The organism is Parapedobacter sp. SGR-10 (assembly GCF_011030405.1).
Lineage (GTDB): Bacteria > Bacteroidota > Bacteroidia > Sphingobacteriales > Sphingobacteriaceae > Sphingobacterium.
In genome coordinates this window covers 1-48,535 of record NZ_JAAJTJ010000031.1, presented here as the reverse complement: position 1 = coordinate 48,535, position 48,535 = coordinate 1, and the positions used below count along the sequence as shown (strand labels likewise).

Genomic DNA, 48,535 nt, shown 5'->3' with positions numbered 1-48,535 from the left:
TTAAAAAGTACTTAATTGAGTACTTTTTAAAAATTATTGATGACATTACGATTTTTGCATCTTTAATTTATAACTCTTCTAAACAAAATATTATGCAAACATAATAATAACATTATCTATATATTTGTATGAACCGGGAATAATCAACTATGATCAGTCAAGTCATTTTTGCACTCTTATTCGTATCTGCGGGCTTGTTATTTTATAAAAACGCCCGCAAAATATATAGGAATATCCGTATCGGGAAACCTATAGACCGCCAAGACCAGCCCTCCAAACGGCTTAAAACCATGCTTTTGGTTGCTTTTGGACAGCAAAAAATGTTCAAGAAACCTATCCCTGCCCTACTTCACCTATGTGTATATGTTGGTTTCTGTATCATCAACATCGAAATGCTGGAAATCATCATCGACGGCCTTTTCGGCACACATCGTGTCTTATCGTTCCTGGGTGGCTTTTATACTTTTCTGATTTTTAGTTTCGAGATTCTAGCGTTTCTGGTACTGCTATCCTGCGTCTTTTTTCTGGTCCGACGCAATATATTGAAAGTCAAAAGGCTTAATCAGATGGAGCTCGACAATTGGCCCAAGACGGACGCTAACCTTATCCTTATCGCCGAAATACTTTTGATGTCGGCTTTTCTGCTTATGAATGCCGCAGATCAGAAACTACAACACATAGGTTACCAACATTATACACAGGCCGGGGCATTTCCGATCAGCTCCTTTTTGGCCGGGATATTGCCGGATCAAGGAAGTTCATTATTATTTATCGAACGCTTCTGCTGGTGGTTTCATATTATTGGCGTCCTTGCTTTTTTGAATTATCTGCCTATATCCAAGCATCTGCACATTGTACTGGCGTTTCCCAACACCTATTTTTCCAGACTGGAACCCAAAGGAAAATTCGACAATATGGCTTCCGTTACTGAAGAAGTAAAAGCTATGTTGGATCCCAGTCTACCTCCCCCCAACGGTGAGGTTAGCCGATTTGGAGTCAAAGATATACAAGATTTGACATGGAAAAGCCTGTTGGATGCTTACACCTGTACCGAATGTGGACGGTGTACGGCAGCCTGTCCGGCCAATATCACCGGAAAACGGCTCTCTCCCCGCAAAATCATGATGGACACACGCGATCGGTTGGAAGAAGTCGGCAAACATTTGGACCAAGAGCAGGCTACAGAGGATGACAAATCCCTATTGGACGATTACATCACGCGGGAAGAGATATGGGCCTGTACGACCTGCAATGCCTGTGTAGAGGCGTGTCCCGTCAACATCAACCCTTTAGAGATTATCATGGGGCTCCGCCAATATGTGGTCATGGAAGAATCAAAAGCACCGGGCAGTATCAATAATATGTTGAGTAACCTGGAAAATAACGGAGCACCGTGGAAATATGCACAAGCGGACAGGGCAAATTGGACAAATATGGATTAAAGAAAAAAGATTAAGGAACAAGGACGTAAAATCTGTACAATCTCTTAAATCTGTGTAATCATATAAAAAGAACATGGAAGATCAACTTCATATACCTACCGTTGCCGAATTGGTTGCCAAAGGCGAAAACCCCGATATTCTATTTTGGGTGGGCTGTGCCGGATCTTTTGACGAGCGGGCGCAACGCATCACCAGGGACATATGTAAGATATTACATCATGTTGGCATTAAATATGCCATATTAGGCACAGAAGAAAGTTGTACGGGAGATCCGGCCAAACGAGCAGGCAACGAATTTCTATTTCAGATGCAGGCCATGATGAATATACAGGTCTTGGATGGATACCAGATCAAGAGAATTGTTACCGCATGTCCCCATTGTTTCAACACCTTGAAAAATGAATATCCGGGCTTAGGTGGCCATTATGAAGTCATCCACCATACACAACTTATCCAATCCCTGATCGATGAAGGGAAGTTAAAACCTGCTGACGGCCATGCTTTCAAAGGTAAACGGATTACCTATCACGATCCTTGTTATCTGGGCCGTGGCAATAATGTGTATGAAGCTCCCAGAAAGGCATTGGAAACACTGGATGCCGATCTTGTGGAGCTCAAAAGATGCAAAAGCAATGGCCTGTGTTGTGGAGCAGGTGGCGCACAAATGTTCAAGGAACCCGAACGGGGAAACAAGGACATCAATGTAGAACGTATCGAAGACGTCATTGAATCCAAGGCTACTATTGTCGCCGCTGCCTGTCCATTCTGTATGACCATGCTACTTGACGGCGTCAAGATCAAAGAAAAAGAGCAAGAAATAGAAGTCCTCGATATTGCAGAAATCACAGCCAAGGCAAATAGATTATAAAACTTTGTTAATATGAACATAGTATTGGCTACAAATGACAACCAATTCCGAAAACCCACAATCGTAAATCATAAATCTAAAATCGTAAATCTCCTCTATGATATATTCAACAGACTATGCTGCGTGGCGGTGAAGATATTCCTAAACACGATATTCAACTCATTCTCCCGTTGTGCACCGGAAATACCAACCAACGGGAATAACTGTACGACACGTTCGCGTATTCTCCCTACGACAGACCTTGAAAACAAAGCAATCTCCTGGAGCAGTAGATCATTCTCTGCAATCGGAGATTCAACATTTTTATCCCATAGGGTTGCTATGAGTTCAGTTGTTTTTTTACGATCTCCGGCTAGTCCGATCTGGCATTCATCCACAAGCTTAAACCGTTGTTTGCTATATGTGGATTCCCAAAAGGTATCTTTGGATTTGTCAAAAAAGTACTTTTCAACCAGATCCAAAAAACGCCTATACATCCCCATATAGTTGACCAACAAGGTCACTTCGGCAAAAGGCATAAAAGGTATTCGGAACAAAGGTTCGTCTACCTGCCCATGTTCGGGCTTGATCTGGAAGCTATAGTTGGCCTCTACTTTTACGTTCTCCAGCGAAAAACTGTGGCTTGCGGTGCATTCCAAACCGAATGTATCCCAATCGTAGTGTATCAGCACTTTGTCTTTAGGTACGAAGAAAGAATATACCAACGGATTGCCCCCGGCATCGACCTGCTGTTCGTCACCGTAGTAAATAAAGCAATTCAACGTAAAATGAGTCAGATGGGGAGCTCCTGTGGCAAACTGCCAAACACCCGAAATCGTATATTTCTCACCATCCCATACGGCCTTGCCTCCTACCCGACCGCTTCCGCCCAGACAGACCTTCGGATCTGAAAACACAGTTTGTGCGATCTTCGGATCGATGTATCCGGCAAACATATTTGCTCCCGCGCACAGCGTCACGGTCCAAGCCAATCCTCCATCCCAATACGCCAGTTCTTCGAGCAAAGCACAACCATCTACCAGGGACAACCCCTTGCCTTTGTACAAAGTGGGCACCCATATATTGAACCAATTGCTTGCATAGATCATCTCCAATTGTTCTTTTACCAAGGCTCTGTGCTTGATGCTCTGTGCTTGATGATCTTTTATCGTTTGTATCTCTTTATCTGTCAACATATCATGCAGTTTTAAGATTTTGTATTGTCATCAATTTCCGCCATTTGATAAATCCAAATATAGCTACGATAAACAAAAAAGTCGTCAGGGCAGCAAACAAGTACAGGTCCTTATGTATCAATAGCGGAACTGCAAAGGCATTACTGATATTCAACAATATCCAATTCTCGATCTTACGCTTAGCCAACAACCACATCCCTGCCCATGCAGTAGAAGACACCCAAGCATCCCACGCCGGCACATCCGAGTCCGTAACGTGCTCTAAGACGAGGTACAAAAAAACAAAACCGACCAAACTGATTCCGGCAACTACCCTCCATTCCTTTCGACTACAAGACGTAATAGGTTGCTGTGCCGCTGTTCTATTATTCACCCAATACCACCATCCGTAGATACTCATGATCAGATAGTACATATTCAAAGCAATCTCTGCATATAGTTTTGCTCCAAATAGCACATACATTCCCGAAAGGATACCCATTATACCAAAAAAATAGTTGGATACTTTGTTGTTTTTTGACAGTAGTACCTGTATGATACCGCACAGTACCGAAAATCTTTCCAACCATGAGGTCTGTTGGAAAGCTGCAGTAAGAGTTTCAATTATTTCCATAAAAGTGAGTTTTTAAAAACTGCACTTATGAAACTGCTATCAAAGACATGATTTAGAAATTAATCCCTACGCCAGCATTACCTGGATCAGGTTCCTTCCGACTTGTCTCTGTGGTATCAGGTTAAAGCAAATTGAATAAAGGTCGTCATCTCGAACGAAGAGAGAGATCTATGGATGAATAAATTAATTCTCTGTCTAACCATAGATTTCTCCCTCTGGTCGAAATGACGATATAGCTTACCAAGCTTGACGTCAATGCGACTTGTCGGAATTGGGTATAATCTCAGCCTCTCAATAGGTAAAACCTATTTTAGCACCCCATAAGTTTATTTAATTATAATATTTCATCCAATTTCAATGCACGATGCGTATGTGCACGAATCTCTTTGCACAATTGTTCATCATCATTCAGCGAACGCCCCCAAGACGGGATCATTTCCCTTAATTTCTTGCGGTATTCCTCCGACTTGGCACGGTCAGGGAAACATCTTTTCAACAATTGTATCATGATCTCTACCGATGTAGAAGCCCCTGGTGAAGCACCCAAAAGTGCTGCAATTGAACCATCTGCACTGGACACAACTTCCGTACCAAACTCCAATATCCCCCCATGCTTTGGATCTTTCTTGATGACCTGTACACGTTGTCCCGCCTTTTCGATTTCCCAATCTTCCAATTTTGCCGTGGGCATGAACTGCTTCAAAGCATCCAATTTGTCTTTCGGCTTTTTCATGACCTCTGTGATCAGATATTTTGTCAGGGGCAGGTTGTCCAATCCTGCCGAAAGCATGGGTTTGATATTTGACAATTTTATCGACGCCGGCAGATCAAAATAAGATCCTTTTTTCAAAAATTTGGTAGAAAAACCTGCGTACGGACCAAACAAAAGTGCTTGTTTACCATCGATATAACGGGTATCCAAATGTGGTACGGACATCGGCGGAGCACCTACCGAAGCTTTGCCATATACTTTAGCATGGTGTTGCTTGATGATCTCCTCGTTTTTGCACCGCAGCCATTGGCCTCCTACCGGAAAACCACCGTAGCCTTTCGCCTCGGGGATACCGGATTTTTCGAGTAGCAACAGGGAATGTCCTCCTGCTCCGATAAAGACAAATTTTGCCTTGATTTCCCGTTTATCTCCTGTTTTGAGGTCTTTCACCTCTATTTCCCATCTTCCATCATCTTCCCGTTCAATATCTTTGACTTCCTGATGCAAAGAGAGGTGTACGTTTCCTTTTTGAGCCAGATAGTTGATCAGATCACGGGTCAATGCACCAAAATTCACATCGGTACCAATATCCATTTTTGTCGCTGCCATAGGTTCAGCAGCATCCCTGCCCTCCATCATCAAGGGTACCCAATCTTCCAACAATGCCCTATCTTCGGTATATTCCATCCCCTTAAAAAGGTTTTGCTGTATCATGGCTTCAAACCGTGTCTTCAGAAATTTCACATCCTTTTCACCAAATACAGCACTCATGTGCGGTACTTGACGGATAAAATGTTCGGGATTCTTCATGACGCCCTTTTCCACCAGATAAGCCCAAAATTGTTTAGAAACCTCAAACTGTTCTGCAATTTTGATGGCCTTATCGATTTTCACAGCCCCATCGGCCTGTTCAGGCGTATAATTTAACTCACACAGAGCAGAGTGACCTGTCCCGGCATTATTCCAGGCATCCGAACTCTCAGCCGCAACAACATCCAGACGCTCGATGATTTCAATCTCTATATCCGGATTAAGCTCATGGATAAGTGTACCTAGGGTAGCACTCATAATACCTCCACCGATAAGAACTACGTCAACTTCTGATTTTTGTTTTTTCTTGCCCATGATGTGTTAAATTCCGTGCAAAATTAATATTCATAAATCGTTAATACGAATGCTTTTGTCAAAATTGTTTCATTTATCACTCTTTTTTATTAAAATATCAAATTAAGACTCAAAAAACTAAAAACTCACTATATGAACAGGTAGCAGCATCGATCATCTAAAAACAATTAACTTTGGGATTACGGAGGAATTTTAACATTTTTGCACTACACACAATCGGCAATTAAAAAACAATTACATACATGAAATTACTTGAGGGAAAAACTGCTTTAGTAACCGGAGCTTCTAAAGGCATAGGACGCAAGATCGCTGAGGTATTTGCACAGCACGGCGCGAATGTCGCTTTCACCTACCTGTCCTCCGTAGAAAAAGGCCAAGCCTTGGAAAAGGAATTGCAAGCTTATGGTACGCAAGTCAAAGGATACCGCTCGGACGCATCCAAATTTGACGAAGCCGAAAAACTAATCAACGACATCGTTGCAGATTTTGGCACATTGGAAATAGTGGTCAACAATGCCGGCATTACCAAAGATGGTTTATTGATGCGTATGACCGAGGAAAACTGGGACGATGTCATCAATATCAACCTCAAGTCTATCTTCAACGTAACCAAAGCAGCCTCCAAGGTCATGATGAAAAACCGCAAAGGCTCCTTTATCAACATGTCATCCGTCGTGGGAGTACAAGGAAATGCCGGACAAGCAAACTATGCAGCTTCCAAAGCCGGCATCATCGGCTTTACCAAATCCGTAGCCAAAGAATTGGGATCTCGTAATATACGTGCCAACGTCATTGCACCGGGATTTATCCGTACTGAAATGACTGACGTCCTGGATCCCAAAGTGGTCGAAGGATGGGAAGCAGGCATCCCGCTAAAACGTGCCGGAGAACCGGAGGACGTGGCCAATGCCTGTCTTTATTTAGCTTCCGATCTATCGGCCTATGTGACCGGGCAGATACTGCCCGTGGATGGCGGTATGCTATAAAACAAAAAAGGCCGTTGACAACGGCCTTTTTCGTTTTGTTGGCGCGCGAATCCTTTCGCGTGCCTATACTTTCAAGCACACGAAAGGATTCGTGCGCTAGCATAGGTTATTTTCATTACCCCCTACTGTTATAGTTAGGAGCTTCTTTTGTAATCTGTATATTATGCGGATGTGACTCTCTCAATCCCGCACCTGTGATACGTACAAACTGCGCCTGTTGCAATTGTTCTACAGTCGCTGCTCCACAGTATCCCATCGAAGCCCGCAAGCCTCCAATGTATTGATAGACAACCTCGGCCAATGTACCTTTATAAGGAACCCTTCCTACTATACCCTCAGGAACCAGTTTTTTGATATCATCTTCCACATCCTGGAAATAGCGATCCTTAGATCCCTTTTCCATAGCCTCTACGGATCCCATACCGCGGTAGGATTTGAACTTACGTCCTTCCAAAAGGATAGTCTCTCCCGGAGCTTCTTCTACACCTGCAAACAGAGAGCCTGCCATAATGGTGTATGCGCCCGCAGCAATAGCTTTGGCTATATCCCCTGTCTGCTTGATGCCGCCATCGGCTATGATCGGCACTCCTGTACCTTTCAAGGCTTTGGCTACTTCGTACACGGCATACAATTGGGGGACGCCCACACCTGCAATAATGCGTGTCGTACAGATAGACCCCGGTCCTATACCAACTTTGACAGCATCTGCTCCTGCATCAGCCAATGCCTTAGCCGCTGCTCCTGTAGCAATATTACCCACGATAACCTGAAGATCGGGGTACGTTGATTTAACTTCTTTCAGTTTATTGATGACACCCAATGAATGCCCATGTGCCGTATCGATTGTAACGACATCGACACCTGCCTTGACTAGCGCATCCACACGTTCCAATGTGTCCGCAGTCACTCCGACAGCAGCACCTACCAAAAGACGGCCATGCTCATCCTTCGCGGCATTTGGATAGTGCTTATATTTCTGAATATCCTTGAACGTGATCAATCCTTTCAAGACATAGTTTGCATCTACTACAGGCAATTTTTCGATCTTGTGATTCTGCAGAATTTCTTCGGCACGCACCAAATCTGTACCTTCTGGGGCCACGACCAGATTATCCTTGGTCATCAATTCACTAATCGGTCTACTCATTACCTTTTGAAAACGAAGATCTCTGTTCGTCACGATGCCCACCAATTTTCCTCCAAGATCAATGACGGGGATACCACCTATCTTATGTTCTTTCATGATACTGAAAGCATCTCCTACAGTAGCCGAAGCCAGCAATGTCACAGGATCCTGGATCATACCACTTTCTGATCGCTTTACCTTCCTTACCTCTGCAGCCTGCTGGTCTATCGTCATGTTTTTATGTAGCATGCCGATACCTCCGGCCTGTGCTATCGCAATCGCCAGATCAGAGCCTGTCACCGTGTCCATAGCCGCCGAAACCAACGGTATGTTCAATTTGATCTTCTTTGTCAGGTGAGTGCTGGTATCTACATCTCGCGGTAGAACTTCCGAATAAGCTGGTATTAACAATACATCGTCGTAGGTAAGACCTTCAGCTACGAATTTTTGTGGATCTAATTGCATGGCAAATATCTTTCTGGGTTTCTATTTGCCGGACAAAACTACGACTTTTTTCTTAAAATCCAGATAAAATATGTAAAAAATATAGAGGAGGAGTAGAAACGCAAGATGTTGCGTTTCTACAGGAGTGATTAAGCCAGCGGCCAGTTGGGGTTGTTTTACTCCTATATAACACAAAAATAAAATCCTTACTAATCAACATACAGCTACATATTTCATAAAAAACACACACAGTTTTTTGTTTTGGCAGGGATTTTGTTATTTTCACATTATTATTGTAAAACATGTAAACAAATCTATGACGTTATGAAAAAAGTATTACTTTCAGCTGCTGTGGTAGCAGCATTGCTTTTCGGAGCACAGGAGACCAAAGCACAAACGCCTTATAAATCAGCTTTGGGCCTCGTATTTGATGGTGATGACGGGTCTAATGTAGGTATCCAATACAAAACGGCAATTGCTCCTACACAAGCTGTACAGTTTCAAGTTGCATTTCGCAATCATTGGGTTTCTTTTGGTGGTGATTGGCAATATGAAAAAGCCATCAGTGGAGCGGAAGGATTAGCATGGTATGCAGGTGTCGGTGCTCAGGTAGGAATAGCCAGCTACGATAACAACTCGACAACTTTCTTTGGTTTGCGTCCTCAGATAGGTTTGGAATATAAGATACCAACTCTTCCTCTCGGTTTGCACCTCGATTACAAACCATATTTAGGTCTTAACCACGACACAGGTTTTAGTGGTGATGGATTTACTTTTGGTGTCAAATTCATTTTAAAGTAATCAAAATTACTGTTTGAACACATGAAGGCTTCGTAAGGGTACGAAGCCTTTTTTATGCTTACGGGGAGCAGAGACATTGCATCCTGTGAGAGCCGGCACGATATCATCTTGACATAACTTTTCGGCAATATCATCTCATTTCTTTATTTTTGGAGAAAGAGCAAAATATTTATGACAACACGTACATACTATGAAGGACAAGTACTTTGGTCTCAGATAGATGCCAACAGGCATCTGAGGCATTCAGCTTATGCAGATTTTTGTGCACAGGCACGCAGCAATATGCTACGTCTGCTCGGCCTATCTCTAGACGATTTTGCCAAGCAAAAGATAGGCCCAATCCTGTTTCGTGAAGAGCTTATATATTACCGGGAAGTAATGCTGGACGAAATCATCCGTGTCAACGTGGAAATGACCAAACTCAACCTCTCCAATGCGCGTTTCTCTTTTCGGCACATCGTCTATAAAACAGATGGCACCAAAGCTGCCGAAGTCAATGTAGATGGGGCCTGGATGGATCTCGTACAAAGAAAACTAATCAATATCCCAAAGGAATGGTACACTGTGCTAGATCATATCCCCAAAGCGGATGATTATGCAGAAATAACTTCCTAATACCTTAGCGCCATGCAGTCTAAGTTCGTCTTAATTTTATCCCTTATGATGACACTTGTCTGTCATCATAGCTATGCACAAATCTTCAAAGCTACAGAACTGTTTAGCCGAGCCGATTCCTTGCGTGGACAACTCACCCCATTGCGTACCTGTTACGACATCCATTATTATCACCTGGATGTAAAGGTAGACATCCCCAACAAATTCATCTCCGGAACAAACTTGTTTCTATTTACGGCTACCGAAGATTTCCGGAAACTGCAATTTGATCTTTTCGACAATCTATCCGTGGAAAAGGTGGAATACAAGGGGCAATCCCTCCCTTTCAGCAGGGAATATCACGCCGTGATGGTAGATTTTCCGCGTATTATCCCAAAAGGAGAAATAGATTCGTTTACAGTACATTATTCAGGTCATCCCATACAAGCGACCAGAGCTCCTTGGGATGGTGGATTTGACTGGAAAAAAGACAGTAAAGGCAAACCTTGGGTAGCAACGGCATGCCAAGGATTGGGCGCAAGCGTATGGTGGCCCAATAAAGACCATCAGTCCGATGAAGTAGACAGCATGCTGATATCCGTCGCTGTACCCCGTGGGCTGATGAACGTCTCCAACGGAAGATTGATCAATAAAGTCAGACTCAAGGACGGATATGACCGTTTTGATTGGAAAGTCAGCAATCCCATAAATAATTATAATATCGCATTGAATATTGGAGATTATGCACATTTCTCCGAAGTGTTCGCTGGTGAAAAAGGAACTTTGGACATAGATTATTATGTCTTACAAGAAAATAATACCGAGACAAAAAAGAATCATCTCCGCAAGAATGTACAACAAACACTACGAGCTTTTGAGTACTGGTTTGGCCCCTACCCTTTTTACAAAGACGGGTACAAGATTGTCGAAACGGCCCACTTAGGCATGGAACACCAAAGCGCCATCGCTTACGGCAACAGATTCCAAAACGGATATTTGGGAGAAGATGGTTCCGATACCGGATGGGGATTGAAATGGGACTTTATCGTAGTGCACGAGAGTGGACACGAATGGTTTGGCAACAACATTACTGCGGCTGACCTAGCGGACATGTGGATACATGAAGCCTTTACCAATTATTCCGAAGCGCTTTTTATCGATTATTTCTACGGTAGGGAAGCTAGCCAAGCTTATGTAAACGGCAATCGTTTTACCATCCGCAACGATCGCCCTTTGCAAGGCCCGTATCACGTTAACAAAAGTGGCTCCTCTGACATGTACAACAAAGGAGGAGTCATCATGAATATGCTGCGAACCATCCTTGATGACGATGAAAAATGGCGTACTATCCTGCGGGGGCTGAACAGTACATTCTACCATAAACAAGTAAATTATGATGATATTGTGCATTATATCAACGCGCATTCGGGCCATCGCCTTTCTAAATTTTTCGAGCAGTATGTACAATACAAAAGCCTGCCTGTTTTGGACATTAAATTTGCGGCAGACGGCAAGATTTATGGCCGTTGGATCAGTGAAGTAGATCAATTTGAAATGCCTATACATATCGGAAAAAAAGAGAAAAAGAAAGCGTTATTTTACATTTCCAACCGATACCAAGAACTTGGTATCCCCGGTCTGACGAAGGAAAATCTATCGGTAGATACATTTAATTATTATATTGGCTTGAATATACAATAAAGTGTGATTTTAACCGTTCGGAATATATTACATACCACCAAATCCAGTGGAAACCTATATATCATTTTTTTGTATAGATAGGCTATCATAAACGATTTTTTTTCATTAGGTTTGCATAAAAATAAACACATAAGACAAGAACACACCAAATGGGGTTATTTAATTGGTTTACGAAAGAAATTGCAATAGATCTGGGTACAGCAAATACCTTAATAATTCATAACGATAAAGTAGTTGTCGACGAACCCTCCATCGTCGCTTTTGACCGCACGACAAACAAGGTCATTGCCATCGGCAGACAAGCCATGCAGATGGAAGGAAAGACACATGATAATATAAAAACAGTTCGTCCCTTGCGTGATGGTGTGATTGCCGATTTTACGGCTGCCGAACATCTGATCCGGGGTATGGTCAAGTTGGTCAACGGTGGAAAATCCTGGTTTTTCCCTTCACTACGAATGGTCGTCTGTATCCCTTCGGGCATCACGGAGGTAGAGAAACGTGCGGTACGTGATTCGGCCGAAAGAGCAGGTGCAAAAGAAGTTTACCTGATCCATGAACCTATGGCTGCAGCTGTCGGTATAGGAATCGATGTAGAGGAACCGGTGGGCAATATGATCATCGATATCGGTGGAGGGACGACAGAAATTGCTGTCATTGCACTATCGGGTATCGTCTGTGACCAATCTATCCGTGTAGCCGGAGATAATTTCGATTCGGATATCGTCCAATATATCCGCCGTCAGCACAATATCATGATCGGTGACCGTACCGCAGAAAAGATCAAGATCGAGGTCGGAGCAGCATTACCCGAGCTTCAAGAACCACCAGAAGACTTTGCCGTACAAGGTAGAGACCTGATGACAGGTATCCCCAAGCAGATCACTGTATCCTATACCGAAATAGCACACTGCTTGGACAAATCCATCTCCAAGATAGAGGAAGCGATACTGAAGGCATTGGAGATTACGCCTCCCGAGCTGTCGGCCGATATATATCAGACGGGGATATACCTGACTGGCGGAGGTGCTTTGCTGCGAGGTTTGGACAAACGTATCCAAGCAAAGACCAAATTGCCGGTACACGTTGCAGAAGATCCACTGCGTGCTGTCGTACGTGGCACAGGTATTGCGCTTAAAAACATCGGACGTTTCAAGTTCTTGATGCAGTAATGCGCTTGTGCAAATAAAAAACATGCGATATAGCAAAGCCTTAAACTTTCTATATCGCATATTTGTTAGAAACAGACAACATTTGGGTTCTTTGATATGAAATACACATGTTGCCGAAAATACAAACACGCACATGCGTATTCCATATGGCCGTTAAAAAGCAAAATAGATACATATGAAAAACCTTTGGCTCTTTCTGGTCAGATACAACGCATTTTTTCTGTTTATCTTGTTTTTCGTATTTTCTATCGTTTTGGTCGTACGCAATAACAATTACCAACGCGCATCTTTCTTCAATTCATCCAATGCTGTCGTAGGTTCCTATTTCAAAAAAATAAACTCTTGGAAAGCTTATCTGGCCTTGGCCGATGACAACCAAAAGCTATTGGAGGAAAATGCCCTGCTGAGAAAGCAACTACAAGGTTTTCTTGCCATCGATACCAACAGTCAGATACAATTGATCGACAGTATCGAAATAGACAGGTATGACTTTACAGTGGCTACTGTGATCAACAACAGTATCCACCAAAAGAGCAATTACATCACATTGGACAAAGGAAGTAGCCACGGTGTCCATGCCAATATGGGGGTGATCACATCCAATGGCATCGTCGGTATTGTGGAAAATGTTTCCAAAAATTTCAGTACGGTACGTTCATTGCTACATCCTGATATACGGATCTCGGTCAGTCTGGATAGTGTGAGCGACGCTTTCGGCTCATTGGTCTGGGGCAACAACATCGATTCGAGATATGCTATGGTTCGGGATATCCCCAATCATGTCAAGGCTTATGTAGGCCAACCTATCTTCACATCGGGGTATTCTACCCTCTTTCCCAAGGGAATAAAGGTGGGACATGTCATTGAACCGGAAGTCATTTCGGGAGAAAGTTTCAAGGAGATCAGAATACTATTGACTACTGATTTTTCAAAGTTGCATCACGTGTACATTGTAAAAGACAAACTGGCAGAGGAAAAAGTTTCATTAGAAGCACTGAACAAAGACAATGAATAATAATTTGATTTCCAATATTATACGTTTTCTCATTCTTATCTTCATTCAGGTAGGACTGTTCAAGAATATGGGCTACTATAGTCTGGCGACTCCCTTTCCGTACATCTTATTTATATTGCTGCTACCCATTGGCCTGTCCAATTTCATGCTGTTTGTCATCGCACTATTGACCGGGCTTACCGTAGACGCTTTTTACGATAGTGTGGGTGTACATGCCGCAGCATGTGTAGCCCTGGCCTGGTTTCGTATATTTTTCCATCGCATCACGCTCGATATAGATGCACAAGAATCGTTGAATACACCCTCTTGGGGAAATATGGGCTTCAAATGGTTTGGAACCTATGTGGTGCTGAGTACATTGGCCCACCATATCGTGTTATTTTTCGTGGAAGTTTTTTCTTTTAAGAATTTTTTAAATACATTGTCCAGTATTGTTTTGAGCAGTGTATTCACTATTGTCTTGATTTTTATTATTGGCATTGTTACCTATCGACGGAAGTCGCGTCTGGCAAGTTAAACGAAAGGGATGAACAACAGTTTTTTTGAACGAAAATATGTTATTCTCGGTGTTTTTATCGGATTAGCCATTCTAATCCTTGTTCGTCTGTTTTATATACAGGTGCTAGACGACTCGTATCGTTTGTCAGCAGACAACAATGTCTTACGAAAGATAAATATCTACCCCGCCCGTGGGGTCATTCTGGATCGTAATGGAAAAATTCTCGTACAAAACGAACCCGTGTATGACATCATGGTCACACCACGGGAGGTAAAAGACCTGGATACTGCCTTGTTGTGCCAATTGTTGAATATCGACCTCAAAGGTTTTGAGACCCGAATGCAAAAAGCAAAGGCCCACTCCTCTTACCGCAGTTCTACGTTTGAAAAAATGGTTTCTAGCGAAACCTATGCGCAACTCCAGGAGCACCTCTACAAATTCAAGGGGTTCTATGCATTAAACCGTACGGTGCGCAGCTATCCCGATAGTATCGCAGCCCAATTTCTCGGTTATATTCAGGAAGTCAATGAAAAAGACATTGAGCGCTCCAAGGGGTTCTATCGTTCGGGAGACTACATCGGAGCTAGTGGCGTAGAAAGATCGTATGAAGAACTGCTACGTGGCCAGCGCGGTGTCAAAAATCTGATGGTGGATGTTTTGGGCAGGCCGAAAGGTTCTTTTATGGACGGCAAATACGATACATTGGCCGTTTCGGGAGACGGTCTGGTCTCCTCCCTGGACAGGGATCTACAGATCCTTGCCGAGAAGCTGATGAAAAACAAGATGGGATCCGTGGTGGCCATCGAGCCTGCTACGGGCGAGATTCTGACATTTGTCAGTAGCCCTGGCTACAACCCCAATCTCATGGTCGGCAGAGAACGGGGCAACAACTACATGAAACTGTTGCACGATCCGACAAAACCTCTTTTTATCCGTCCTATACAGGCCTCCTACCCCCCCGGCTCTGTGTTCAAGGTCGTATCCGCACTGACTGCCCAACAGGCTGGTATCATCACCCCCCAAACCATCTTCAATTGTCCGGGGGGATACCGCTATGGTGGAGGCAGAGGGTTCATGCGTTGCACCCATGTCGATGGCCCTACCGATCTGATCAAATCTATACAAAGATCTTGCAACACCTATTATGGTCATGTATATGCCCGTATGATCGATTCCAGAGGAATGCCGGCACCCAAGGCTTACGAGCTCTGGCGGGAAGGCTTGGGCAAGTTTGGTTTAGGTCATACGCTCGGCATCGACCTGCCTGGAGAAAAGGGAGGAATGGTCCCTAGCGCAGACTTCTACACAAAACGCTACGGAAATGAAAAATGGGGTTCCAGCTTTAATATTTCTCTTTCCATCGGACAAGGTGAACTGGGGATCACGCCGTTGCAAATGGCCAACCTCATGGCCATTGTCGCCAACAGAGGATTCTATTATCGCCCCCACCTGATCAAAGGCATAGGCGAACGGCAGATTATCAAAGAAGAATACACCGAAAAAATGTGGGCAGGTGTAGATGAAAAGCATTACGAACCGGTCATCGAAGGTATGAGCAGGGCGGTATCCAGCGGAACGGCAGCCGGATCGAAGATAAAGGATATAGAAATGTGTGGAAAGACCGGGACGGTACAAAACCCGCATGGTGAAAACCACGCAGTATTCTTTGCTTTCGCGCCTCGTCATGATCCTAAGATAGCGATTGCCGTATTTGTCGAAAATGCGGGATATGGCGGTACCTGGGCCGCTCCCATTGCCAGTATGCTGGTCGAACAACATCTGAAAGACACTATTACACTGCCCAAATATATCCAGGATCGCATATACAACGCTAACCTACTGCCAAAAACGGCTCCAAAACCAACGCCGCAGGAAGCAAAAGTAAGCACTACAGCCTCGAACAGCGAAGATCGCGGACAGGCTTCGTCCACGGATCATACGTCCAATCTACTTGTACACCATAGCCAAATAAGACGCCACCATGACTAGAACGAGACATAGTAATTTTTTGGGCAACCTGGATTGGTTTACAGTCTGTCTTTGGCTCATACTATGCCTTATTGGATGGTTCAATATCCGGGCAGCAGTATATGATCCGGAAAATCCAGCATTGTTTAATCTATCTGCAAACGATGGCAAACAAGCATTGTTTATTTTCACGGCCATCGTGCTCGGGTTCTGCATACTGATCATCGATCAGCGATTTTTTATCTCGATGACGCCTTTTTTTTACATTTTGGTCATCCTGCTATTGATCGCTGTATTGGGCATAGGGCGTAGTGTAGGGGGCAATCAGGCATGGATTCCTTTAGGAACATTTCGACTACAACCTTCCGAATTCGCAAAACTAGGCACATGCCTGCTATTGGCCTATTACCTCAACACACAGTCGAACAAAATGCCTAATCTCCAGACATTGGTGATAGGTGCTTGTATCGTATTGTTACCATTTTGCCTTGTCTTGTTGCAAAAAGACACCGGTTCCGCACTTGTATTCCTTTCGCTTGTATTTGTCTTCTATCGTGAGGGGTATGTAGGAACCAATCTCCTGATCATAGCAGGGCTAGCCATTTTATTCTTTGTCCTGGCACTATTGTACAATCAATGGATTCTCATTCTCATACTGGCTCTGATCACGACGCTGCTTTTCTTTTTGTTGGGCAAAAAGAAGAAATATATCATGAGCCTGCTCTTGTTCTTTGTGGCATCGTCTGTGTACATATTGTCCGTAGATTATATATTCAATAATATCCTCAAACCGCATCAACGCGGACGTATCGATGTGGTTCTCGGAAAACTGGATGATCCACGTGACCTGGGCTATCAACTGACCCAATCCAAGATCGCTATCGGTTCGGGACAACTGTTTGGCAAGGGCTACCTACAGGGCACGCAGACCAAATACAACTTCGTCCCCGAGCAGAGCACAGACTTTATCATCTGTACGGTAGGCGAAGAATGGGGTTTTGTCGGCACGGCAGTATTGATCCTTTTATACCTGACATTGCTGATCCGTATCGTGAATATTGCCGAACGGCAAAAAACTGTTTTTGCACGCACCTATGCTTACGGTGTAGCCTCCATCCTTTTCTTCCATTTCTTTATCAATATCGGCATGACTATTGGCTTCGTTCCTGTCATCGGGATACCATTGCCTTTTATCAGCTACGGAGGATCCTCCTTATGGAGCTTTACGATCCTCCTGTTTCTGCTATTAAGGTTCGATTCAGCCAGAAAAGGACTTTCGCCTTATTAACTCATTATTTAAATATCATCAATTTCTTTTAAATATTGTCTTACCCTCTTTAATGGTTTCCAACACGACAATATCCTTGATTTTATGGACAGGAACTTTTGTAGGATCACCGGACAGCACCACCATATCGGCCAGTTTGCCGGGTTCCAACGAGCCCTTGACATTCTCCTCGGAATACTGATAAGCACCATTCCATGTAATGGCCCGCAATCCCTCTTCAGGACTGACACGCTGATCTGCACCGATGATCTGACCCGAACGGGACTCTCTGGCGACAGATGTCCATAGCAAGAAAAGCTGGTTGATCGGTGTAACCCCAAAATCTGTATGGTTGGTAAAGATTACACCTTTCTCCTTTGCTGCTCTCAACGGACTCAGAAAATGAGCTCTTTTTACACCTAGATTCTCGGTATGTACATCTCCCCAGAAGTAGGCATGGTTTGTGAAAAACGATGGGATCAACCCAAGCTCTGCACAGGCATCCAACTGATCCGGCCGCACAAATTGTGAATGTATGATAACAGGCCTACGCTCCTGACTACCTTTTCCAAGAGCCTTATTGGCCTTTTTTACCGCCTCGATGTACATATCTATCGATGCATCCCCATTACAGTGTGCATATACCTGTATATTGTTTTTGAAAGCTTCCAAAACACTTTTATCAAGCAATCCTTGCGTAATGGTAGGCATACCGATACAGCCCGAATCACAGCCTGGCACTTCAGTCAGATACGGCTCGGTAAAGAAAGCTGTTTTACCCTGTGGAGACCCATCGGTAAATACCTTCACACCTGTCAATGTCAACCGCTTATCAAGCTTCCCAAACTTCATTCCTTCATCGATCAGCCTGAACATCAGACTACGGGCAGCCAATACTTCTACATCGATGTCTAGCAGCTTACGTTTTGCAGCCTCTTTCAGCAGGTTTAACGTAGCCAGGCTCGTACTTCCATTCTGCGCAGTCGTAATTCCATGACTGGCGTACCATTCTTGCTGTTTTTGAAGCAGATCCAACCGCTCCTCCAATGTCAACGCTTTCCGCCTGGTCTTTACCAGGTTTCTTGCTGTTTCCAACAATAGTCCTGTCGCTTCGCCCGTCTTGGGATCCCGCACGACTTGACCTCCTTTTGGATCAGGCGTATCCTTGTTGATGCCTGAAAGCTTCAATGCATATGAATTGACCACAGCGATATGACCAGAATTATGAGTCAGCCACACAGGATTGTCCGGGAATGCAGCGTCCAAGTCACCCTTGACGGGATGCCTTTTTTCTTTTAATTGATCGGTATCATATCCTCGGGCAAAAATCCATGTGCCTGCCGGTATATGGAGCGAATCTTTGTACTGCTTGATGACACGTACAATATCACTGATCTCCAGTACCTGGCCTACCGGAGGTGGCGATATATCCACTGTATTGAATCGGGTCAATGTACCAAAATGGCTATGTCCATCAATAAATCCCGGTATTAAGGTTTTTCCTTTTAGGTCTACAATCTTTGTCCTTTTGCCCTGATGCTTCCGTATACTTTGGTTGGTACCCACAGCCAAGATCCGCCCCTTCAGAATAGCCATAGCTTCTGCTCTTTCGTTATTCGCATTTACGGTTAATATATTTCCGTTGATGTACACGACATCCGCAGGGACTGTTGTTTGTGGAGAAAAGCCGAATAGCACAGATATCAGTGCACCCAACAACAACCATCTGTTACGTTTTTTCATTATTAATATAGTAGTCTTGTTTTTAAGTTTTACAATATGCCTTTTAGGATGAGCGAATATAAAACACTTTCATGAGGTTTGCCAAATTACACAGGTATCAATCAAGTTACACCCTCTCCAATACATAGCGGATCATATCGTCGATCATCTGTTTGGGATTTTCACTGAGTTGATCGTTTACACGGCTAGCCAGGATCGTATTGATGGACAGTGCATGGTGGCCAAACATATTGGCCAGTGCGTATATTCCTGCTGTTTCCATTTCTAGATGTGTAATCCTCTTCTCCGCCAAAGAAAACCCAACGGCCTTTTCGATCAGGTCTGGATATACATTGTTTGACCGGATATGTCGGCCTTGCGGGCCATAAAACCCCGGGACGGTCATCGTCAACCCTTTAGGAAGATCCGATGCAAATTGGGACAACAGCTTCGTACTGGCCCTACCCACATAAGGCTGAAAATTCAAAGCCGGAAAATGTTGTTGGGCTACTTCTTTGATAGCCGTCTCCTGTTCGGTATAAGGCTTGATATAATATTGCATTAAGGCATCAAAGCCGATAGCATATTCGCTCGCCAGTACCGTACCCACAGCAATATTGCCTTGTATAGATCCCGACGTACCTATACGGATAATATCCAAAGAAGTAAGATCGTCTTTAAGGGATTTGGTCTCAAAATCAATATTGACCAATGCATCCAGTTCATTGAGTACAATGTCAATATTATCTGTCCCGATTCCGGAGGAAATGACGGAGATCCGTTGCCCCTTCCATAGACCGGTGTGGGTGATAAAATCTTTTTTCCCTTTCTTGACAACCACATTGTCCAGATAGCGGGACACCCATTGCAAGCGTTCGGGATCGCCAACCAGGATGATGGTTTGTGCCAGATCCTCTGGCCTCAAGTTGAGATGGTAGATACTGCCATCTGTATTCAAAATCAATTCAGAATCTGCAATCATAAGGTCATTACGTATGTATAGCGTATTTGTTCTAGTTTATCCAACTTTTGAAGCACCTGATTTACCTGCATTTTTCGAACCTCTACATCCATCGAACAGTTGTTGTCAAATTGCTGCTTTAAGATAGGTAAATTTTCTTCTTTCACCAAACGCATGACTGCATTCATCTGCAAATAATCAAAATCTATGCGATATATATCATTTACCGTCTTCTCTACAATAGCAGCACTGTCCAATGCTTCCTGCGTTGCCATCTTGTAGGCATGAATCAAGCCGGGTACACCGAGCAACGTCCCCCCGAAATAACGGACGACTACGACCAGTATATTCGTCACGTCTTTGGATAGCAAGACATTCAGTATAGGTCGGCCTGCCGTGCCCGAAGGTTCGCCATCATCGTTGATCCGAAAGACCGAGCGATCCGTGGTCAGTCTATACGCCCAGCAATGATGCCTGGCCTTCGGATGCCGGGATTTGAGCTCTGCCACAATGTCTTTCAGCCCGGACTCCTCCTTAAAAGGATAGGCATAGGCGATAAACTTACTTCCCCTGTCCCGAAATATACCTTCCGAAGACGCTTCTATCGTTAGATATGTATCCTCAAATAAACTCACAGATAATAAATCAATAATACCGAAAATATAGCCAATCCCAATCCGATCTTATTCAACAAACTCAGTCTCTCCTTAAAAAAGACCATTCCGACAATTCCGCCTAAGACAATCCCTCCCACATCCATGGTTGTAAAGACCACCGAAGGGTTGTCTTTCAACAAGCGATGTGCCTTCATGTACAGAAAGATATTAGCAAAGTTGAAAAATCCCATCCCGAGTCCCCATAATATGGCTCGCCTGTCCAATTGTTCGTGCTTAAAATAAAGTTTATATAGCAAAATCCCAAACGCAACCAGCATGGCAAGGGTAAATACAATAAATAAGGAAACAAAATATACTTCTCTACTGTACTGCGTCACCTGTTTGAACAGAATATCGATCCCTCCCATCCCCAAGAACACGACCAAAGGATAAAATATAGCTTTGTGGTTCGAAGAAGTAGAGGAGGATTGCCAACTCACGGAAAAGGCAACAGCAATCAACCCTACCAATACACCTATCAGACTTTTATCAGCCAAACTTTCGCCAAAGAGAAGAAACGAAGCTGCAAGCGGGATAACCAACGAAAGCCGTTGGGCAATATCGGTCTTGACAATACCGCTATACTGTATAGCCAAAGCAATAAAGATAAACATCGTAGGTAACAATACAGCCAATGGGATGTAAAAATGAAAAGGCAATTGGCCCAGCTGCACAGACGAAAAATCCGGCTGCAACAATACCCAGGACAACAGTACGGTAATAGGGTAATTCCAAAGCACCAATTGCTGGGTATTGATACCCTTAGCACGCCCTACCTTGATAATAACGGAAACAATGACACTACAACAGATACTCAATAATAGATATAGCATAAATATATTCTTGGAGACAAAGCTGTCTAAAAAGCCCTGTATTTTAGATCGTCATCCTCGAACGCAGTGAAGGATCTCGTCAAAGTAAATGCGTTACTATGACGAGATGTCTCGACTTCCTGCCTATCGCAGACAGGCACTCAACAACTTGTCCGACTACTGGCGGATGACGGCTTTTTAGACACCATCATTTACGGCTCTAAGTTACAGTTTCGGAATTAGAAGTCTCATAAGAGTGAAATATTTTTTATCCTTGCACTATAAAACACCAATTAAAATCACAATATCTATACAATATTTTACACATATTTCTTATAATATTTTCAACAAAATAAGCACAAAATACTCCATAATTTTGACTAAAAAATTGAATAAAAAATATATTATTTTATATATAAAAAACACTAAATAAATATAAATAACTCATATACAATAGTTTTAAAAAAAAAATTAAATATAAAAGACAAGCGAAAAAATAATCAAATTTATAGTGTAAAAAACGCTATTATTTCTCATCATAAAAGTGATAAAAAACGATAAATAAAAACATTTTTTTTTAAAATTATTTGCACATATAAAATATTACATCTACCTTTGGATCACTATATACGAGATATGACAAGATATACAACATATTTTTATTTTGGCTTCTTTTATTTTATGGATAAAAGCCGGGATTGATATGTTTATAGATTAGGAATAAACAAAAAAGTCCCGGATATAAATCCGGGACTTTTTTTGTGACAAGACAAGAAACAATATGAGTACAAAAATAGCAATACAAGGTGTCAAAGCCTCCTTTCATGAAGAAGCCGCACTCAAATATTTTGGTGACGACATCGAAACACTTGAATGTAGCTCCTTCAAACAGACCTGCGAAATGCTCAAACAAGGCAAAGCGGACTATGTCGTCATGGCCATCGAGAACTCCATTGCAGGTAGTATATTGCCCAACTACAACTTACTGCGGGACTACAGATTTCACATCATCGGCGAAGTACACCTGATCATCCAACAGAACCTTTTGGCGCTGCCCGGTGTAAAACTGAGTGACATCAAGATCGTAGAATCCCATCCGATCGCTATCCGTCAATGCGACGAATTCCTAAGCGAGCATCCCGATTGGGAAGTCAAGGAAGGCATGGATACAGCAGGATGCGCCAAAAAGATCAAAGATGAAAAACTGACAACGACCGCAGCCATTGCCAGCGAGCATGCAGCTAAGACCTATGGCCTGGAAATCCTGGAAAGACGTATCGAGACACACAAGAAAAACGCGACCCGCTTCCTTATTCTCTCCAACCAGGTCGTCGAGCAGAAAAATGCCAACAAAGCCTCTCTGTCGTTTCAGACCGGCAATGCCGTGGGAGCCTTGGCCAATGTACTGCAATGCTTTGCCGAACAGAATGTCAATCTCAGCAAGATACAGTCTATGCCGGTAGTCGGCCGTCGCAACGAATACGACTTCTATGTAGACGTAGAATGGAAAAAACAATCCGACTACGATGCCGCTATCCGGAAGGTATTGAAGCATACCGCCAATTTCAGCATCATGGGCGAGTATATTAAAAATGAAAAAGTATAATAAATCGGAACAAAGAACAAGGATTAAAGATTCAGGACATTTTCAAATCAAAAATCGTAATTCGTAAATCAAAAATCGTAAATCATTAAGACATGAAACATACATTAGACATCCTTCCTTTGAGCTCTTGGATAGATACAGGAGACAAACCATTGATCATAGCAGGTCCTTGTAGTGCCGAGACCGAAGAACAATTGGTATCTACAGCACACCTATTGGCCAATACAGGCAAAGTCAACGTACTACGTGCCGGTATATGGAAACCGCGTACCCGTCCGGGAGAATTCGAAGGTATCGGAAGCATCGGTTTGGAATGGCTGAAACGTGCCAAAGAAGAGACAGGGCTATTGACAGCGACAGAAGTAGCTACAGCAAAGCACGTCGAAGAAGCTCTGGCAGCAGGCGTAGACGTACTATGGGTAGGTGCTCGCTCTACGGCAAACCCATTTACCGTACAAGAGATCGCGGACGCGCTACAGGCAGCCGGGTCAGACGTACCTGTATTGGTCAAAAACCCCGTAAATCCTGACCTTTCCTTATGGATCGGTGCTCTGGAACGCATCAACCGTGCAGGTATCAAAAAAATCGGTGCCATCCATAGAGGCTTCTCTTCGTTCGAAAAGACAGCTTTCCGCAACGAACCTATGTGGGATCTGGCCATCCAACTGAAAACAGCCTGTCCCGACCTGCCGATCATCAATGACCCAAGCCATATCTGTGGTAACCGCGAACTTATTCCGTACATCACACAAAAAGCTTTGGACATGGATATGCAGGGATTGATCATCGAGTCACACATCGATCCATCCGTCGCCTGGACAGATGCCAAACAACAGGTTACTCCGGCCGCATTGGCAGATTTGCTCGATCATGTCGCCGTGCGTCACGCGCAGTCCAACAATCCTGCTTTCGAAGACAAATTGGCAGAATTGCGTAAGCAGATTGACAAGCTGGACGATCAGATCATCAAGCAAATCGGCGACCGTATGAAGGTAGCAGAGAAAATAGGTGAATACAAACGTGACAACGACGTGACCATCCTACAGGTAAGCCGTTGGGATGAGATCGTACAAAAGCGTGCCCAATTGGCCAAAGCATTGAACCTTAGCGAAGATTTTGCGGTAAAATTCCTCGAATTGCTGCACAACGAATCCATCCGCAAGCAAAACGAAATCATGAATGCCCCAACCGTTGCTAACGCATAATGAGTACAAGCATTAAACTAATACATTCAACTAAACAGGTAAGTGGCACGGTACAGCTTACAGGCTCCAAGTCTGAGAGCAACCGTGCTCTTATTATACAAGCCTTGAGCGGGGGACGGGTTCGTATCGAAAACATATCCGAGGCAGACGATACCCTCCTACTGACCAATGCCTTGGCAAAGGCTAACGAAAGTGGTCATGGACAACAAATCATCAACATCGGTCCTGCCGGAACAGCCATGCGCTTCATGACCTCCTACCTCAATCTGGTGCAGGGCGATTTTATACTGACCGGAACGGAGCGTATGCAGCAACGGCCTATCGGTATTTTGGTGGATGCCCTTAAAGAGATCGGGGCTGACATCCATTATCAGAAAAAAACAGGCTTCCCTCCTCTCCATATCGAGGGCAAACTGTTCCAAAGCAAGGACACCGTCAAGATACAGGGCAATATCAGTAGCCAGTACATTTCTTCCCTTCTACTGGTGGCATCCGCCTTGAAAAAAGGATTGACGCTGGAGATCGAAGGCGAGTTGACCTCCCGTCCCTACGTGACCATGACTTTGAACATGCTCGAAGAAGCCGGTATCACACACGAATGGACAGACAACAAAATCCATATTGCCTCACAGCAGGCCAAGGAAACCACTCTTTATATCGAACCCGATTGGAGTGCTGCTTCATACTGGTACGCCATGGTGGCTCTGTCCGAACAAGGCGAGATCTTCCTTCGTGGATTGAAGCAAAACAGCCTGCAAGGAGATATGGCCATTGCAGAGATCATGGCACATTTTGGTGTCTCTACGGAATTTACCGAAACCGGTATCCAGCTCCGCAAGACAACCTTCATCTCGGACAAAAAACTGTTTGATTTTAAAGAATGTCCCGATCTGGCACAGACCGTCGTGGTGGTAGCAGCCGCTTTGAAAAAGGACGTATCCTTTACCGGATTGGAAACCTTAAAAATCAAAGAAACTGACCGCATAGCAGCATTGCAAAATGAAATTGCTAAATTCGGCGTAGAATTGGTGGTGGACGGCGAAACCTACCATTTGCGAACGGCAAATTTCAAAGAGCCTGAACAACTCTCCATAGCCACTTACGAAGATCATCGCATGGCTATGGCTTTTGCCCCATTGGCATTGGTATTCCCGGCAATCCACATCGAAGAACCACAGGTTGTCGAAAAATCGTATCCTATGTATTGGGATCATTTGAAGCAACAGGGGTTTTCCATAATTCAGTAAGGGCAAATAATCATTTGCCCCTACCACATATATCTCAATACTAACACAATGGCAGGAAATTCATTTGGCAACCTTTTTAAGATCACGACTTTCGGCGAATCGCACGGAACAGCCATCGGTGTGATCATCGACGGTTGTCCTCCCAATATCGAATTGGACATGGATTTTATCCAATCCGAATTGGACAAAAGACGTCCCGGACAGTCCAAGATCACGACACAGCGCAAAGAAAGTGACACCGCACAGATCCTTTCGGGTATATTCGAAGGCAAATCCACCGGAACACCTATTGCTATTCTTATTCCCAACGAAGATCAACGCTCAAAAGACTATTCGCATATAGCCGACAAGTATCGTCCTTCACATGCCGACTACACCTATCAGATGAAGTATGGCATCCGTGATTACCGTGGTGGAGGTCGTTCTTCGGCACGTGAAACCGCGGCACGTGTAGCTGCAGGAGCCATTGCAAAACTATTTTTAAAACAACAAGGCATCGAGATCTTTGCACATGTATCCGGTGTGGGTTCTATCGAAGCACCCAATGTGGACAGCAGCGATCTCAAGACTCTATTGGAAACCCGTGAGGCCAATATTGTACGCTGTGCCGATCCGGCTACAGCACATGAAATGGAAGAATTTATCAACGATATCCGCAAGGCCGGGGATACTGTAGGCGGTCGCATATCAGCGATTATCCGTCACGTACCTGCCGGATTGGGCGAACCGGTCTTTGACAGGCTCCACGCAGATCTTGGAAAAGCTATGCTCAGCATCAATGCTGTACATGGATTCGAATACGGATCGGGATTCGAAGGGTCCAAGCTACAAGGTTCGCAGCACAACGATATTTTCTCGGCCGACGATGGCAAAGTCATTACACACACCAACTTCTCAGGAGGTATACAAGGTGGTATCTCCAACGGTATGGACATCACTTTTAAAGTAGCATTCAAACCCGTTGCGACGATCATGCGTGACCAACAAACCTTAAACCAGGCAGGCGAAGAAACCACAATATCCGGCAAAGGCCGTCACGATCCTTGTGTCGTGCCCCGTGCCGTCATTATTGTCGAAGCTATGGCCGCATTGGTCATCGCCGATCATCTGCTAAGGCAAAAAGCTTATTGTTGAAACATCATTGCCATTCCGACGGTAGAGCCTGTCCCGAATATCGGAAAGGAATCTGTCTTTCCGGCAAATCGATACCTGCCTGCGGTAGGCAAGTCTCCTATCGTCGACATGACATAAAAACGGATTATCTTCGATGAGCACCTCGTGTTCTTTGTTGTACAACATTTGCCAACGATCTTGATGTACAGATGCAGATCTTTTCGTATCTTTATGGTGTTCCATAATCGCAAGCCACGTCTATGAAAAAATCCGTCCAATTCATCATCCTGACCTGTGCACTTAGTTGGGCAATAGCCGGAATAGCCATCTTGCTAGGATTGCATCAAGCCAAAGGGTTAGTTTATACGGTTTTTGCATCTACTTATATGCTGTTGCCTGCTGCTTGCGCCATTATCCTGCAAGTCATCCACAAAGAGAAACCCTTCAGCAACCTACATATCTCTGTTCGTGGCAACAAGTGGTTTTTGGTCGCTGGAATTGTCCCTATCCTCTATAGCTTTATGGCTCTGGGCATAAGCCTCTTGTTTCCCGGTGTATCGTTCTCACCGAGCTATGATGGCCTATTGTCCAGTTTGCCTCCGGAGCAGGCCGAGCTGGCCAAACAACAACTTTCAAAATTCCCTCCTCTCATTTTTCTGCTGATACAATTGGGCAGTGCCATCATTGCAGGATATACCATCAACGCTCTATTTGCCTTTGGCGAAGAACTCGGATGGCGTGGCTATCTGTTACGGGAACTGCAACACCAAAAAACAGGAACAGTTTCTCTGATTACGGGGATTATCTGGGGGCTGTGGCATTTCCCCTTAATCCTCATCGGGCACAACTATCCGCAGCATCCCATCGCAGGGGTTGGTATGATGATTGTTTTATGCATTCTGCTGAGTCCAATGATGACCTATGTAGTCATCAAATCGAAGTCGGTCATCACTGCCGCCATATTCCACGGTACGAACAACGCCATTGCCGGTATTAGTATCTTGTATCTCGTCGGCGGCAATGATCTGATAAATGGTGTGACCGGTGTCGCGGGATTCATTGCTTTGCTATTGGCAAATCTTGGATTTTACCTATACGACAAGTACGTCAGTAAGGAAAACATTTTCTCTAAAAGGATTGGGGATTGTTTGTAATATTATTTCGTATTTTTGGGGATGGAATATGCGATTGTGGATATAGAGACGACGGGTTCCTACGCCGGGGCAAACAACATAACGGAGATAGCCATCATCATCCACAACGGCAAGCATATCATCGACAAGTTCCAATCCTTGATAAAACCCGCTATGCCGATTCCTTTCCATATACAGGCATTGACCGGGATCAGCGACGAAATGGTCGAGCATGCACCTGTTTTTCCGGACATTGCTCCCAAGATACACAATCTGTTACATGGAAGGATATTTGTTGCCCACAATGTCAACTTTGATTATTCCTTCATTGTACAAGAATTGCAATCGGCAGGTTATAGTTGGAAAGCCCCCAAACTCTGTACTGTGCGGCTTGCCCGTAAGATCATACCCAATCTGGCGTCTTACAGTTTGGGGAAATTGTGCCACAATCTCGGCATTGCCATCCGTGACAGGCACAGGGCCATGGGCGATGTAGAGGCGACAGTACAACTGTTCGAAACATTGATACAACGAGACAGGGAAGATATCATCACATCCACCTTACAAAAGACCAAAGAACACCGATTGCCCACACATATCGATGAGGAAGATTTTTTAAGGTTACCCGATACGGCAGGCATTTATATCTTTCGAAACAGGAGCGGGAAGATCATCTATGTCGGCAAAGCCATCAACATCAAAAAAAGAGTGTTGAGCCATTTTTCGGGCAACAATGGTTCGCAAAGGCGACAAGCCTTTCTCAATGAAATCTGTTCCATAGATTTCGAAGAAAGCGGCACAGAGTTGATGGCCTTATTGATGGAATGTCAAATGATCAAAACACATTGGCCCAAATACAACAGCGCATTGAAAAAATACGAGCCCAAATTTGGCCTTGTCCGCTATGAAGATCAAAAGGGGTATCAGCGTCTGCTCATATCCAAATTCAACAAGAATACCGAAACCCTTCAATATTTCGAACGGGCAACGGACGGAAACCAGTTACTGCTAAATCTCGTGGAAGATTTCCAATTGGAAAGCAAGCTCTGCACCTTCTATTCTCCCCAATCGGATGGCAAACCCCGATTTAGTTACGACAACCTCCCTCCGGTAGATATATACAATAACCGCGTACAGGCAGCTATAGACCATCTTTTTGCACAACAGCAGACCTTTCTACTGATCGACCAAGGACGTCATCTGGAAGAAAAATCCTATGTGTACTACAAGGACAATACACTCTACGCCTTTGGATTTGTAGACGTCATGCATCAAGCTATTGATCCAACCGATCTCGTCTCTGCAAAAGACCGATGTATCAGCAACTATTATATGAACAGCCTTGTACTGCAATACGCCGAACGGTTTCCGGGTAAAGTATGCCTTAAGCCATAGGCTGTATGCTTTAGACCCTATAACATAGCCTAAAGCCTAACGCCAAAACTTAACACGATCTTTCCCACATGCTGCCCAGCTTCCATATACCTGTGTGCTTCCGAAGCCTGTTCATACGGAAAAACACGATCTACACTCGTCACAAATCGTCCATTTGCGATCAAAGGGAGTACATGTTTTTCAATCGCCTGCGTCAAACGTCCTTTAAAAACCATGTCTCTAGCCCGCAGGGTACTACCGGTCAATACAAGACGTTTCTGCATGACTTTGAAAAGATTGAGCGACACCTGTCCGCCATCCACTGCATTGATATAAACCAATCTCCCTTCTTCATTGAGCAAGCAGATATTTTTATCAAAATAAGCACCTCCAATACTATCCAGAATGACATCGATTCCTTCCTGCTTCCACACCTCGGCAAAATCTGCCTCCCTATACTGCACGACATGATCTACTCCTAATGACCGGACAAAATCAACTTTTCGCCGTGAGCCCACCGTCGTGAAAACTTCGGCACCAAACAATTTTGCCAACTGTATGGCTGTGTACCCGATGCCACCGGAACCTCCGTGCACCAAGAACTTTTCCCCGGCACACAATCGCCCTCTTTCGAACACGTTATGCCATACTGTGTAAACATTTTCGGGCAGAGAAGCTGCGTGTTCAAATGAAACATTTGCCGGAATCGGCAAGCAACATCCCTCTTCTGCGACAACATATTCTGCATATCCTCCGCCACCGACCAAGGCCATTACACGATCACCAACCCGAAAAGAAGACACCGCACTCCCTATTTCGACCACATAGCCCGCAATTTCCAACCCCGGTATATCCGCAGGCACACCCTGTGGAGCCGGATAATTGCCTTTGCGCTGAAAAACATCAGGTCTATTGACACCCGCTGCTCCAACTTTGACCAACACCTGTGTTGCCCCTATCTCCGGCACAGATACCTCAACAACCTGTAGGACTTCCGGCCCTCCAAATTCAGTTATGACGACAGCTTTCATGGTTTCTTCGGATATTTTTGGATACGTAAATTCAACGACAGCATAAAATAGCGCCCAAGCCTGTTGTTTCGAGCCTCGTACACATCATTGCCTATATATTCGGAATAAATCCCCATATTTTTGTTCTGATCCAACAAGTCAAAGCCCTGAATGCGCAATAAGCCCAATTTGTTGCGTAAAAAGGTCAGCTCCACGAAACTATTGATGACCGTCTGGTTGATGTTCATAAAACTGTTGGTGTATCCCTCATTGTAACGTTGGGACATTTCCACACCGACCGACACATGGTCCGACAGATACGTTTTGGTATTCATACCCCACTGCATCGTATGAACGCTGATATTCGTCCGAAAAGGGATATCATAACGGGCATTGTTCAGGTTATAATTGGCGACAAAGCCCGTTTCAAAATAATCGTTCAACAAATATTTAAGTTGCAAAGACTGATTAAGCATCAATTGTTGGGTTATCCTTTTGCGATTGTCGATATAGGAAGGATGATTAAAATAATCCGTATTCCCCATCAGATCCAATTGTAGATCGTCCACGACAAAAGGCGTATTGAACACATAAAACCACCTCATATCGTAATATCCCCTGGCATTCCTGAAAGTCGTCTGCTGTATGGTCGAATTGGGCAAGGAGCTTTTGTCACTCACGATCTTATCCATAATCTTACTATAGGAAAAATTGGTTTCCAAATATTGTGCCCTCGACGGAATGGATTTACGAATCCGTGTCGAAAAGCGGTGCGAAAACTCAGCCTTCAATTCGGGATTTCCAATGATGATATTGCGAGAATTACTGTTGTCTACGACGGGGGCAATCTGGTTGAAATTAGGCTGATTGTTTTTGCCTCTATAATCAATTTGCCAATCCAAATCCTTCGAAATTCTATACCAAAAACTGGCCGTAGGTACGAGATTGATATTGTCATAGTCATACTTCATATTTTCCAACGACAAATTACCTTCCAACCTCAAAGGCTCCACGGCAAAGCCCACATTAAACCGTAGCACATCTTTGATCTCATGAAGATAGTTCAATCCAAATCGATGGAACTTGTAATAGTATCCGTAATCCACCGCCAGCGAATCGATATAAGAAGGATTGTCCGCATCCAGTCTATCATACACCGAACGCACCGCATCTATTCCCGTAATATCGTACAAATAGCTAAACTCAAAACGTCCAAAATCCATAAAAGGCTCTGTATAGGCCAAAGATGCACTGGCAGAATTCGTCACATTTCTTTGATGGATCAACTGATCTTGCAGATAGGTGTTCCGTTCCACGTTGCCCGACACGATTGCGATTTCTGAATAGCTTTCGTTTACATTCTCGTTTCGGTTTACATTGTTTGAACGCAGAGAGAGATTACCCACCAACTTTCGTCCTTTTTGCTTGAAAAATTTCGAATAGAATACACCTACATCCCCATTAGGACTGGTAAACTTCGAAGTATCCTGAAATTGCCCCTTATTTCTCACTTGGGCATTGGTGATCTCCGTATCCTTGTTATTGTACACCGTCTGACTGCTGAAGCTCAGGTTTCCCGTTACCCGCAGCTCATCCTGATTAGCAAATTTACCTTGGAGGTTAAATTTGAGACCGTGATTATGATCATCGGTCTCCATGATATATTCTTCCTTTCGCGATATGGTATTGCCAATATAGGAAGAAGTCAACCGTGAAAAACCATCCGTCACATTCCTCCGCTGCGTAAAGTTGTAGGACGTGTTGACCGCAAAACTCTTGCCCAATCGATCCGAAATATTGAGCCCCAGGGAGCTTACCTTGTTCAATCCATCCACCGGATCTGCATAGTCACCTATATCCAGCAGGCTGCGCTTGCGAGGGCTGTCGGCCATCCCCCCCAGATACACCATATTCGTATTCGTGTTGTTGATGGATCCAATGACCGAAATCTCACGTCCATCGTCAAATTTATTGACGCCAAAACTACCTAAATACCTTTCATTGGTCCCACCACCGACAGTGACCTGTCCAAAATAAATTTGCTTTCTATCCGGTTTGAGCGTAATGTTGATAATCTTCTCGGGCTCTCCACCCATAGTTGGGTTAGCCTTGTCATAATAATCTATCACCTGTAGGTTTTGGATAAATCCCGTCGGCAAGTTCTTCGTCGCTGTCAACAGGTTTCCACCGAAAAAATCCTTGTTGTCCACCTGTGCCCGACGAATCTGCTTCCCATTGTAGTAGACTGCCCCATCTCTGGATACATTAAAGCCGGGCAAGTTCTTGATCGCTTCTTCCAACAAAGAATTTGGACGAAATTTATACGCATCGAAATTGAACTGTATCGTATCCTGTTTCATCAGTATGGGCAATACCTTGACAACGTGCACATCCTTGATAAGAAAAGAGAGAGGTTTCATCAACACAGTAGGTACGTCGATTGTCGTATTTTCCTTGATAGCGAGCACAGATTGATAGCCGACTCTATACCCCAACATATTGAACGTGAGATACATGACACTACCTTCCACGTCTTTGAAGGTATATCGGCCATGCATATCCGTGACCTGAGAAAAAGTATCTTGATTTGTTGTCAGCCTGACACTTACGGTCGATAATGGATTACCCAAGGTATCCTGCACCAATCCGACTACCGTATTCTGGGCAAACACGGAACTGCCCATAAAAACAATGAATAGCGCATTAATTAAGCCTATTTTTAGCCTGACATCAAACACGATAGTATCGATAATGTTTAGTTGTGTTCAAGATACAAAATATTCTCATGTATAGCGAGGTATTTACTGAAAAACGTGAAAACTTGGTTTTTCTTGTACGGTGTAGGGGCAAATAATTATTTGCCCCTACATCATTTACTCCTCTCGCTCCACACCGAGGCCAAATAAGGCAAAGTCGTACTTGACAGGATCTTGGGGATCCAATAAACGTAGGTTTTGTGTCAGCTCCACAGCTGTTTTCCAATGAACCTTGTCCAAGGTAATCAAGCGGAACTTACGGGCAACACGTTCTACGTGTACATCACAGGGACAGATCAACTGTGCAGGGCTTATTTTCTTCCAAATACCAAAATCCACACCCTTGTCATCGCTGCGTACCATCCATCTGAGAAACATATTCAAACGTTTACAGGTAGACTTTTGCAGAGGAGAGCTAATATGCTTCCGTGTACGTAGAGGATAGTCGGAAAGCGAAAAAAAGTAAGATTTGAATGTATTGAGGGACTTTTCTATATCTACATCCGTCACATGCTCCTGCTCTATCAAAAAAGCTTCTTCCAGAGAGTCAAAATGTACATAATGATACTTAAAAAAAGAGATAAAATAGAGTAGATCCGTATCATTGAATGTTCGGTGTTTAAAGCCCAATAATGCTTTCAGATCTTCGTCCTGATGGTTTTTAACAAAGTCAAAGGGCGCCCCATCCATCCGATCGATCAGCTCCCTGCACTTGTTGATAATGGTCTTGCGTTGGCCCCAGGCCAAGATGGCGGCAAAGAATCCCATGATCTCTATATCCTGCCGACGTTCGAATGCATGCGGAATACAGATTGGGTCGTTCGCTATAAATCCGGGTTGGTTGTACAGCTCGACCTTACTATCTAAAAATTCTTTGAGGTTGAAGTCTGACATTTAAAAAATTGAAAGTTGAAAGTTACTTTTATTGTCCATTATCCACTCTCCATTTTCAACTTTCCACTCCTCTAATAAGCCTTCGCAAACAATACTTTTCTTTTCGAGGGTTTTCCGGTAAAGATACACGTTCCCTCCTCTTCGACCGAATCCAATGGGATACAGCGAATCGTCGCCTTGGTTTCCTCTTTTACACGTTTTTCTGTCTCGACTGTACCATCCCAGTGACAGGAGACAAACCCACCTTTATTTTCCAGCACATCCTTAAATTCCTCATAGGAGTGCACTTCTGTCGTATGCGCACTTCGGAAGCCCAAAGCCTTTTGATAGATATTCTGCTGAATCTCTTCCAGCAAACCTTCGATTCTACCGGCCAAACCTTCTTGTGCCACTGTCTCCTTACGCTGTGTATCGCGTCTGGCCAGTTCTACCGTGCCATTCTGCATATCACGGGCACCCACAGCGACCCGTACCGGCACACCTTTCAGTTCCCACTCCGCAAACTTAAATCCGGGCCGTTGTGTATCCCGGTCGTCATACTTGATGGAAATACCTTTGCCTTTCAGTTCAGCCTGTAGCTTGTCCACAAAACCATCCACATTAGCCTTCTCCTCTTCTGTCCGATATATCGGTACGATGACCACCTGTATAGGTGCCAGTTTCGGCGGGAGTACCAACCCCTGATCATCCGAATGGGCCATGATCAAGGCTCCCATCAGCCGGGTAGATACCCCCCAAGATGAGGCCCACACATATTCTTGCTTACCTTCTTTGGAGGTGAATTTAACATCGAATGCCTTAGCAAAATTTTGACCCAAAAAGTGTGAAGTCCCGGCCTGCAAAGCCTTTCCATCCTGCATCAATGCTTCGATACAGTAGGTTTCCAATGCCCCTGCAAAACGTTCGTTCTCCGTCTTGCGACCACGCACCACCGGAACAGCCAATGTATTCTCCGCAAAATCAGCATAGACCTCCAGCATCTGCTCCGTTTCGGCAATAGCTTCCTCCGCAGTCGCATGCGCCGTATGTCCTTCCTGCCACAAAAATTCAGCCGTGCGCAAAAACAGTCTGGTACGCATTTCCCACCGCACTACATTGGCCCACTGATTGACCAATATAGGCAGATCCCGATACGATTCGATCCACCCTTTGTAGGTATTCCAGATGATCGTCTCCGAAGTGGGCCTTACGATCAACTCCTCCTCCAGTTTGGCTTCTTCGTCCACCACTATCTGTCCATGACCATCATTTTTCAAGCGATAGTGCGTCACGACCGCGCATTCCGTCGCAAACCCCTCCACATGCGAGGCCTCCTTGGAGAAAAAAGACTTGGGTATAAATAAGGGGAAATACGCGTTGCTATGCCCCGTCTCCTTGAACCTTTTGTCCAGAATAGCCTGCATCCTTTCCCAAATGGCATAGCCATAGGGTTTGATAACCATACAGCCCCTAACGGCCGAATATTCAGCCAGATCGGCTTTTATAACCAAATCATTGTACCACTGTGAATAATCCTCTGCTCTACTTGTTATTCCTTTGCTCATTGCGTTAAAAACTGTATTAAATTGTGACAATGCATGTTCTGGCCTTTCCTTATCGTCCAAAACAGGGCCTCACTATAAAAAATATTCTTATTTTTGTTTGGAAAGGTTAAACCTTTCCCAAAATTCGGGTCTAAGATAGTAAATAAGACTGTATCTATATACACTTTAGAGCAAAGATATCATGAAAACGAATAAATCAATCATCGGAAGTCTGGCACTCTTGGCCGTCATCGCATTAGGCTCCTGCTCCACCAGCAGACAGGTTGCCTACAAAGATGATATGTACAATAACCAGACGGCCAACAGGCCCACGGACTATCAAAGCTCCGACTATTACTATACCGATGGTCAGCAAAATGCATCTGCCAACGCCAATAACCAGTATTATTCGGATGAATACACTGACCAGCAATATTACGAGGACAGCTATGAAGACTTGGAATACGCCAATCGTATCAACAGGTTCTATTACTCTTCTCCCGGTATGAGTTACTACGATCCCTGGTTTGATCCTTGGTATGGCTACGCCGGTTTTGGGCTAGGCTGGTCCAATTGGGGATGGGGCTCACGTTGGTCGCTAAGTTTCGGATGGGGCAGCCCTTGGTACGGATACGGATGGGGTGGGTACCCTTATTATGGCTATGGTTGGGGAGGATACCCTTACTATGGATACGGATGGGGTTACAACTCGTACTACAGTTCTTGGGGACACCCCTATTATGGATACTACGGTGGAAGATCATCATATCCTTATTCGGGCAATAGATATACTGTTAGACCAATGGGTTCATCTGTACGCTCGGAAAACAGAGGTAACTTCAACCGACGCGTCGGTTCGACGACATCCAGCAGACGTACATCGACTGTAGGCACCACACGGACGACATCTTCACGAAGTGGTATAGCCCGCGATGAAAACGGACGTATCGTCACCGGTTCTCGTGTAGGTTCTACTACACGCAATACCGGCACTAGCGGCCGCTCGACGACGACAAGGTCTACAGGTACCAGAGGCAGCACAATTGGAACACGCGGCACATCAGAACGTGTCGGCACAAGCCGCCCAACAAATACAAGGAGGACAGAATCAACACCTCCTCCTTCGACAAGAAGCACAGAAACAACCCGTTCTTCGGGGTCTTCTACAAGGCAATCCTCACCTCCTCCTTCCTCGTCAAGAGGCTCATCATCGAGTTATGGAGGCGGAAGTAGCTCTAGATCATCTGGCTCTTCCATGTCTAGTGGCGGCTCGTCCAGAGGTTCTTCAGGGAGCTCGGGTGGTAGCAGTAGGTCTTCCGGCTCATCAAGAAGATAATTTATAGCTAGTATATTCCAAGGGAGAACATATAGTGTTCTCCCTTAGTATAATCCGTTCATATATTTAAATATTATACATGAAGCTAAAATATAGTATTCCTTTTTTATGTCTGTCTGTCATCACGTATGCAGATCTACAAGCCCAAACTATTGATGATGCGTTGATCTTTTCCAGAGAAGATGTCGGTGCATCGGCCAGGATAAAAGGACTCGGCAATGCGCAGACAGCATTAGGTGGAGATATCAGTTCCATCAACGGCAACCCTGCCGGCTTAGGCTTTTTCGGGAGGTCGGATATCTCGATTACCTTCAATTATCTTCAAAACAACAATAAGGTTGGGTACTTTGGCACCAATACCACCACCAACAAAGGCAATTTTGGCGTAGATCAAGCCGGAGTGGTATTTTATCTTCCCACACGAAGCAATTCGGGCTGGCAAAACTTCAACATGGGCTTGAGCTACAACAAGACACAAAACTTCAACAATTTCCGAAGCTATGAAGGTGTCAATGACAACAGCACCATCGTCCATACTTTGACTGATATGATGAGTATGGCCGGAAATGAAACCTTTCGGAACGATTTTTACGATTCCTTTATCGTAGAAGAATACGATTATGCCGTCACAGGCAAAGAGGGTTATTTTCCGGTAGCTGTAGAGAACGACAATAAGAGCCAATACAACGAACATCGTATGCTCGGCAATCGTTCGAGAACGGCTATTTCATTTGGCGCTAACTACAACAATAAGTTTTACATTGGAGCCAGTATGGGTCTCACCTCCTTTAAGTATGAAAAAAACACGCAGTTTATCGAAAATGGATGGACCAAAACTGCTCCCGAAATAGCCCAAGATAATCCGGGTTCCGACCTCTTGGATCCGTCCAATAATAGATACCTAGAGGCCAGCTATGAAATGTTCGACAATTTCTCGCAAGTGACCGAGGGTTCTGGTGTAGATATGAAACTAGGTATGATCTTCAAACCAGCCGTAGATTGGAATGTTGGCCTGACGATCAATACCCCTACCTGGACGACGATAAAAGATGACACATACGCTTATACAGATGTCCATTTTTACGAAGACGCAAATCCCGACACTTCTCCATTCGATACGTATGAATCCAAGGAATATGAAAGTGGCATGGATTACAATATGACCACGCCGTGGAAATTTGCTGTGGGTGTCGCAAAATTCTTCAATAGAGGTTTGCTTACTGCGGATGTAGAATTTATAGACTACAGTACGATGAAGTACAGCAATGCTTCCAGTAGCTATGCATACTCTGGATTTGCGGACATCAACAGTGATATCAAAGACATCTATACCTCTGCTCTTAATTTTAGGATCGGTGGAGAGGTATTACTGAACAATGCACTAAGTGCACGTGCAGGCTTCAACTACTTTGGCAATCCTTATAAAGACGTGGACGACAAGAATCTCAGTGGTAGCTTAGGTTTGGGTGTCAAACTCAACCATTCACTTTACCTTGATATGGCCGTCAACCATCAGGTCAACTCCTACAAAGAAGCAGCCTATATAGTGGATGAGGCCTTTTGGGATCTGCCAAGTCCTGTAGCAAATATTGATCACAAGAGAACAAATTTTGCATTGACACTTGGCGCTAAGTTTTAAATCAAAAAACGAGAACTGTCCGAAAAGTATGACATTACCCTTTGATTGTCATTCCGACAGCAGGAGGAATCCAAAAACACTACTATTAATCAAGTGTTTAGACCCTTCACTACGTTCAGGATGAATTAAACGGTTTCTCTTTACTTTTCGGGCAGCCCCTTATCTCCAAGCCAAACTTTTTTAACAACAATATCGATATATTGTTTTCTTTCATCAAAATTTTTATACCTTTGCGGTTCTTGGTAAGTTATTTTTTATCAATAGGAATCAAGTAAAAAACTAAACTAGATCAACTAATAGACGAATTCAGAAAAATGCAGAGTAAAGGTCTGATTAAATTTTTGGTAGCAGTAGTGACATTAGCATGTCTCTACTCCCTATCATTCACTTTTGTAACGCGTAAAGTGGAGAGTGATGCAGCAAAGCATGCTGCCGGTGACATTGCTAAAGAAAAGGCTTATTTAGATTCTATTTCGGGCGAGGTGGTCTACAATCTCGGTGTGGCAAAGTACACGTATAGGGAATGTAAGGCTTTAGAACTCCCTTTGGGACTCGACCTAAAAGGTGGAATGAACGTTACAATGGAAATCTCGTTGGACGAACTGATCAGAAATCTAGCGAATAATCCAAAAGATGAAAAATTCAACACTGCATTGGCCAGTGCCCTCCAAAAGAGCAAATCTTCCAACAAATATGTCGTAGACTTATTTATCGATGAGTATAAGGCTTCGGGAGCTTCTACATCTTTGGCATCTTTCTTTGCAACAAAGGACAATTCGGGTTTGATCAATGCCACAAGCTCGGAAGCAGATGTCAAAAACTTCCTTTATAAGGAGGCAGACAACGCTATCCAAAACTCATATAAGGTCTTGCGCACCCGTATCGATAAATTCGGTGTCGCTTCACCAAATATACAGATACAACAGGGAACAAACCGTATTTTGATTGAGTTGCCGGGTGTCAATGACGAAGGCCGCGTTCGCAAACTATTGCAAGGGTCGGCTAAGTTGGAGTTTTTCGAAACACACAGCAACTTCGAGATATACCCTATCTTGGAGAACGTCAATCGTACCTTGGCAGGCACACTGAAACCCGAAAATACCCCCACTGTACAAAAAGATACCGTCGCTACGGATAGTACCAAAAACGACGACAATCTTTTGGCCAACTTGGGTGCCAATACCAATGCGTCAGACAGCTCTTCTGTTGTAGAAGCTAATCTTGCCGCTGAAAACCCATTGTTCAGTGTCTTGATGCCTTCTGTCTATCAAGCAGAAAATGGCCAACAGCAACTGGCTCCGGGTCCGCAGGTCGGTATCTCCCATCTGAAAGACACGGCAAAAGTAAATGCTTATCTGGCAAGACCGGAAGTCAAAAGTTTGCTTCCTGCCAACTTAAAGTTACTTTGGGCCGTCAAACCGGAAAAACGTAGTCCTGACTTCTTACCTTTGTATGCGATCCGTACCGTAGGAGGCGAATCGGGTTCTGTTTTGACAGGAGATGTCATCACGGATGCCAAGGATGATTTTGACCAACAGACCAATTCTCCCGTGGTCAGCATGTCCATGAACTCTATCGGCGCACGCGAATGGCGTAAGATCACGGCAAAGGCTGCTCCGAACAAAGAAGCTATAGCAATCGTGTTGGACGGGGTGGTCTATTCTGCCCCTAACGTGCAGACAGAGATTGCCAACGGTTCATCTTCTATCTCCGGAAACTTCGAAATTGAAGACACCAAAGATTTGGCCAATGTATTGAAGGCGGGACGTCTCCCTACTACGGCCAAGATTGTAGAGGAAGCCATTGTCGGTCCATCATTGGGACAAGCTGCTATTGATGCCGGGGTTGATTCGGCTGTTATCGGGCTTATCGTCGTCATGATCTTCATGGTGGCTTACTACAACAGAGGTGGTATAGCTGCGAATATCGCTGTGATTTTCAACGTTTTCTTCCTAATGGGGATTTTGGCATCGCTGAATGCCGTGCTGACCCTGCCGGGTATAGCGGGTATCGTGCTGACCATGGGTACGGCTGTGGATGCCAACGTACTGATATATGAACGGATTCGAGAGGAACTGCGGCTCGGCAAAGGCATCCGACAAGCTATTGCAGATGGTTACAAACATGCGATGCCGTCTATCTTGGACTCCCAGATCACGACATTCCTCGTGGGTGTGGTCTTGTTCTTCTTCGGTTCGGGTCCTATCCTGGGTTTTGCGACGACATTGATGATCGGTATCATTACGTCCCTGTTTACTTCTATCTTCATTTCCCGTCTGATCTTCGAATACATGTTGAGCAAAGACATGAAGATATCCGTATCTTTCCCTTGGTCTGAGAATACCTTGACAAATGCTAATTTCCAATTTATCAAAAAACGGAAAACATTCTACATTGCTTCGGCTGTGGCTGTTGTCATATCGTTGTTTTTCATCTTTACCAAAGGTTTTACCTTGGGTGTAGACTTCCAGGGTGGACGTACATACACCGTCAGCTATGAAAAGCCTGTCGATTTGGAAGATGTCCGCAAAAATCTGGATGCTACCTTCAACTCGACAACAGAAGTCAAGACATTCGGAAGTTCCAATCAGGTGCGTATCACGACAACTTATCATATTGATGAGACATCGGACGAAGCAGACGCAGAGGTCTTGGGCAAATTGAACGAAGGATTGTCCAAAATACAGGACAACAAATATGATATCCTTTCTTCGCAAAAGGTAGGCCCTTCTATAGCTTCGGATATCAAGGACAGAGCGACTTGGTCGGGAATCATCTCGATCTTGATCATCGCTGCCTATATTTTGATCCGCTTCCACAAATGGCAATACTCTGTCGGCGCTGCTATAGCTACGATCCACGATGCCGTCATCTTGTTGGGGCTATTCTCTATCCTGGATGGTATTGTACCGTTCTCATTGGATATAGACCAGCACTTTGTCGCGGCTATCTTGACGGTGATTGCGTACTCGGTCAATGATACGGTGGTGGTATTTGACCGCTTGCGGGAATTTTTGGGCAAGCCCAATGCACACAACAAAGATTTTGGCGAAACCGTCAACCATGCAATCAACTCGACTTTGAGCCGTACGATCATCACTTCGTTGACCATTATCTTCGTGTTGGCTGTATTGTTTGTCTTTGGCGGTGAGGTTATCAGAGGGTTCTCGTTTGCCATCCTGATCGGTATTGTCGTAGGTACGTATTCGTCAGTAGTATTGGCAGCACCTTCCGTGTACGACTTGAGAGGTGGCAAGCACATTGCGCAAGCCTCTACCCCAGCTAAAGCTAAGGTGGCTATACCGTAAAATTAGCTAGAATATATAGAAAAAGGGACAAACTTAAAAGTTTGTCCCTTTTTTCGTTTTGTGAGGATATATAAAAGGGAGGTTTTTATTAGATATTATGTTCCGCTCAATAGCCGCGGAGGCCTAGTCCTTGGAATGCACCCAAGGACCAAAGTGCTTTGTCCATTCCAAGGCAGCTTGTCGCACGATCCCAAGGCTCAATAGCCCTACAACTACAGCCCTTGGTTTTGTCTCCCTAGGGCCATTACACCCATTGCCATCGACAAAACTGAACGTAGCTAGGGGTATCCCACCGCACCGCCTTCCGTTGCCGGGCTATTCCTTCCGCTGCTAGTGGAATGGACGAAGCGCATTCTACAAAGCAATCCTTTACCTGCATATCAGCACGTTATCTGTGAGCTATAATAGAAAGTATTACCTTAAAAAACGGCCTTTCATCCTATCAAGATTAAGTCCGTGGAGCTACGGTCTCATTGGCGTACACCTAGCACAATACAAGCCTTTTCAGTCTTTGCCTAGGGGTTGCGGGTTGGAGACCTTCAAAAGGCGCTTCCGTAGTGGAGCGTACCGTATCGAAGAGAGGATGAAACAGCCTTGATTCTTTGTTTCTTTCTCATCTAAGGAGAAAGAAAAGCCGTGCGGCTTGAGCACAAAGAAAAACTGATTAAAAGAATCCTCCCTTTATTTTCCCATCTCAACTCTCCTCCCCTCTCCTAAGCAATAAAAATTATATAAATTTGCTTAGCTTTGTATACCTTAAATATTGTACAATGAATATATTACTAAACTTTACATGTCTGTGTACCTATACATTATTAGCCCTATCAAGCTGTTCCGAAAACCCTTCCAACAACAAAAATAAAGAGACCGAGCATCATCACCACGATGACCACGACCACGCCAATCATAACCATGATCATCAAGCACCTGCAACCGGCGAAGACAGTGACCACAACGATCATACCGAACAGTATCCTGTAGAAGGTTCTGGTTCAGAGCAAGCCGCTACCCCTACGATAGCCCAAGGATCCCCAAGTGCCACTATCCCTGCATTTACCTTTTACAAGGTCAAATCAGGCATCTCCTTTACACAGCAGGATATCCCAAAAGGACAACAAAAAACCGTATTCATACTCTTCGATCCAAGCTGCTCACACTGTCGCTCCGAAGCCAATGCCTTAGGAAAGAACTACGATCTGATCAAAAACATCAATCTCTTTTTCGTTTCCATGAACGACCCTGCACTGATGGCTTCTTTTTTGGAGACATTTGCCAAAGAACTGGTCAATAAACCCAACGTGCAGGTGCTATACGACAGGAACCAGGAATTTATCCAAAAATTCCATGTCCCCAAACAGTTCCCTGCCAACTATATCTACTCCAAAGAGGGCAAATTGGAAACTTTCTGGGACGGAGATAAAAATATCAAAGAAATCATAGCCGCATATACCAGATAATGAGAATCGCTATCAATGGATTTGGACGGATTGGACGCCATACACTGCGCAATCTGATAAGCAGAGATATCAAGAGTATTGATATTGTCGCTATCAATGATTTAGTTTGTGCAGCTACCTTGGCCCATTTACTCAAGTACGACTCCGTACATGGGCCTTTTCCGGGTGAAATAAACAGCGATGATGATCATCTTTATATCAATGGCCATGCTGTTCGGGTATTCAACCACAAGTCGCCTACAGAGCTACCCTGGGCACAACTTGCTATTGACGTTGTGGTCGAATCCACAGGCCTTTTCACGACTCGGGACAAAGCACAGCTCCATTTGGATGCCGGCGCCAAGCAAGTCATCATCTCCGCTCCTTCACCGGACAAAGACATCCCTACAGTAGTATTGGGTGTCAACGATACAGGTTTTGATTGGGGCTCTCCCCTTTTTTCCAATGCGTCCTGTACGACCAATAATGTAGCACCACTTGTCCAGATACTGGACGAAAACTGGCATATCCTGGACGGCTATATCACGACTGTGCATTCGATGACAGGCGACCAAAACCTACATGATGCCCCTCACCGCGACCTGCGCCGGGCACGGGCAGCATCATCCTCCATCATCCCCACAACTACTGGAGCCGCTAAGGCCATTACCAATGTCTTTCCACATCTGGAAGGCAAATTAGGTGGAGCCGGAATACGTGTACCTGTACTGAACGGTTCATTGACAGATTTCACCTGTACCTTGGCAAAATCCACAACTGTAGAGGAAATCAATGCTAAGTTTAAGGAAGCCGCTAACGGAAGCCTCAAGAACATATTGTATTATACAGAAGATCCCATTGTATCGGTCGATATCATCAACAACCCTTATTCCTGTGTATTCGATTCGTTATTAACCTCCATTGTAGGTGGATTGGTCAAAGTGGTAGGCTGGTATGACAATGAGTTCGGATACTCCAACAGGTTGGTAGATGTATTGGAAAGGCTAGCTAAAAGTAACCCATAAGACAGATAAACAGTAGCTACATAGCTTTAGGAGAGAAGATCGTCAGCCTCTATAGCGACTCGACCCTTGTAGGCTGGGATGGTCATGAAAGTATTTTAGTTCACCGGAATAAGTCAAAATAATTTCATTATAAGATATATTTTCCTTATTATTAGCCTTGCTTGCTAATTTATATTGAAAAAAACACAATATCTTATGAAACATTTTCACTATGATCTGGTACCCCCAACCTTTTTACACTGTATAACGGAAGATTGTCCCCTCCAGACAGATTGCCTGCGCCAGATTGCGTACCAACACCTACCATCACAAATAGATTCGGTACATATCGTCAACTTGCGGAAGTTAGCTTCAGTCGATAAAAATAACTGTCCTTATTTCTTTAAGGTGCAACCTGTACGTTACGCCAAAGGCTTCAAGCATGTACTCGACTCTCTTCCTCACAAGGACGTTAGAAAATTAAAGGACGAACTTATCGCCTATTTTGGTCACAGCAAGTATTATCGATGTCTGCGAAAAGAGCGATTTATCCATCCGACGGAACAGAAAGCGATGCATCGAATTTTTGAAGACAGGGGATTTCCTGATACATTGCATTTTGAGCTATATATAGATAGTTTTGTGTTTCAGTAGCGTGTAATTTTAGTTTCATCTGGGTGAAACTAAAATTTCATTAAGGTGAAACAAAAGTATCACCCTAGTGAAACTAATAGGAATATTTAGCCATTCTGCAATTCACAATTATTGTCCGGTGTTTCAATCTGAACAATGTTGTAAGGGGAAAGTATGAAAAAGTCCTGCAATGCTTTACAAGGGTGATTTAGCACGTATTTTGGAAAACGACTTGCTCAACATTTACTTACTCCACAATAACGTTTATACCGACCATATTCGCCTTATATTTAATCTTTTCGATCAGTCCATAGTAACTCCAATTACGCAACAGGAATTCATCTTCTTTAGCGACTTCTTCTTTATTGGTTTGATTGACTAATAGTAGTGTACCAGCTTCAGACTTGACACAGATATCGATCAGACGACGGCTATAGAGATGTAGTCGGCTATTGACATACCGCTTTTCCTTTTCGCTAAAATGTTCCAAACTTTTCAGCTTCTTCTTACGTCCATGGCCACCTTTGTTGAATGCCGCAGCTTTTTGTATACGGTGTCTCGCGGCCTGTATGGCCATCCTCCGGTAGAGAAACTCCTCCTTGTTGCCTATTTGAAAATTGTCCTTGTCGACAGATAGTGTAATCGGATGCTCTACGGACAGCGAGGCTTCCGCAATGATATGTTCTTTGAGGTCATGCTGCTTTTTTGGGAGTTCGAGTGCCAATAACAAGAATATTTTACCCTTCACAATTTTGATGGAACTGGTGCATATTTTGATTTGCCCCACCAAGGCTCTTTGCAATAGAACTCTTTTATCCGATCGATCTTTACCAAGGTAAGTACGGAACGGGATTTTGAAGAGTGTCAGTTTGAAATCTCGACCTTTTTCGTCATTGCTCAGCTTCACCTGATCTCCACCGAACGGAATTGGCATATCTTTCCTATAATTACGCAAAGACTTTTCACCTTTCCAATAAGCTGTTCGATCTGTACTATAGGCCTTGTTCAACGTCATGTTCATGGCTGAGATAATTTTCGAAGGCAGCTTCCCCTTAAAATACAGCGATAGTATACGATAGGTGGTATTCATTTTCGAAGAAGTGAAGATGCCATCGGGATCTTTTTTAAAGTCTGCCAGTTTTACCTTAACATCATCGCGCAGATAGATCAAATCCTTGATTTGTTCCTGTACATATTGATGTGTCATCACCATGTTGGCCCCTCGGTACACCATATCTTGCCATTCAAACAGTTGTTTGAAATATGCCGAGCGTTGCTCTTTATCGTCGCAATCCAAATAGATCTGCACTTTCCGTGTTAAAATGATGGTATCCTTTTCCATAATTTTTTCTTTTTATGCGGTTTTCTTTGCTGTTTTTATTTTGGCATGTGCCTGTACAAAAAGTTTCTTGACCGTGGATGGATTGAGCTGTAATGCTTCTGAAATTTGCTCGAAGGACAATTGTAATTCGTAGCGCATGTGAAATATTTCAGCCTGTTGCTCATCAAATTCCCCCTGTAGCACAATCTTGGTCGGTCTATTCATCAGCTCCATTTTTTGCGAACTATTGAATACAGCACGCAGGGTATCGATCGTTTTCTCTACCTGCAAGCTGACTTCGTAATCCGAAATCCCACCAAGATAATAGGCTATACGTTCGTAGTTAAAACTGTATTTTAGACAGAGTTTGATGAATAATTGCTGTTGTTGGTTAAGGCTTGGCAAAAGGTTGCCCAGTTGATCCAGACGCTGCTGTTTTTCTTCCTCTAATTTTTCCAGATAGACCAGGTCCATTTCCTCCTCTTCTTCCATTTCATAGCCGAGCAGAAATTCCTGATAATCCTCAATGGAATCTAAGCGAAGCAGACTTCGGTGAAATCTATTTCGTGTTTTATTATAGAAAGCATGAATTGCCGATCTGACTTGTGTTTTTAAGAAGGCTAGTATATGTTCAGTATCTTTAACCTGCTTGCGGAACAGCCATAACCGCAATAATGCTTCCTGAGAGATGCTTTCGGCTACACAGTCATCTTGCGTTGCACGAAATGTTCTTGCGAAAAGATAGCCGTAAAAACGCTGGTAGAAAAAATCCAATCCTCGTTCGTCTCCTTGTCGGAGCAGAGCGATATGTTTTTCTGTTCGCTGTTGTTGTAAAGTTTTGTTCATAATCAACATTTTGGTTAATTACCTACACAGATCTCGGCCGGCTCTGGCGGATTTTTTGGAAAACCGAGATCTTGTGATAGGTTTATATTAAAGCTGAATAGAATATTGATGTTATCGGTATTGAAGTATTTGATTTAATTAAATGGAGTTTAAGCAAGCGCCAACCTTTGTATATACTTTTTATTGATCTGATGCAGAAAACGAGTAAGCGGACGCCAATTGTGTACACGCTATTACAATCAAAAAAACCGACCTCCTTTTGTGTATACCTTTAAATGTTTTTCTAATGACACGGAGAGAGCCCAATTGTGTATGACTGCCATTTGTTATTACCTATCAAGAGAAAGCCCACCTATTGTACATACTTTTCACAGGATTGAGCGCGTGAGAAACTAGTTGTGTATATAAATAAAGGATTTACAGCAGCCCCAGTGGTGTATGATATCAATGAGTTTACAGCAAGGCCCACCCTTTGTATATACAAATGCATTAACCTACCGTCTGTTGCAAATAAATAGTATTTAGCGAGTGACTATTGTCCTTACGCTAGGACGTCAAAAGCAGCCTAATGAAAATTATTTTGTTGGATATTTAACAAGTGTAGGACAGCCACTTTATGCATACGTTTTAAATTTTCCTTACTCACAAGGAGCGACCTCAGTTGTGTATATGAGACAAGAACACTTATCGCAGATCTTTGTGCATAAAAGCCTCAGGTTCCTCACAGTAAGGCTCACCCTTTGCATATACCCGAGTTGTAATCTATCGCTCTATTGCAAATAAATAGTATTTAGCGAGTGACTATTGTCCTCGCTCTACGGCGTCACAAGCAGCCTCAATGTTGTTTAATTAGGGATCGTATAGATACTTTCTATACAAACATATTCACTTAAAAATTAACAGGAATGACAGGAAGCCCGCTAATGTGTTTCTTTTTTTCGAGATAACGCGAGACATTGCGTATACAGTGGTTTTGAAAAATTTATCTAAAAACTTAAGGTTGTACGAAGGATTGCAATCCTGCTTACACAAAAAGTTTATCAAGAGGATTTGCTATATTCTCAATCTTACATAGAGCCCACCTATGTGCTTCTTTTTACTATCATAGTCGATCCACAAAGTCTATGTGGTACCGTCAAGAACGTTGTATTTTTCGATAAAAGAATTTAGTGAGTGACTATTGTCCTCACTCTACGGCGTCACAAGCAGCCTCATTGTATTTATTAAATCGATGAAATTCAGTTTTGCTGTAATTACCATACACTACAAGACTCAATAAGTGATTGTGAATACTTATCATGAGATGTGATAGGAATACCCGTACATCTACCCTATAAACGAAGATTAGTGAAGTTCCAAAACTAATAAATGCCCTATCTTCAACCGCTTTGTATATCCTAATATTTTTCAGAAGTCGTTTAGAATCTGACAGAAAGCCGCCATTGTGTTTTTTTGTTAAAGCTAACGAGGAACGCTTTGAATATACTCTATA

General features: G+C 43.8%; 37 protein-coding genes. 23 read left to right on the top strand and 14 right to left on the bottom strand.

Annotated elements, in window-relative coordinates:
- Positions 1-149 precede the first annotated feature (149 nt).
- Together G5B00_RS16200 and G5B00_RS16195 are read left to right on the top strand one after the other, a co-directional pair.
- Positions 150-1,442, top strand: a complete 1,293-nt coding sequence (locus tag G5B00_RS16200) for a (Fe-S)-binding protein (protein WP_163877926.1) — start codon at positions 150-152, stop codon at positions 1,440-1,442.
- A gap of 73 nt (positions 1,443-1,515) precedes the next feature.
- Positions 1,516-2,310 (top strand): (Fe-S)-binding protein, encoded by a 795-nt coding sequence (locus G5B00_RS16195; RefSeq protein WP_163877923.1) that lies wholly within the window; start codon positions 1,516-1,518, stop codon positions 2,308-2,310.
- Positions 2,311-2,405: 95 nt separating this feature from the next.
- On the opposite strand, the gene G5B00_RS16190 is transcribed toward G5B00_RS16195, so the two are convergent.
- The 3 genes from G5B00_RS16190 to G5B00_RS16180 all read right to left on the bottom strand — a co-directional run bounded on the left by G5B00_RS16190 (position 2,406) and on the right by G5B00_RS16180 (position 5,935).
- Positions 2,406-3,485: an acyl-CoA dehydrogenase gene (locus G5B00_RS16190; protein ID WP_163877920.1), complete on the bottom strand. Its 1,080-nt coding sequence runs from the start codon at positions 3,483-3,485 to the stop codon at positions 2,406-2,408.
- 1 nt (position 3,486) lies between these two features.
- Complete coding sequence (pnuC, locus tag G5B00_RS16185; RefSeq protein ID WP_163877917.1) at positions 3,487-4,098, bottom strand: nicotinamide riboside transporter PnuC; 612 nt, start codon at positions 4,096-4,098, stop codon at positions 3,487-3,489.
- 334 nt (positions 4,099-4,432) lie between these two features.
- Entirely contained in the window at positions 4,433-5,935 is a 1,503-nt protein-coding gene (locus tag G5B00_RS16180) for a malate:quinone oxidoreductase (RefSeq protein WP_163877914.1), read from the bottom strand.
- A 242-nt stretch (positions 5,936-6,177) separates the two neighbouring features.
- Here G5B00_RS16180 and fabG point away from each other — a divergent pair, with 242 nt between their 5' ends.
- Positions 6,178-6,921: a 3-oxoacyl-[acyl-carrier-protein] reductase gene (gene fabG, locus G5B00_RS16175; protein WP_163877911.1), complete on the top strand. Its 744-nt coding sequence runs from the start codon at positions 6,178-6,180 to the stop codon at positions 6,919-6,921.
- A gap of 115 nt (positions 6,922-7,036) precedes the next feature.
- Here fabG and guaB read toward each other — a convergent pair whose 3' ends face one another.
- Positions 7,037-8,512: an IMP dehydrogenase gene (gene guaB / locus G5B00_RS16170; protein WP_163877908.1), complete on the bottom strand. Its 1,476-nt coding sequence runs from the start codon at positions 8,510-8,512 to the stop codon at positions 7,037-7,039.
- Positions 8,513-8,815: 303 nt separating this feature from the next.
- On the opposite strand from guaB, the gene G5B00_RS16165 reads away from it, so the two are divergent.
- From G5B00_RS16165 to rodA, 8 genes are all read left to right on the top strand, one after another.
- Positions 8,816-9,292, top strand: coding sequence for a hypothetical protein (locus tag G5B00_RS16165; protein ID WP_163877905.1), 477 nt, complete (start codon positions 8,816-8,818; stop codon positions 9,290-9,292).
- A gap of 171 nt (positions 9,293-9,463) precedes the next feature.
- Positions 9,464-9,907: an acyl-CoA thioesterase gene (locus tag G5B00_RS16160; RefSeq protein WP_163877902.1), complete on the top strand. Its 444-nt coding sequence runs from the start codon at positions 9,464-9,466 to the stop codon at positions 9,905-9,907.
- 45 nt (positions 9,908-9,952) lie between these two features.
- Entirely contained in the window at positions 9,953-11,587 is a 1,635-nt protein-coding gene (locus G5B00_RS16155) for a M1 family metallopeptidase (protein ID WP_240894543.1), read from the top strand.
- Between the two features lie 149 nt (positions 11,588-11,736).
- Entirely contained in the window at positions 11,737-12,759 is a 1,023-nt protein-coding gene (locus tag G5B00_RS16150; protein ID WP_163877897.1) for a rod shape-determining protein, read from the top strand.
- 175 nt (positions 12,760-12,934) lie between these two features.
- On the top strand, positions 12,935-13,774 hold the full coding sequence (gene mreC, locus G5B00_RS16145; protein ID WP_163877894.1) for a rod shape-determining protein MreC: 840 nt from the start codon (positions 12,935-12,937) through the stop codon (positions 13,772-13,774).
- Positions 13,767-14,291: a rod shape-determining protein MreD gene (locus G5B00_RS16140; RefSeq protein WP_163877891.1), complete on the top strand. Its 525-nt coding sequence runs from the start codon at positions 13,767-13,769 to the stop codon at positions 14,289-14,291. Before mreC ends, G5B00_RS16140 begins: the two co-directional genes overlap by 8 nt.
- A 9-nt stretch (positions 14,292-14,300) precedes the next feature.
- Complete coding sequence (gene mrdA / locus G5B00_RS16135; protein ID WP_163877889.1) at positions 14,301-16,262, top strand: penicillin-binding protein 2; 1,962 nt, start codon at positions 14,301-14,303, stop codon at positions 16,260-16,262.
- Positions 16,255-17,529 (top strand): rod shape-determining protein RodA, encoded by a 1,275-nt coding sequence (gene rodA / locus G5B00_RS16130; protein ID WP_163877886.1) that lies wholly within the window; start codon positions 16,255-16,257, stop codon positions 17,527-17,529. Before mrdA ends, rodA begins: the two co-directional genes overlap by 8 nt.
- A gap of 18 nt (positions 17,530-17,547) precedes the next feature.
- On the opposite strand, the gene G5B00_RS16125 is transcribed toward rodA, so the two are convergent.
- The 4 genes from G5B00_RS16125 to G5B00_RS16110 all read right to left on the bottom strand — a co-directional run bounded on the left by G5B00_RS16125 (position 17,548) and on the right by G5B00_RS16110 (position 21,680).
- Positions 17,548-19,251, bottom strand: a complete 1,704-nt coding sequence (locus G5B00_RS16125) for an amidohydrolase (RefSeq protein ID WP_163877882.1) — start codon at positions 19,249-19,251, stop codon at positions 17,548-17,550.
- A 106-nt stretch (positions 19,252-19,357) separates the two neighbouring features.
- The gene (locus G5B00_RS16120) at positions 19,358-20,212 is read right to left on the bottom strand and encodes a nucleoside phosphorylase (protein ID WP_163877879.1); all 855 of its coding nucleotides are present in this window, start codon (positions 20,210-20,212) and stop codon (positions 19,358-19,360) included.
- Complete coding sequence (locus tag G5B00_RS16115) at positions 20,209-20,826, bottom strand: YigZ family protein (RefSeq protein WP_163877876.1); 618 nt, start codon at positions 20,824-20,826, stop codon at positions 20,209-20,211. The genes G5B00_RS16120 and G5B00_RS16115 overlap by 4 nt, the downstream gene beginning before the upstream one ends.
- Positions 20,823-21,680 (bottom strand): EamA/RhaT family transporter, encoded by an 858-nt coding sequence (locus tag G5B00_RS16110; protein ID WP_163877873.1) that lies wholly within the window; start codon positions 21,678-21,680, stop codon positions 20,823-20,825. The genes G5B00_RS16115 and G5B00_RS16110 overlap by 4 nt, the downstream gene beginning before the upstream one ends.
- Positions 21,681-22,440: 760 nt before the next feature.
- Here G5B00_RS16110 and G5B00_RS16105 point away from each other — a divergent pair.
- The 6 genes from G5B00_RS16105 (at position 22,441) to G5B00_RS16080 (ending at position 29,358) form a co-directional block, all read left to right on the top strand.
- A complete protein-coding gene (locus G5B00_RS16105; RefSeq protein ID WP_163877870.1) occupies positions 22,441-23,265 on the top strand; it encodes a prephenate dehydratase in 825 nt (274 codons plus the stop codon).
- A gap of 92 nt (positions 23,266-23,357) precedes the next feature.
- Positions 23,358-24,470: a chorismate mutase gene (locus G5B00_RS16100; RefSeq protein WP_163877867.1), complete on the top strand. Its 1,113-nt coding sequence runs from the start codon at positions 23,358-23,360 to the stop codon at positions 24,468-24,470.
- Complete coding sequence (aroA, locus tag G5B00_RS16095; RefSeq protein ID WP_205966450.1) at positions 24,470-25,717, top strand: 3-phosphoshikimate 1-carboxyvinyltransferase; 1,248 nt, start codon at positions 24,470-24,472, stop codon at positions 25,715-25,717. Before G5B00_RS16100 ends, aroA begins: the two co-directional genes overlap by 1 nt.
- Before the next feature lie 48 nt (positions 25,718-25,765).
- A complete protein-coding gene (aroC, locus tag G5B00_RS16090) occupies positions 25,766-26,851 on the top strand; it encodes a chorismate synthase (protein ID WP_163877864.1) in 1,086 nt (361 codons plus the stop codon).
- Positions 26,852-27,090: 239 nt separating this feature from the next.
- The gene (locus G5B00_RS16085) at positions 27,091-27,984 is read left to right on the top strand and encodes a CPBP family intramembrane glutamic endopeptidase (RefSeq protein WP_163877861.1); all 894 of its coding nucleotides are present in this window, start codon (positions 27,091-27,093) and stop codon (positions 27,982-27,984) included.
- Between the two features lie 21 nt (positions 27,985-28,005).
- Positions 28,006-29,358 (top strand): exonuclease domain-containing protein, encoded by a 1,353-nt coding sequence (locus tag G5B00_RS16080; RefSeq protein WP_163877858.1) that lies wholly within the window; start codon positions 28,006-28,008, stop codon positions 29,356-29,358.
- 29 nt (positions 29,359-29,387) lie between these two features.
- Here G5B00_RS16080 and G5B00_RS16075 read toward each other — a convergent pair whose 3' ends face one another.
- From G5B00_RS16075 to proS, 4 genes are all read right to left on the bottom strand, one after another.
- Positions 29,388-30,368, bottom strand: a complete 981-nt coding sequence (locus G5B00_RS16075) for an NAD(P)H-quinone oxidoreductase (RefSeq protein ID WP_163877854.1) — start codon at positions 30,366-30,368, stop codon at positions 29,388-29,390.
- Positions 30,365-33,031 carry a TonB-dependent receptor gene (locus tag G5B00_RS16070; protein WP_163877851.1) on the bottom strand — a complete coding sequence of 889 codons (2,667 nt, stop codon included), beginning with the start codon at positions 33,029-33,031 and terminating at the stop codon, positions 30,365-30,367. The genes G5B00_RS16075 and G5B00_RS16070 overlap by 4 nt, the downstream gene beginning before the upstream one ends.
- A gap of 189 nt (positions 33,032-33,220) precedes the next feature.
- Complete coding sequence (locus G5B00_RS16065) at positions 33,221-33,997, bottom strand: TIGR02757 family protein (protein ID WP_163877819.1); 777 nt, start codon at positions 33,995-33,997, stop codon at positions 33,221-33,223.
- A gap of 71 nt (positions 33,998-34,068) precedes the next feature.
- A complete protein-coding gene (gene proS / locus G5B00_RS16060; protein WP_163877816.1) occupies positions 34,069-35,541 on the bottom strand; it encodes a proline--tRNA ligase in 1,473 nt (490 codons plus the stop codon).
- A gap of 181 nt (positions 35,542-35,722) precedes the next feature.
- Between proS and G5B00_RS16055 the strand changes: the two genes are divergently transcribed.
- From G5B00_RS16055 to G5B00_RS16030, 6 genes are all read left to right on the top strand, one after another.
- On the top strand, positions 35,723-36,856 hold the full coding sequence (locus G5B00_RS16055; RefSeq protein WP_163877813.1) for a hypothetical protein: 1,134 nt from the start codon (positions 35,723-35,725) through the stop codon (positions 36,854-36,856).
- Positions 36,857-36,935: 79 nt separating this feature from the next.
- A complete protein-coding gene (locus G5B00_RS16050) occupies positions 36,936-38,495 on the top strand; it encodes an OmpP1/FadL family transporter (RefSeq protein WP_163877810.1) in 1,560 nt (519 codons plus the stop codon).
- 314 nt (positions 38,496-38,809) lie between these two features.
- The gene (gene secDF / locus G5B00_RS16045; RefSeq protein WP_163877807.1) at positions 38,810-41,803 is read left to right on the top strand and encodes a protein translocase subunit SecDF; all 2,994 of its coding nucleotides are present in this window, start codon (positions 38,810-38,812) and stop codon (positions 41,801-41,803) included.
- Between the two features lie 770 nt (positions 41,804-42,573).
- Positions 42,574-43,260 (top strand): redoxin domain-containing protein, encoded by a 687-nt coding sequence (locus G5B00_RS16040; RefSeq protein WP_163877804.1) that lies wholly within the window; start codon positions 42,574-42,576, stop codon positions 43,258-43,260.
- A complete protein-coding gene (gene gap, locus G5B00_RS16035) occupies positions 43,260-44,264 on the top strand; it encodes a type I glyceraldehyde-3-phosphate dehydrogenase (RefSeq protein ID WP_205966449.1) in 1,005 nt (334 codons plus the stop codon). Before G5B00_RS16040 ends, gap begins: the two co-directional genes overlap by 1 nt.
- A 195-nt stretch (positions 44,265-44,459) precedes the next feature.
- Positions 44,460-44,897, top strand: coding sequence for a DUF6078 family protein (locus G5B00_RS16030; protein ID WP_163877801.1), 438 nt, complete (start codon positions 44,460-44,462; stop codon positions 44,895-44,897).
- 226 nt (positions 44,898-45,123) lie between these two features.
- Here the strand turns inward: G5B00_RS16030 and G5B00_RS16025 are convergent, their stop codons facing one another.
- Positions 45,124-46,218, bottom strand: coding sequence for a hypothetical protein (locus G5B00_RS16025; RefSeq protein WP_163877798.1), 1,095 nt, complete (start codon positions 46,216-46,218; stop codon positions 45,124-45,126).
- A 12-nt stretch (positions 46,219-46,230) separates the two neighbouring features.
- Complete coding sequence (locus tag G5B00_RS16020; RefSeq protein WP_163877795.1) at positions 46,231-47,043, bottom strand: RNA polymerase sigma factor; 813 nt, start codon at positions 47,041-47,043, stop codon at positions 46,231-46,233.
- Positions 47,044-48,535: the final 1,492 nt, after the last annotated feature.

Bases quoted from the DNA above. Each gene is read 5' to 3' on its own strand.
- G5B00_RS16200 (WP_163877926.1), top strand. From the start codon at position 150: ATGATCAGTCAAGTCATTTTTGCACTCTTATTCGTATCTGCGGGCTTG.
- G5B00_RS16195 (WP_163877923.1), top strand. From the start codon at position 1,516: ATGGAAGATCAACTTCATATACCTACCGTTGCCGAATTGGTTGCCAAA.
- G5B00_RS16190 (WP_163877920.1), bottom strand. From the start codon at position 3,485: ATGTTGACAGATAAAGAGATACAAACGATAAAAGATCATCAAGCACAG.
- pnuC (WP_163877917.1), bottom strand. From the start codon at position 4,098: ATGGAAATAATTGAAACTCTTACTGCAGCTTTCCAACAGACCTCATGG.
- G5B00_RS16180 (WP_163877914.1), bottom strand. From the start codon at position 5,935: ATGGGCAAGAAAAAACAAAAATCAGAAGTTGACGTAGTTCTTATCGGT.
- fabG (WP_163877911.1), top strand. From the start codon at position 6,178: ATGAAATTACTTGAGGGAAAAACTGCTTTAGTAACCGGAGCTTCTAAA.
- guaB (WP_163877908.1), bottom strand. From the start codon at position 8,512: ATGCAATTAGATCCACAAAAATTCGTAGCTGAAGGTCTTACCTACGAC.
- G5B00_RS16165 (WP_163877905.1), top strand. From the start codon at position 8,816: ATGAAAAAAGTATTACTTTCAGCTGCTGTGGTAGCAGCATTGCTTTTC.
- G5B00_RS16160 (WP_163877902.1), top strand. From the start codon at position 9,464: ATGACAACACGTACATACTATGAAGGACAAGTACTTTGGTCTCAGATA.
- G5B00_RS16155 (WP_240894543.1), top strand. From the start codon at position 9,953: ATGATGACACTTGTCTGTCATCATAGCTATGCACAAATCTTCAAAGCT.
- G5B00_RS16150 (WP_163877897.1), top strand. From the start codon at position 11,737: ATGGGGTTATTTAATTGGTTTACGAAAGAAATTGCAATAGATCTGGGT.
- mreC (WP_163877894.1), top strand. From the start codon at position 12,935: ATGAAAAACCTTTGGCTCTTTCTGGTCAGATACAACGCATTTTTTCTG.
- G5B00_RS16140 (WP_163877891.1), top strand. From the start codon at position 13,767: ATGAATAATAATTTGATTTCCAATATTATACGTTTTCTCATTCTTATC.
- mrdA (WP_163877889.1), top strand. From the start codon at position 14,301: ATGAACAACAGTTTTTTTGAACGAAAATATGTTATTCTCGGTGTTTTT.
- rodA (WP_163877886.1), top strand. From the start codon at position 16,255: ATGACTAGAACGAGACATAGTAATTTTTTGGGCAACCTGGATTGGTTT.
- G5B00_RS16125 (WP_163877882.1), bottom strand. From the start codon at position 19,251: ATGAAAAAACGTAACAGATGGTTGTTGTTGGGTGCACTGATATCTGTG.
- G5B00_RS16120 (WP_163877879.1), bottom strand. From the start codon at position 20,212: ATGATTGCAGATTCTGAATTGATTTTGAATACAGATGGCAGTATCTAC.
- G5B00_RS16110 (WP_163877873.1), bottom strand. From the start codon at position 21,680: ATGCTATATCTATTATTGAGTATCTGTTGTAGTGTCATTGTTTCCGTT.
- G5B00_RS16105 (WP_163877870.1), top strand. From the start codon at position 22,441: ATGAGTACAAAAATAGCAATACAAGGTGTCAAAGCCTCCTTTCATGAA.
- G5B00_RS16100 (WP_163877867.1), top strand. From the start codon at position 23,358: ATGAAACATACATTAGACATCCTTCCTTTGAGCTCTTGGATAGATACA.
- aroA (WP_205966450.1), top strand. From the start codon at position 24,470: ATGAGTACAAGCATTAAACTAATACATTCAACTAAACAGGTAAGTGGC.
- aroC (WP_163877864.1), top strand. From the start codon at position 25,766: ATGGCAGGAAATTCATTTGGCAACCTTTTTAAGATCACGACTTTCGGC.
- G5B00_RS16085 (WP_163877861.1), top strand. From the start codon at position 27,091: ATGAAAAAATCCGTCCAATTCATCATCCTGACCTGTGCACTTAGTTGG.
- G5B00_RS16080 (WP_163877858.1), top strand. From the start codon at position 28,006: ATGGAATATGCGATTGTGGATATAGAGACGACGGGTTCCTACGCCGGG.
- G5B00_RS16075 (WP_163877854.1), bottom strand. From the start codon at position 30,368: ATGAAAGCTGTCGTCATAACTGAATTTGGAGGGCCGGAAGTCCTACAG.
- G5B00_RS16070 (WP_163877851.1), bottom strand. From the start codon at position 33,031: ATGGGCAGTTCCGTGTTTGCCCAGAATACGGTAGTCGGATTGGTGCAG.
- G5B00_RS16065 (WP_163877819.1), bottom strand. From the start codon at position 33,997: ATGTCAGACTTCAACCTCAAAGAATTTTTAGATAGTAAGGTCGAGCTG.
- proS (WP_163877816.1), bottom strand. From the start codon at position 35,541: ATGAGCAAAGGAATAACAAGTAGAGCAGAGGATTATTCACAGTGGTAC.
- G5B00_RS16055 (WP_163877813.1), top strand. From the start codon at position 35,723: ATGAAAACGAATAAATCAATCATCGGAAGTCTGGCACTCTTGGCCGTC.
- G5B00_RS16050 (WP_163877810.1), top strand. From the start codon at position 36,936: ATGAAGCTAAAATATAGTATTCCTTTTTTATGTCTGTCTGTCATCACG.
- secDF (WP_163877807.1), top strand. From the start codon at position 38,810: ATGCAGAGTAAAGGTCTGATTAAATTTTTGGTAGCAGTAGTGACATTA.
- G5B00_RS16040 (WP_163877804.1), top strand. From the start codon at position 42,574: ATGAATATATTACTAAACTTTACATGTCTGTGTACCTATACATTATTA.
- gap (WP_205966449.1), top strand. From the start codon at position 43,260: ATGAGAATCGCTATCAATGGATTTGGACGGATTGGACGCCATACACTG.
- G5B00_RS16030 (WP_163877801.1), top strand. From the start codon at position 44,460: ATGAAACATTTTCACTATGATCTGGTACCCCCAACCTTTTTACACTGT.
- G5B00_RS16025 (WP_163877798.1), bottom strand. From the start codon at position 46,218: ATGGAAAAGGATACCATCATTTTAACACGGAAAGTGCAGATCTATTTG.
- G5B00_RS16020 (WP_163877795.1), bottom strand. From the start codon at position 47,043: ATGAACAAAACTTTACAACAACAGCGAACAGAAAAACATATCGCTCTG.